Origin of the sequence: Streptomyces sp. NPDC058231 (assembly GCF_042882275.1) — a bacterium.
In the GTDB taxonomy this organism is placed as follows: Bacteria; Actinomycetota; Actinomycetes; order Streptomycetales; family Streptomycetaceae; genus Streptomyces.
Map to the genome: position 1 here is coordinate 1 of NZ_JBHVWN010000009.1, position 45,644 is coordinate 45,644.

Sequence of the window (45,644 nt, forward strand, 5' to 3'; positions counted from 1 at the left end):
GGGCTGGCGGGGGTGGCGGGGGCCTGTGGGGGCGCGGCGGGCTGGGGGCGGGTCGCGTGGGGCGGGCGCGCGCGCGCCCCGCCGCCCCCCCCGCGGCGGCCCGCGGCCCGTACGACGGGAATCCACCGTGACCACCACAACCACCATGAGCCGGACGCCGGCCCGGGCGGCCGCGCAGCCCGCGGCCCCCCCGACCGGAGCTGCTCGCCGCCGCACCCGCAGCGCGGTGCTGTTCCTGACACCGTTCTGCGCGCTGTTCCTCGGCACCTTCATCGCTCCCATCTGCTACGCGCTCTACCAGAGCCTGTTCACCCTGCACCGCGACGGGCTCGGGCTCACCGCACCCACCACCCGCTTCGCGGGCGGGGACAACTACACGCGGGTGCTGCACGACGGCCAGTTCCTCGAATCGATCCTGAGGGTCGTCGGGCTGGGCCTGGTGCAGGTGCCCGTGATGCTCGGACTGGCGCTGCTGTTGGCCCTGCTGCTGGACTCCGTCTCCGCACGGTGGCCGGGTATCTTCCGGACGCTGTTCTTCCTGCCGTACACACTGCCTGGAGTGATCGCGGCCATCATGTGGTCGTTCCTCTACCAGCCCGATGTGAGCCCGATCGCGTCAGTTGCCTCGCATCTCGGCCTGCACCTCGACTTCCTTTCCTCAGGGACCGTCCTGCCGTCCATCGGCAACATGGTCACCTGGGGCTGGACCGGCTACAACATGCTGATCATCTACGCCGCGCTGAAGGCGATCCCCGCCGAGCTCTTCGAGGCGGCCGCGCTCGACGGCTGCTCGGGCTGGCGGGTGGCCTGGCACATCAAGATCCCCATGGTGCGCGGGGCGCTGATCCTGACCACCGTCTTCTCGATCATCGGCACCCTGCAGCTGTACAGCGAGCCGGCGATCCTCCACCAGATCGCCGACTCGGTCACCTCCGAGTACACGCCGATCCTGGCAGCCCAGAAGTCCGCCGACTCCGGCAACTACCAGTACGCCGCTGCCGAGTCGGTCGTGCTGGCGCTGCTGACGCTGGTGCTGTCCTTCGGGTTCCTCAAATTCACCCAGCGCAAGGGGGCCGGGGCATGAGCGCGCCGCAGTCCGTAGTCCGCCGTTCCGCGGGTCCGTTCACCGGTCGCGTGGCCGTCACATCGGTCATGGTGCTGTTTGCCGTGTACTCGGTGCTGCCCGTGTGGTGGCTGCTGGTGACGGCGACCAAGAACAAGGGCTACCTCTTCACCACCAACGGCTTCTGGTTCTCACACTTCGACCTGTGGGCCAATGTGCGCGACGTCTTCACCATGGACGGCGGGATCTTCGCCCGCTGGATGCTAAACAGCGTGCTCTACAGCATGGTGGGCGCCGCCATCGGCACCCTGCTGTCGGCGGCCGCCGGATACGCGCTCGCGAAGTACCGGTTCCGTGGCCGGGAAGCGGTGTTCAACACCGTGCTCGCGGCGGTCCTGGTCCCCGCCACGCTGTTCGCGCTGCCGCTGTATCTGATGTTCTCCGAGATCCACCTCGTGAACACCTACTGGGCGGTGCTGATCCCCAGCGTGGTCAGCCCGTTCGGCGTGTATCTGTCCCGGGTGTACGCCGCCGACTCCATGCCGGACGAGCTCATCGAGGCCGGGCGCGTCGACGGTGCCGGGGAGGTGCGGATCTTCTTCACCATCGCACTGCGGGTGATGTCACCCGCTCTCGTCACCGTCTTCCTGTTCCAGTTCGTCGGAATCTGGAACAACTACCTGCTGCCCGTGCTGATGCTCGCCGACGACCGGCTGCAGCCGGTGACCGTCGGTCTTGCCGGCTGGCGGGAACAGCTCAACAACGGCACCCCCTACAACGTCACTGTCACAGGCGCATTCCTGTCCGTGCTGCCGCTCGTAGTGGCGTTCCTGTGTCTCCAGCGGTTCTGGCGATCCGGCCTGACCGCGGGAAGCGTCAAATGAGCCACCCGTCCCCATTACCGCCCCGCGAGCGCAGGTTGCAGCGGCAGGATCTCCACATGCCGGAGCCAGTCCCTCAACCCCGGCGACGAGGCGCACAGCAGCGCGCGCTCGACACCCGCCAACTTCTGCTGGACGCCGGCTTTCAGGTACTCGCCGTTCTCCACGCTCGAGTCGTGGAGGCCGCCCGGGACTCGCTCGCTGGGGAGGACGTCGATGCTCTCAGCGCCGCGTACGGCCGCCTGGCCCACGAGCTGTTGCCCGAGGACCGGTACGCCGACTGGGCCGGTGAACGGTGCCGCCGCCTCGAGGCACTGCGCGATCAGCTCGTTCCCGCCCTCGCCGAGCGGCTCCTGACGGCAGGGCGCGTCGACGAGGCCGTAGAGGTGGTGCGCAGCGCCGTGGATCGCTCACCGGCCGACGAGGTCCTGAATCTGCTGGCGACCCGAGTCTGGTGCGACATCGGCCGGCCGCGTCAGGCCATCCGCCAGTATCACGCCTGCCGTGAGGCTCTCGCGGACGAGTTGGGCGTGCGCCCCGGTGCGGAACTGGAGGCCTTGCACAGCAGGGCACTGGCCGCGCTCGACGCGCCGCCACTCGCCCACACCGTTCCGAACGTGCCGCTGCCCCCCCGCGATCCGCCGCCCCGAACCACTACCTCTGTTCGGCCGTGAACGTACGCTGGCGCTCCTCGCCCAGCACGCATGTGCCGAGGGCGGTGACACACCACTTGTCGTCGTACGGGGTGAAGCCGGCATCGGGAAGACCCGGCTTGTCGCGGAGGCCGCCCGGCGTTCCGCGGACACGGGGGTATGTGTGCTGTGGGGGACCAGCCACGAGGCTGAGGGACAGACACCGTACGGGATGAGGGCCGGCCGGAGGCTGCACGGGAGTGTGCACGGCGCGCGTTGTCGACGGCCCGGCGCACAGGCGACCCCACGGTCCTCGCCTTCGACCAGAGCAATCTCGCGGGTGCCGAACTACTCCTGGGTAACCACGAGAGAGCCACAGCCCTGGCCAACGCCGCTGTGCGGCTGGCCCGTTCGCTCGGGATGTCGTGGGTACTTCCCTACGCGCTGGTGGTCCTTGCCGAGGTCGAGCTGCGGTGCGGTCGGTTCATCGAGGCCCACGAGGCGCTGGAAGAGTGCGCCGAATCGATGTCGCCGGCACGTGACCCGCAGATGCTCGAAGGAATGCGCCGGCTCAGGACGGAACTCGAAGCTGCCTGGGCGGAGCGGCCGCATCGGTAAGTCCTGAGCCACGCCGCCCGCTTACGGTCCGGTCGGCCTCGGGACGACGGGGCACGTCTGCCCAGGAAGCGGTGCAGACCGTGGGAACATCCCGGCTCCGACCAGCGCTGCGCGTCCATTCGACGGGCAGCGGGGGCCACCCGGCCGACGCGTGCTGGACGCCCCGGAACGGGACCGGAGGCCGGGCCTACCCCCCACGGGAAGCGCGGCCTCCGGCGTTTGGTCGTGCGACGTGCGCGGTCAGCGCACGTGCACCGCGTGGATCACCGTCTGGTCGATGCTGCTTCCGGCCGCGTTCTCGCCGTGGACGCGCAGCGAGATCCCGGCAGCGGAACCCGGGGCGTTGACGGTACCGATGACCTTCCCCCTGTAGGTCAGGGCCGGCATCTTCTTCCAGGTCGCGCCCTCGTCGTAGGAAACCTCCACGGTGGCCTTGGTGAGGTCCGCCCTCGAGCCGTCGGGGTTACGGAACGACACCGTCAGACCGTGGTACCTGCGGGCGGTGACACTGGAGTCCAGGGCCACATCCTTCAGGTCGTAGTCGGCCTGGAGCAGCGGGAGTTGGACCGTGGCGTCGCCGTCGACATGGGCCGAGGAGAAGTTCCACGCCGTGTGCTGCTCGGTGGAGACGGACCACCACCTGTTGTTCCGCTTGGCGTCCGTCTCGATGCGGTACTGCGACTTCTCCTTGGGCAGGTTGTTGACCGCGACCCAGGCGTTGGGGGTGGTGCCGAGGAGGGTGTCGTTGCGGTAGAGACGGAACGAGGTCTCGTCGCCGTCGGCGTTGCGGCCGCCGTACTCGAAGATGTCGGACGGCCCTGTGACGTACTTCGGGATCGTCACGATCATCGAGTCGCCCTTGCGGTACGGCTGGAGGCTTCCCGACGTGTCGGTGCCGGGCCCGGGAGTGCCCGCATGCAGAACCGGCTTGAACCACTCCTGGGTGGTGCGGCTGCCCGCCTCGTACGCGCGCGCCGGCCCGAGGGCCACCTGGGCCGACAGCCAGCCGGATACGAGCACCTGGCGGGACCACGTGGTGTCGGCGGCGAGCAGATAGGTGTGCTGAGCGGCGCCCAGGTTGACTTCGTCGGAATTGCCCGCAGCGATTCTGTCCTGGCCGTCGACCGCTGCTACCGTCAGGGCCGCGTCGGCGGAACCGGGCGAGCCGATGGTGCTGGGGTCGGGGCCCGCGTTGCCGGCGGCGATGACGAAGAGGGTGCCCGTTTCCGCCGTCAGCCGGTTGACGGCCTGGCCCAACGGGTCGGTGTCGTCCGTGTAGTTGTTCGCTCCGAGGCTCATGCTGACGACCTTGGCGCCGCTGTGCGCGGCCCACTCCATGCCCGCCAGGACACTGGAATCGGTACCGGAGCCGGTGTCGCCGAGTACCTTGCCGATCAACAGCTTCGCGCCGGGAGCGACGCCCTTGTACTTCCCTCCGGATGCCGCGCCGGAGCCGGCGATGATGGAGGCGACATGAGTGCCGTGGCCGAAACGGTCCACGGTGTCGGCCGAGTCCGAGAAGTTCCGGGCCTCGGCAATCCTGTCCGACAGGTCGGCGTGGGTGGCGTCGATGCCCGTGTCGAGTATGGCGACTTTCGTGCCGGTGCCGTCGTATCCGGCAGCCCAGGCGGTGGGGGGCGCCGATCTGCGGCACGCTCTTGTCCAGGGCAGCGGTGACCTTGCCGTCGAGCCAGATCTTGCTGACGTCGTCGCCCAGCTTCTTGGTGGTGGCGCCGCTCCTTGCCGTGCGCAGCCCGGACCAGAACATCTGCGCCTTGGCCGGCTCGATCCGTGCGGCCGTGGCACGGAGGGAGGGAAGCCGCCTGATCTGGCGGGAGTTGGCCGGGGCCGGCGCCGAGGCGCTGCGGTTCTACGATCAGCGGTAGTTCGCTGCCGTCGGTGTACCCCTGATCGATGAGGGCGCCGACCTCGAAGAGCCGTGGGTCCAGGGCGCCGGAGTCCAGCAGCGGCTGGGCCTCGGCCGGGACGACGGTGATGTCCTTGCCGTGCTGGAGGACCGTAGCGGTTTTGGTCGGGCTGTCCGAGTCGGGTGCGAACGACACCTGTCGGTTGGTCCCGCTGCCAGTGACTGTGACCCGGTCGCCGGTGATCAGCTGCACGGTGTGGGCGGACGTCGCCACTGCCGAGGGCTTGAGCACGGACACGGCCGGACGGGGACGGGGGGCCGGGGACGCACCCGCCGGCGCGGCGACGCCGGCGGCTATCAGAGCCGTCAGTACCGTCACCGCCGGAACGGATCCATGTCTGAGGAGTCTGCGCATGATGAGGGAAGCTCCTTCGCGTCGAGTGGGCAGGTCTGCACCCGAGGCGGAACTCTCGCAACCCGTTCCCGTTGCGCATAGGCAAAACCGTGGCGCATACGTGTCACCTGTCACGAAGACGCCAGCGCCTCCGGGGTCTGCCTTTGTGAACGTTCGGCCTGAACAGGGCCGCCCACGTTGCCGTGTTGGCGAGCCGGTGACCGCGCTGCCCGCACACGGTGAGGTCCGGCAGAACCGCGTGCACGGGTCCGGGCGTATCCGCCGCGTGGAGTGCGTCCGCCGGCGGCGCCGTGGCACCGGCCGACCGGGACGGTCCGTGGGCCGACAGCACCGCGACGGCGACGGCGGCGGCCCGATCCGCCGAATGCCCCGGCCCGGACGGCTGCGTACAGACCGGTGACCCCGGTGCCCGGCTCCGGCGTGCCGCCACCACCTTCCCGGGCTCTGTCCCTAGGGTCTCTCGGACCTACTTGCCGGGGATTGGTGTTGCCATGAAACCGTCCATCTGCCTGTGCATGATCGTCAAGAACGAGGCGGAGGTCATCGGACGCTGCCTCGCTTCCGTTCGCGATCTGGTGGACAGCTGGGTCATCTCCGATACGGGTTCGACCGACGGGACCCAGCAACTGATCCGCACGGCACTCGACGGCATCCCGGGCGAACTCCGTGAGGACCCCTGGGTGAACTTCGGACACAACCGGACGCTGAACATCAGGCGTGCGCACGCCAAAGCCGACTATCTGCTTCTGCTCGACGCAGACCTGGTGGTGCGTACGGCCGGCCCGCTGTCCGCGCTGACCGCCGACTCCTACATGCTCCGGCACGAGGGCGCGACGGAATTCCGCAACAAGCGACTGGTCCGCGGTGACATCGACTGGCGGTACGAAGGCGTCACCCACGAGTACCTGACCTGCGACCAGCGCGACGACCAGGAACTTCTGGATGCACTCGTCATCGAGGACTATGCCGACGGCGGATCACGGCACGACAAGTTCGAACGCGACGCACGACTGCTGAGCGCCGAGCTGGAACGGGATCCCGCCAACAGCCGCACGGTCTTCTACCTGGCCCAGACCATGCGGGATATGGGGGAGAGGGACAAGGCGATCGCTCTGTACGAGCGCCGTGCGCAGATGGGTGGCTGGGCCGAAGAGGTGTACTACGCCCAGTTGCAGGCCGGGGTGCTCAGAGCCGACTCCGACGACTGGCCGGCGGGCATGGACGCTCTCTCCCGCGCTTGGGAGTCGCGTCCGCAACGGCTCGAAGCCTGCTACGAGCTCTCCTCCCGGCTACGCGGTCTCGGTCGCTATCACGCCGCTCATGCGTTCGCCTGCGCGGGACTCGACCGGGAACCGCCCGACGACCTTCTCTTCGTCCAGCCGTGGGTCTACCGCTGGGGGCTGCTCTTCGAGTACTCGATCACCGCGTACTGGGTCGGCGACATGGAAGGATCGCTCCGTGCCTGCGACCGGCTGCTGTCGATGCCGGACGTGCCCGACGCCTATCGCCGTCAGACGCTCATCAACAGGGAGTTCGCCGAGCAGCGGCAGGCCACCCGGACCGCCTCATGGGCGTCGCCCCCGGACGGCCGGCGGGACCCACATCCGCACTTCGCGGCCAGGAGTGGCAGCAGCTGATGCGCCGGACGCGCAGTTCTTCCGCGAGGGTGCAACGGGGCGTGTAGGACGAGCCGGGGAGTTCGCGGACCAGCCGGTAGCAGGACGCAGGCCATCGGGTACGGGGTCCCGGCTCCGTCGCGTGCCTCCCACAGGTCGACATCGCACAGGTCGGTGGCGTGCCGGCCTCGGGCTGAATTCCTTTCGGATCGACACCCGGAACAGGCCGCCCCTGATCGCGAATGCGGCTTGCTCATTCGCAATTACGGCGAGTTAATAGGGTCGCCTTTTTATGACCCAGGCCACATGACTTACGTCACGCTTGTGCTGATTTGAGGCATTTGGAGCGTGGAGTGGCTCACACGCGGGGCGCCGTTACGAAGTCAATTAGTAGCTCGCGAGGCGTCGCGCCTCGCCATTTACGGAGCCCTGTCGGTAATTTCTGGAGGCCGGTACGAATCCGAATAGTAAATAGGGGGCATTGACCCCGGTTTCTCTTTTGCTTAACAATTCTTGGCATCACCCCCGAGCGGAAGAGGAATTACCACATGCAGTTCACCGCTATGCCCAAGCAGTTCGCCCGCATGACCAAGGTGAAGAAGATGTCGCTGGGCATGACCGCGGCCGGTGCCGCGATCGTGGCCGGAACCTTCACCGGTGCCTCGTCCGCGTCGGCCGCCACCCCGGCCCAGTCCGGCGGCGGCAACGTCAGCGCCTGGATCAACCAGTCGCTGGAGATCATGCACGCGAAGGGCATCCCGGGTTCCTACGACGGCATCTACCGCAACCTGATGCGCGAGTCCTCCGGCAACCCCAACGCCATCAACAACTGGGACACCAACGCGGCGAAGGGCATCCCGTCCAAGGGCCTGCTGCAGGTGATCGACCCCACGTTCAAGACCTACCACGTCAACGGCACCTCGCAGAACATCTACGACCCGGTCGCCAACATCACCGCCGCAGCCAACTACGCAGCCCACCGCTACGGCTCGATCGACAACGTCAACTCCGCCTACTGATCAGGCGCATGACGGCACGACGGTAATTCCGCTGCCATCGATCGGGGCGATCTGACACAGCGTCGGCTCATCGGAAACGCCGACGCAAGCAGACTGCGGCCGACATCCGCCGTCGGCCCGGCACCAGGCGGTCGACTTCCGTGGCTTCCCTGCCCGTATCGACCGCCGGTCCCCATCCGTACCGGCCGTTCACGTGACGCGCCCGGCCGGTGCACATTCGACACGGAGGACACCGAGGGCCGCTCGACGGATCCCTACGGCTGGTCGCCGTTCACCCGGCGCCACGTCGCGACCGGGCCAGGGGTGAGGATGTCCTCGGGGGTGACCCAGAAGGGCTTCCCCAGTTCGGCGTTGAACTGAGCTCCGGCGCGCCCGTCGCCCGACGACCGGCCGGTCAGGCGTCGTCCGATCCACGGCGCCAGATGCTGCCGCGCGAAGCGCAGGTCATCGACGCGCCGCGTCGCCCACCGCACGGGTGCGGTGGCCGGAAGCGGGGTCTGCCAGTCGTTCTCCGCCGGCAGGCCGAGCGTCTGCCAGACGGCCTCGGCGACCCTGCGGTGCCCGTCGGCCGTGAGATGCAGCCGGTCGACGTCCCACAGCCGGGGATCGCCCAGAGCCGGAGCCCCGTACAGATCGACGACCAGCGCACCGTGGCGGTCCGCCAACTCGTCGACCAGGGAGAACAGCTCCTCCATGCGTGGCCGGAAACGCTCCATGACAGGACCGTTGCGACCCGGGCTGCGCATCAGCACCAGCTTCTTGCACGACGGCGCGAGGCGCTCCACGGCCTCTTCGAGCTGCCCCCGCACCATGCCCATGTCGCACTTGGGCCGCAGTGTGTCGTTCAGCCCCCCGACCAGTGTGACGACATCCGCCTGCATGGAGGCTGCCGCATCGACCTGCTCGGTCACGATCTGACGGATCAGCTTGCCGCGCACGGCAAGATTCGCGTACCGGAACCCGGGGGCGCGGGCGGCGAGCCGGCCGGCGAGGACATCGGCCCAGCCCCGGTAGGAACCGTCGGGCAGCAGGTCCGACATGCCCTCGGTGAACGAGTCGCCGACCGCGACAAGGCTGGTGTAGGAGGCATTCATTTCCATGGCGATGCGATGGTATCGCGGTGGGATCAGATGCTTTTCGGGAGACGTCCGGTGCCGATGCCGATGCCGATGCCGGTGGAGCTCGGAGCCCGCCGGCCGGTCACTCGGTGGGCACATCCGGCCCCACCGAGTGCCCCCGCCTCGCGGAGCCGCCGCATGACCGTCGTGCGGTCTTCCGCAGCGCAGCCGACGTCGAAGGGCTCAGGCTTGTGGCCCCGCCGCGTAGCCCCGGCTGCCCGTCAGAGAGCCTGCGACCGCCCCACCAGCTCACGAAGCACGTCCTCCATCGTGATCATCCCGGCCAGCCGGCCGTCCTCGTCGAGCACCGCCGCGAGGTGCGTACGGCTGCGGCGCAGTGCGGTGAGCACGTCGTCGAGCGGGGTCACGGCCCGTACCCGGGCGATCGGCCGCAGGGCCGTGACCGGGAAGGGCGCATTGCGCGGTGTGGCGTCCAGGGCGTCCTTCACATGGAGGTAGCCGAGGATCCGCTGCTCGCTGTCCATCACGGGGAAGCGCGAGAATCCGGTCCCGGCCGAGAGCCGCTCCAGCTCCTCGGGGGTGGTTCCGACCCTTGTGTACACCACCCGCTCGACCGGCAGCACGACATCCCGCACCGGGCGCCGGCCCAGCTCCAGCGCATGGCGCAACCGTTCGGCGGCCCGGTCGTCGACCAGCCCGGCCGCCCCGGCGTCCTGCACCAGCCGGGCCAGTTCGTCATCCGAGAACGTCGCGGACACCTCGTCCTTCGTCTCCACCCGCAAGAGCTTCAGCAGCCCGTTGGCGAAGGCGTTGACCGTGAAGATCACCGGGCGCAGCGCCCGTGCCAGGGTCACCAGCGGTGGACCGAGCAGCAGCGCCGTGCGTACGGGCTCGGCCAGCGCGATGTTCTTCGGCACCATCTCGCCGAGCAGCATGTGCAGGTAGGTGGCCACGGTCAGCGCGATCACGAACGAGATCAGATGGATCAGCCCCTGCGGTACGCCGACCACGTCGAAGACCGGCTCCAGCAGGTGCGCGATGGCCGGTTCGGCGACGATACCGAGGACCAGTGTGCAGAGCGTGATGCCCAGCTGAGCCGCGGCGAGGAGCGCCGATACGTGTTCCAGGCCCCAGATGACGCTCCGGGACCGCCGGTCCCCGGCTTCCGCCTGCGGCTCGATCTGGCTGCGGCGTACGGAGATCAGGGCGAATTCCGCGCCGACGAAGAAGGCGTTGACGACCAGGGTCAGCAGGCCGATGAAGAGCTGGACGGCGGTCATCGCTCGTCCTCCGTCCCGTGGCCGGAGCCGGGCAGTGGCGCGTGCAGCAGCACCCGCGCGGCGCGGCGACCGGAGGCGTCCACGACAGCGAGCCGCCAACCGGCCAGTTCGACGGAGTCGCCCACGGCCGGGATGCGGCCGACCTCGGTGGCGATCAGCCCGGCGAGCGTCTCGTAGGGCCCGTCCGGCACCCGCAGTCCGATCGTCTGCAGCTGGTCGGTACGGGCGGCGCCGTCGGCCGACCAGAGAGTGCGTCCGTCCGCGTCCTCACCGGCCGGCGCGAGGTCCGGCGTCTCGTGCGGGTCGTGCTCGTCGCGTACCTCGCCGACGACTTCCTCGACGATGTCCTCCAGCGTCACGACGCCCGCCGTGCCGCCGTACTCGTCGATGACGACGGCCATCGCGAGCCTGCTGGACAGCCGGTCGAGCAGCCGGTCGACCGTCAGGGTCTCCGGTACGAGGAGGGGCTCACGCAGAATCTCGGACACGCGCCTGCGCGGCCGCTGCTCGGCCGGGATCGCCAGTACGTCCTTGATGTGGGCGACACCGACCACGGTGTCGAGGCTGCCCCGGTAGACGGGGAAGCGGGACAGGCCGGTGGCCCGGGTGGCGTTCGCGACGTCCTCGGCGGTCGCCTGCACCTCCAGCGCGGTGACCTGCACCCGGGGGGTCATTACGTTCTCCGCGGTCAGTTCGGCCAGATTCAGCGTGCGGACGAACAGTTCCGCGGTGTCCGCCTCCAGCGCGCCTGCCTTCGCCGAATGGCGGGCCAGGGCCACCAGTTCCTGCGGGCTGCGGGCCGATGCGAGTTCTTCGGTGGGTTCGAGACCGATGCGGCGCACGATCCGGTTGGCGGTGTTGTTGAGGTGGCCGATGAACGGCCGGAAGACCGAGGTGAAGGCCCGCTGAGGGGTGGCCACGGTCTTCGCCACGGCGAGTGGCGAGGAGATGGCCCAGTTCTTCGGGACGAGTTCGCCGACCACCATGAGGAACACGGTGGACAGGCCGGTTCCCAGCACCAGTGCCACCGAGGACGCCACGCCCGGCGCCAGACCGATCGCCTCCAGCGGACCGCGGATCAGCTTCGCGATCGACGGTTCGGAGAGCATGCCGACGACCAGGTTGGTGACGGTGATGCCCAGTTGCGCGCCGGAGAGCTGGAAGGTGAGGCTGCGGACGGCCTTCATGGCGCTGGCGGCGCCCCGCTCACCGTTCTCCACGGCTCGTTCGAGCTGGCCGCGCTCGATGGTGGTCAGCGAGAACTCGGCCGCGACGAAGGCGCCACAAGCCATCGAGAGCAGTACCGCCACGAGCAGCAGGAGCACTTCGGTCATCGGTTCACCTCCGTCCCATGATCGGACAGGGGCAGGAGGATCGCCTGGTGTCGGCGATGTCGGCTACTGGGAGGCTCGCCCATGGGCGGACGCTCACACCTTTCGTGGGGCAACGGTCGTGGAGCACTCATGGTAAAGGACTGGCAAAGTGACATGTCGTCCGGGTGGCCTCCGTGAGCGTCCCGGCTCCGGGCCTCACACCGTGAGGTGCTTCACCCAACGGCTCCACTGCGGTTCGGGTGCATAGCCCGCCGCGTGCCAGGCGTGGTGCGCGAGCTCGTTGCGGTTCAGGACCATCGCGTCGCCGCGCCGTCCGCCGAGCCGGACGAATCGTTCCTCTGCCGCTTCGAGCAGCACCCGGCCGATGCCCTGCCGCCGCCGGTCGGGATGGACCGCGAGCCGGTACAGGTGGCATCGCCAGCCGTCGAAGCCCGCGATCACCGTTCCGGCAAGGACGCCGGAGTGTTCCGCGAGGATCAGGGCTCCGGGGTCGCGGGCCACCAGTCTTTCGATGCCGTCCCGGTCGTCGCTGATGCTGGTGCCCTCCGCAGCCGCCTTCCAGAAGGCGAGGACGGCGTCGAGGTCGTCCGGTTCCGCTGCGCGTACTGCGAGATCGTTCATGCCGTCACCTCATCACCAGGCCCCCGGGTCGTCGAACGATTTCCGCCATGCGGACAGTTCCCGGCGAGTCCCTGAGGACGGCCTCGCCACTCCCTCTCTCCGTGCCGGATCCCTCGACGGCAGGACCCGGTGCTCCGCGGGGGGTGGGACCCGCCCGCCCGCTGAACCGTTCCTCTTGCCGGTGCTAGCAATCCCGCGCTAGCGTGTTCATGTGCCCAAGACTCAGCTGAACGTACGAGTGGACGAGGCCACCGCCGAGGCCGCGCGGCAGCGCGCGCTGCAACGGGGGATGAGCGTGAACCGCTACATAGAGGAGCTCGTCAAACAGGATGCGGGCCAGGTCGGACACACCTTCGTCGAGGCCGCTGCCGACTTCATGAAGCAGTACGAGTCGGTTTTCGCCGAAGAGTTCGGTCCGGAGCGCAGGAGCGCCCGCTGAACTTCCGCATGCCGTTCACGGTGCCGCGCGACCGGCGGGGTTCCGCGGTTTCGCTCTCAGGAGGGTGTGCCGCCTTCGAAGGGCATGCGATCGGCGCTCACGACGGCGTCGAGCAGGCCGGGGAAGGCCTCGTCGATCTCGTCCCGTCGCACCGTGTTCATCCGTGAGGTGCCGACGTAGTACTGCCGGATGAGGCCGGCCTCGCGCAGGATCCGGAAGTGGTGCGTGGCCGTGGACTTGCTCACGGGAAGGTCGACGCCCCCGCATCTGAGGTCGGTGGGGGCGTCGCACAGCTGGGTGACGATGCTCCGCCGCACCGGGTCGACGAGGGCTTCGAGGATCTGCTGGAGCGTGATCGCCCGTACATCGGGGTGGTGCGGGATGCGGTTGCCGTCCATGGCGCCATGGTACGACGGCTATCAAAGGTTGACTGGAATCGTACTTCCGGCGTCGAGTCGTCGCCCGCGCACCACAGGCGATATCGGCATGCCCCGCTCGTCGTGCGCGCCTGCACCATGCTGGAGACGGCCACCCGACCCGACCGGCTGCGGCGTGCGGAGGCCTTCGTGGCCTCCGGGTTCCGTTCGGGCGCCTTCCAGGCCGCGGTGGACCGTGCCTTCGTGCTGGACGAGATCGTCGAGGCCCATCGGTATCCGGCGTCGAACGCCAGGTCGGCAAGATCCTGATCACGGTTCCGCACTGATCCGTCACCGGACCGGGACGCCGCCTGCGGCGCACCTGCCGGGGCCGCGCCGTTGTGCCGTCGGCCCGCGGCCGGCCGCTCAACCCGCTTCACGGGCAAGTGCCGGTGCGCGTGGCCCGATTGAGCGGTTCGCTCGGCCGGGCGGAATCGGCACTTCCACTCTCGTCGGATTCCCGCGGATGCGGGATACTGATCGCGTGATCCACGGACTGCCCGACCATTCCTGAGACACTTGCCCCAGAGGGAAGACGATCAGTCCCCCGAGACATCACCGGGAGTCGACATAAACCTCCGGATCGACCTTTCCTGGCTGCTCATGGTCGCCGAGCACAAGACGCCCGGCGATCCGCAGGTCGTCGACTGGGGTGCGCTCGTCGCCGCGGTCGCCCGTCACGAGGCGGAGATCTTCGGCAGCCCCGTCTACAGCGACCCGTACTCCAGGGCGGCGGCGCTCCTGCAACTGCTGCTCCATGTCCCCGCACTCGAACACTCCAACGCGATGTTCGCCTCGGCCGTCGCGTACGGCTATCTCGTCGCGTCCGGGCTGAAAGTCATCACCTCGCCCGAGCAGGTGCGCGACCTGGCCCGGCTGGTCAAGGAGGGCAAGGCCGACGTCCGTGCCATCGCCGACGAGCTGCGCCAGTGGAGTCTGTGACTGCTGCGGTACAGGCTCCGGCAGGCAGCCCAGGGCGTGTCGGCACTCGGGACGTGACACTCCTGGCGAACGTGCGTGGGCGACGAGCCGTGGTCATGGACATCACGGTGGCCCCGGCATCGGGGTGAGCCGAAGCGCGACGCGCGTGGGTCGGCCTGAGCGGGTGGACGTGCCCGTCAGTCCACCACGGTCGTCCGGCGGGCCACCCCCAGCACGCAGGTGGAGGTGGGGAGCCGGATCCCCCACTCCGGCATCTTGACCCTCCGGTACGTCTCCACCACGAACCCGGCCCGCTCGATGGCGGCGAGAGTGTCCCGTGCCGTATGACAGCCGCCGCCCAGCAGCGGCCACACCGAATGGTCCAGTGCCTGCTGGGTCACCGCCATGGCGCGGTCGTCGGCCCGCACATGCTCGAAGAAGCGCAGCTCTCCGCCGGGGCGCAGCACCCGTTCGATCTCCGCGAGCGACCGCTCCACATTCCGTACGGTGCACAGCACCAGTGACGTCACGGCGCCGTCGAACGCCTCGCTCTTCACCGGCAGAGCCTCCGCCGCCCCGGGCACGACATCCACCGGGATACCGGCGCGCACCGCGGACCGTACCGCCAGCCTGCGCAGGGTCCGCTCGGGTTCGATCGCCACCACTTCCGACACGGTGGGCGGGTAGTGGGCGAAGTTCAGGCCGTTTCCCGCGCCGATCTCGATGACGCGGCCGGACAGATCGGCGAGGAGTTCCGAGCGGATGGCAGCCATGCCGGCCCTGGTCTCCGCCGCCACGCTCACACGGGCGTAGAACCGGGCGAAGACCGGGTGGTGCACCGCCGCGTCCTTCGGGATCTTCGTGCTCCGCAGCTGCATGACGGACCTCCTCGACGGGACCGGCTCCCCGGGCGGCCCGGCGCGGGGGGAAGGCCCGCGGCGGAGCCCCCGAAGGGAGAGAACAGGGCCGGCAAAGATACGGCTACTTGAATTCTCCCCCGTCCCGCGCCGCTCAGCCGCTCAACCGGCCGTCCGCTTCCCGCCCAGTTCCGGCGTCAGCCAACTCGCCGCCCGGGCACGGAAGTCGGCAGGTGTCAGGGCACCCGCTCCCGCAGGCACGGCGCCCAGCAGCGGCGCACCCGCCGCCACCGGCAGATCGTCGAGATTGCAGCGCGCGGCCAGGTCGGGCTCGGCGGGCATGCTGCCCACCACCACCCCGGCACACTCCAGTCCCCGGGCCCGCAGCGCCTCCGACGTCAGAGCCGTCGTATTGAGTGTGCCGAGGCCGGCCGCCACGACGACCAGGACCGGAGCCGCCAGCAGCCGGGCGGCATCCGCGAGCGTGGCGCCTTCGTCGTCGAACCGGACGAGCAGCCCTCCCGCGCCCTCGACGAGCACCAGATGGTGCTCGGTGGCGAGTTTCTCGGCCGCCTCCGCGATCTGCTCCGGGCGCACGGGCGCCATCCCGGCCCGCCGGGCGGCCGTGTTCGGCGCCAACGGTTCCGGGAACCGGGCCAGTTCCATGCCGGTCACCGCCTCGCCCGCGAGCCGGCGTACCTCGAAGACATCACCCGGCTCACCCGGGGCGACACCTGTCTGAGCCGGTTTGAGCACGGCCACCGAACGCCCGGCGGCGACCGCCGCCGCGGCGACGGCAGCGGTGACCACCGTCTTGCCGATCTCCGTACCCGTCCCGCTCACCATCAGTACCGGCATCTCAGCCCTTCCGTGCTGCGGCGCACACCGCACGGCAGATGCGCGCCAGATCGTCGTCGCCGGTCACATACGGCGGCATCGTGTAGATCAGGTCCCGGAACGGACGCAACCACACGCCCTCGCGTACCGCGGCCTCGGTCGCGGCGGCCATGTCCACCTCGTGATCGAGCTGTACGACGCCGATGGCGCCCAGGACCCGCACGTCCCGCACGCCCGCGATCGAACGGGCTTCGGCGAGCCCGTCGCTCAGCCCGGTCTCCAGGCGCTTGACCTCCTGCTGCCAGTCCTGGCCGAGCAGCAGCTCGATCGAGGCGAGGGCCACCGAGGCGGCCAGCGGGTTGCCCATGAAGGTCGGTCCGTGCGCGAGTACCGGGACCTCGCCGCGCGAGATGCCGTCCGCCACCCGCGAGGTGCACAGCGTCGCCGCCATGGTGAGATAGCCGCCGGTCAGCGCCTTGCCGACGCACATGACATCGGGGGAGACCCCCGCGTGCCCGGCGGCGAACAGCTGCCCCGTACGCCCGAAGCCGGTCGCGATCTCGTCGAACACCAGCAGGACGTCATGTGCGTCGCACGCCTCGCGCAGCACCCGCAGATACCCGGGCGAGTGGAACCGCATCCCGCCCGCGCCCTGCACCACCGGCTCCACGATCACCGCGGCCAGCTCATCGGCATGGCGCGCGATCAGCTCCCGCAGATGCTGTACGTACGCGGCATCCGGCTCCGCGTCGAAACCGCCCGGAGGCGCGTCCGCGAAGACCTGCCGGGGCAACGCCCCCGACCACAGCTCGTGCATGCCGCCCTCGGGGTCGCACACCGACATCGGCTGCCAGGTGTCCCCGTGATAGCCGCCCCGCCAGGTCAACAGCCGTTGTTTGGCCGGCTTTCCGGTCGAGTGCCAGTACTGCAGGCACATCTTCACAGCGACCTCGACCGACACCGAACCCGAGTCGGCGAGGAAGACGTGGCGCAGTGGTTCCGGCGTGATGTCCACCAGCCGGGCGGCCAGCCGGACGGCGGGCTCATGGGTGAGCCCGCCGAACATCACATGGCTCATTCGCTCCAGCTGGCCACGCGCCGCCTCGTTGAGCACCGGGTGGTTGTAGCCGTGCACCGCCGACCACCAGGAGGACATGCCGTCGATCAACTCGCGGCGTCCGTGGGCCGGTTCGGCGAGCCGGAGACGCACTCCGGACGCGGACTCCACGACCAGCGGGTCCTGCCGGCCCGGCATCGGGCCGTACGGATGCCAGACGTGGTCCCGGTCCAGGCCAAGCAGCTCGGCGGGGGAGAGGGGCTCAGGCATTGGGTGCGAGGTCCGTCCCCGCGCCGCGGCGGCGGACCGCGACCAGGTCCGTACGCGCGCCCGCAGCGGCGGCTTCCGTGTCCGCCGGGCCGTCGGACGCGTCACCGCACGGCGCGCAGCCTCCGGCATGCGAACCGCAGCCGCCACCGGTCTCCGTCACCTCCGAACGGTGCCGGGGCAGCGTCGTCGTCCCCGCGCCCTCCACCTCGAAGCCGGCGTCGGCGATCATGTCGAGGTCGGCCTGTCCCGCCTGGCCCTCGCTGGTCAGATAGTCGCCCAGGAAGATCGAGTTGACGAGGTGCAGGGCGAGCGGCTGCATCGAGCGCAGATGCACCTCGCGGCCGCCCGCGAGCCGTACCTCGACATCCGGGCAGACGAACCGGACCATCGCCAGAATGCGCAGACAACGCTGCGGGGTGAGGTTCCACTCCTTGGCGAGCGGGGTCCCCTCGAACGGGATGAGGAAGTTCACCGGAACCGAGTCCGGGTCCAGCTCACGCAGTGAGAAGACGACATCGACCAGGTCCGAGTCGCTCTCGCCCATGCCGGCGATCAGCCCGGAGCACGCGGAGAGTCCCGCCGCCTGCGCCTGCTGCACGGTCTCCACCCGGTCCGCATAGGTGTGGGTGGTGGTGATCTCCCCGTACGTCCCCTCGGACGTGTTGAGGTTGTGGTTGTACGCGTCGGCGCCCGCCGACCGCAGCCGGTCGGCCTGTCCGTCGGAGAGCAGGCCGAGGCAGGCGCACACCTCGACGTCCTCGTTCTGTTCCTTGATCGCCTCGATGGTCTGCGACACCCGGTCGATGTCCCGGTCCGTCGGGCCGCGCCCGCTGGCCACCAGGCAGACGCGTTTCGCGCCGCCCGCCACTCCGGCGGCGGCGGCCTTCGACGCCTCGTCCGGTTTCAGCCAGGTGTACTTGAGGATCTCGGCCTTCGAGCCGAGCCGCTGCGAGCAGTACGAGCAGTCCTCGGGGCAGAGTCCGGACTTGAGATTGACCAGATAGTTCAGCTTCACCCGCCGGCCGAACCACTGACGGCGCACCTTTCCGGCCGCGGCCACCACTTCGAGCAGGTCGTCGTCGGAGGTGGCCAGCACGGCGAGCGCTTCTTCACGGGTCGGCAGCTCGCGCCGCAGCCCCTTGTCCACCAGCGTGTTCAGGAGGTCCATGGCGATGATCCTGGCCTACTCGACCGCCCGCAGCCAAGGAGGAACCGGACAACAGAGCCCGCGGAGCGTGTGTGTATTGCCACACCATGCCCGGCTGCGCCCCCGGTTAGGGTCTGTGAGCTGCCTACAAAGGGGACCGCCGCCATGCCCTTCGCCCCATTCGACTGGATCGACGAGGAGGCGCGCCGCCGCGCGGACGCCGGACTCGTCCGTACGCTCCGCCCCCGGCCCGCCGAACCGGAACTGCTGGACCTCGCGAGCAACGACTACCTGGGCCTGACCCGGCACCCGGAGGTGACCGCGGCCGCCGCGGAGGCCGCGCGCCGGTGGGGCGCCGGGGCCACCGGCTCCCGGCTGGTCACCGGCTCCACCGCGCTCCACGCCGAACTGGAACGCGAACTGGCCGAATTCTGCGGCTTCGAAGCCGCGCTGGTCCTGTCCTCCGGTTACGCGGCCAATCTCGCCGCGCTCACCGCGCTCACCGGCCGCGGCTCCTTGATCGTCTCCGACGCGGGCAATCACGCCTCCATCGTCGACGGCTGCCGGCTCTCCAGGGCCTCGACGGCCGTCGTTCCGCACGCCGACCCCGAGGCCGTCGCCAAGGAACTGCGCGCGCACCGAGGGCGCGCCCTGGCCGTCACCGACTCGGTCTTCTCCGTCGACGGCGACGCCGCACCGCTGCCGGAACTGGCCGATGTCTGCCGGGCCGGCGGCGCCGCGCTGCTCGTCGACGACGCGCACGGGCTGGGTGTGCTCGGGGAGGGCGGGCGCGGCGCGCTCGCCGCTGCCGGTCTCGCGGGCGGCGACGGAGTCGTCACCACGCTCACTCTTTCCAAGTCCCTGGGCAGTCAGGGCGGCGCGGTGCTCGGTCCGGCCCGGGTGATCGACCATCTGGTCAACACGGCCCGCACGTTCATCTTCGACACCGGGCTCGCACCGGCCGCGGCCGGTGCGGCCCTCGCGAGCGTGCGACTGCTGCGCCGCGAGCCGGCCCGGGCGGGCAGGGCCCGCACGGTCGCCACCGCACTGTACGAACGGCTCACCGCCTCGGGACTGACCGCGGTGCGACCCGACGCCGCCGTCGTCTCGGTCCGGGCACCTTCCGCCGACGCTGCACTGCGCTGGGCGGCCGACTGCCGCACGGACGGTCTGGCGGTGGGCTGCTTCCGCCCGCCGTCGGTCCCGGACGGCGTCTCGCGGCTGCGGCTCACCGCCCGGGCCGATCTGACGGAGGAACAGGTCGCGACCGCGGTGGCGACCGTCCTGCGGGCCGCCCCGGCGGTCTGAGCCGCGCGGTCAGCCGGCCGGATCCTCGCCCAGGCCGGATACGAACGACTCCCAGGCCGTCGTGGAGAACCGCAGCGGCGGCCTGGAGAGATCCTTGGAGTCCCGCACGGCGAGACGCTCGCCACCGAGCGGCGCAGCCTCCACGCAGTTGTTCATACCCGTGCTGCGGCTGCTGCGCCGCCACCGTAACTCGTGTGGTTCGAGGCAATCGGACATCGGGCCCCCTCGGGCGGTCGGCGGTGCCTAGGCGCCGCGGTCGATCGCGGCGATCAGGTCCAACGAGTGCTCCGGCGACAGCGCGTGTGCCTGCAACGTGCGAAAGGCCGAGCTGTACGCCGCAAGGTCTTCTTTCCGCTCCAGATAGAGGCTACTCGTCAAATGGTCGAGAACGACCACATCCAGATCAGAACTGCTCGGAAATGAGAAGATGACGAATGGCCCGGTGAGGCCCATGTATCCGCCGACCGAGAACGGCAGTAACTGAAGCTGTACGTGCGGCAGTTGTGACACCCGTGCCAGATGGCGGAGCTGGTTCCGCATCACCCGCCGCCCGCCCACCTCGCGCCGCAGCACCGCCTCGTCGAGCACCGCGGTCAGCCGCAGCGGCGGATCCGTCCGCAGCACGCCCTGCCGGGCCAGCCGCACCTCCACCAGTGAGTCCAACTGGCCCGCGGGCAGCCCGTCCAGGGAGGCCCGGGTCACCGCACGCGCGTAGTCGGCGGTCTGCAACAGCCCCGGAACCACCGAGGTCTCCAGCGTGCGCGCGGTCCGGGCCTGGGACTCCAGGCTGATGAAGTCCCGGTACTGCGGCGGGATGAGACCGCGGTAGGCGTGCCACCAGCCGGTTCCCCCGCCGCCCGCGGACCCCGCGAGCATCTCCAGCAGGGTCCGCAACTGGGCGTCGTCCACACCGTAGGCGTCCAGCAGCCGACCCACGTCATCCGGCTTGACCCCACTGGTGCCGGTTTCGATGCGGCTCACCTTCGACTGGTGCCAGCCGAGCCTCTCCGCCGCGTCCCGACTGGTCAGCCCGGACGTGTGGCGCAGACTCCGCAGCTCCTCCCCGAGCTTGCGGCGGCGTACCGCGGGGCCGTACTGCATGCGCGCCTCCCTCCCTCTCGTGACGAGGGGTAAGTGTGCCGTCGTCCATGCCTCTGCGGGCCGGAGTTCACCGCATTGAGCGACAGATATATGCATATCTTTGTGGATCGCCGTCACGGGGGCGGCATCGGTGGCAATCTGGCGCGAAGCACATCCCGGACCGATCGCTGGTCGGCCCGGGCGGGAAAGGGGCGGCTCGCCATGGCAGACCAACAAGAAGCACGTGTCACTCTGCCCAGCGAGCCGGTATCGGTCTCCGCAGCACGCAGGCATGTGGCCCGGGTACTCGCGGGCTGGGGCCTGCCGGGCGACACCGAGGCCGCCGACACGATCCGGCTCATCGTCTCAGAACTCGCCACCAACGCCGTCCAGCACACCTTCGGCCAGTCGCCGACCTTCACCGTGGACCTGCGGCTGGAACGGGAGGAGCAGCTGCACCTCGGTGTGACGGACAGCCATCCCCGCTGGCCTCAGCGACCGCCCGCCGCCGTACAGCAGGACAACGGCCGGGGCATGGTGATCATCCGCTGTCTCGCCAAGGAATGCGGCGGCCGGCTCACGGTCACTCCGACCGCCGAGGGAGGCAAGACCGTCTGGATCGCGCTCCCGTGGACCGTCCCCGTCCAGGGCTGACGTCCGGAGTCCGGTAGCCGGACGGTTCGCTGCGCCGAAGTCGGCCCGAAACCGCTGCGCAGCAGCGCGCACAGCGCCGCAGCCGCCCCGCCGTACCGGTCTCCGCGGTGCACCACGGAGACCGTCCGCCGGAACGCCGTGGCTGCGCCGGCCGCGTATCGCCCGCGCCGTCGAGGGCGGCAGCGGCGCGGTGCTCGCCGCGCCGGGAGTGGCGCCGGTGACCTGACGGGTCCGCCGAGGAAAGGCGGTGGAGGGCGGAGCCCGGGGAAAGGGGGGCGGGTCAGCGGACCCTTCCGTACCAGACGCTGTTGGTCCAGATCCTCTCCAGTCGCACCACGGCACCGGTCTTCGGGGAATGCCAGATCCGGCCCCGTCCGGCGTAGATGCCCACGTGGTACACGTAGCGGCCGGAGTGGAAGAAGACCAGATCGCCGCGCTGCCGCCGCGATGCCAGGATGTGACGGGTCTTGTTGTACTGCTGCTGGGCCGTGCGCGGGAGCCACTTGCCCGCTTTCTTGAACGCGTACAGCGTCAGACCCGAACAGTCGAAACGGTGGGGGCCGGTGGCTCCGTACCGGTACGGAGAACCCTCCTTCGACGCGGCGACGTCGAGTGCCTTCGTCGCGCGCGTGGTGGCCTGGGCGTCGGCGGCGGTACCCGGGGCCAGCATGGTGCCGCCGACAGCCGCCAGCGTCAGAACCGTGGCCGTACCGGCCCGGGAGATCAGAGACGGGACATGAACCTGCGCAGTCATGCGCAACCCTTCGTCAGCCGCCTGTGAAGGATGACCTGTCGGGTTCGGGCTGGCGAAGTTGCCCGGCCGCACAAGGCGGCTTCACCCCGAGGGACGACCGGATGTCCGGTCGGCCCGTTGCGCTCGGGTCCTCCACTCCTGCCGATCCACTTCTGTCGACCAGGCATCCGGACGGCGGCAGGACTCGGCGTCCGCCCGGACCGCCCCGCCGCGGTGGCGGGGGCTTGTCGTCCCAGGGATCTTGACTCACCGACTGCCGGATTTCCGAGATGAAACAGCCATTTGTGAAGCTGCCCACGACTGGCCCGTTCGGGTGGACAGAGCGGTGCTCCGGGGTTGTGCGGCCGCCCTCGACGAGTCCCGCACCAGGGGCGGAACAGAAGATTCCGCTTACTGTCCACGCCGAAAGCGCAAGTCGGGCCGTCCCTCTCGCGGGGGATTCCCTGAGCCGAACGAGCGAGGAATTCTGGTCAGCCCGCCGGGCGTGTCGATCGGATAAATATGATCAACTCGGCGGGTCCGGGGGCATGGTGATACGTCCGGCCCGGCGTTCCCCGTCCAACACGCGCAGTGCCCGCGTCAGCGTCGTGGCGTGGATCTGCGCTTCGCCGCGCTCGTGCATGCGCGCGAGCGCGTCCCGGAGCGCGCCCGCTCGCGAGGCCAGCGCCTGCGCCGCCCGCAACGCGCCGTAGGTGTCGTTGTTGCGGGCGGGGTTGATCCGGCCCAGCTGGTCGAGGACTTCCAGATAGCAGTCGATGAACTCGCCCTCGGCGCGCGTCAGTGCGGGCAGCGGCGGGAACGGGGGTGGCTGCAACGGCGGTTCACCTCCCGCCGCTCGGCCGGGTAGAAGTCCCGCGGCTCTCCAGGACGTGGTCCACCAGCCCGAACGCCTTGGCGCCCGCGGCGTCGAGGATGAGATCGCGTTCGATGTCCTGCGCGATCCGCTCGGCGGTGTGTCCCGTGTGACGGGCGAGCATACCGGTCAGCAGCTCGCGGACGCGGGTGAGTTCCCGCGCCTGGATCTCCAGGTCGGACGGCTGGCCGTGCACCGGCTCCGCGAGCTCGGGCTGCTGGACGACGACCCTGGCCCCGGGCAGGGCGTGCCGCCGGCCGGGAGCACCCGCCGCAAGGAGGACTGCCGCGCCGGAACCTGCCTGGCCGAGACAGAAGGTCTCCACCTCGCAGGTGAGGTACTCCATCGTGTCGTAGACGGCGGCCATGGGACCGAACGGGCCGCCGGGAGAGTTGATGTAGAGCGAGATGGGCCGGTCCGGCGCTGCGTACTCCAGATACATGAACTGCGCGATCAGGTCGTTGGCGGCGGTGTCGTCGACCGGCGTACCGAGGAAGACGATCCGCTCGGCGAGCAGCTTGGAGTACGGATCGAGGGTGCGGGTCCCGTCGGTCGTGCGCTCGGTGAACTCGGGCAGGACATAACGGGCGGCAGGGCGGAACATGACGGAGCCTCTCGTCCGGTCTGTGTGGCCCTGCACATGCGTCTGTAAAAAATGTACAGGACGTACAGAAGGTTATGATGGGGACTATGGCCTACGAGATTCCTGTGACGCAAGCCCGGGCTGAACTCGCCGAACTGATCAACCGCGTCGTGTACGGCGGTGAGCGAGTCGTGGTGACGAGGCACGGGAAGCCGTTGGTCGCGCTTGTTTCGGCCGCTGACCTGGAGCGACTTGAGAGCGACGGTGCGGCCGCGGAGGAGCAGGTGATCAGTTCGGTCTCGTCGATCGGCTCCGCCGCGTCCGCTCCGGGCGAACGGCGGCGCTTCGGTATCGCGGCGGAACACCGCGGTCCGCACGCCCCGGGCAACTGACTGCCGGGCCCCTCCTGCACGCGCACGCCGTGCACCCCCGTGCGGCGGAGGGGTGCACGGCGTCCGCGGTGTTGCGCACGACCGCTCCGTATACGACCCGGTGCTCGATGGCGGTACGGGCCGCGGCCTCGTCGGCGTAACGGTGTGTCTCGAAGGCGCTTCCGCGCCCCTCGAACGGCTGCTGGAGCCGGTCGGCGGCGGGCCCTCGGCCTGCGATGCCGACCGGCAGGTCGCGTGGGGCCGTCCGGGCGGCGGGCCGGGCGAAGGCCCAGAGTGCGATGGCCACCACCGCCGGGATCAGGAGGATGACCACCACCATGCGGCGGTTCGGTGCGGCGGGCATGGAGGTGCCGCGATTCAATTCTGCCGATGCGCGAGCTGTCAAGAATGAATGTTCGTTTTAGGTTGGCGGCATGGCCCGTGTGTCCCAGGAACACCTCGATGCCCGTCGGCGGCACATCCTCGACGGCGCCGCGCGCTGCTTCGCGCGGAACGGATTTCACGGCACTTCGATGCAGGACGTGCTGCAGGAGGTCGGACTCTCGGCGGGCGCCGTCCACCGCTACCTCAGTGGCAAGGAGGACCTGATCGCGGCCGTCGCGGGGGAGGCGGTCGGCGGTGTCCGGCAGGCGTTCGAGGCGGTTGCCCAGGTCGGTCCGCCGCCCCTGCCCGATGTGCTGATCGGCCGGGTGATGCGCACGCTGTTCGGTGAGAAGAGGTGCTGGAGGACGGCCTGCGTGGCCTGATGTCCATGGATCCGCCCAAGATCAGTTAACGCGCCGGAAAAACTTCCGCCCTAACGTGCAATACCTCGCGGTGAGGCGCCGATTCTGCATTCAACAACCTGTTGAGCATGGTTAGTGTCTGGCTGCACCCAGGAACCGCCGGGCGGAAGACTGTGAGGTGGATGCGTTGCAACTGACCCCGCATGAGCAGGAACGCCTGCTCATCCATGTGGCTGCCGATGTGGCGGAGAAGCGCCGGGCGCGTGGACTACGGCTCAATCACCCCGAGGCGGTCGCGTTGATCACCGCGCATCTGCTGGAGGGTGCCCGTGACGGCCGAACGGTCTCCGAGCTGATGGCTTCCGGACGCAAGGTGCTCACCCGTGACGACGTCATGGACGGCATCCCCGAGATGATCCACGACGTCCAGGTCGAGGCCACCTTCCCGGACGGCACCAAACTCGTCACCGTCCACGACCCGATCGTCTGACGGGGGCTGCCGATGATCCCGGGAGAGATCCTCCATGCGGACGGGCCCGTGCCGCTCAACGAGGGCCGCGCCGTCACCCGTCTGACCGTGCTGAACGCCGCCGACCGGCCCGTCCAGGTCGGCTCCCACTACCACTTCGCCGAAGCCAACCCCGGCCTGGAGTTCGACCGTCCGGCCGCGCACGGTCTGCGGCTGAACATCGCCGCAGGCACCGCGGTCCGCTTCGAACCCGGCATCCCCGTCGATGTCGAACTCGTGCCCCTCGCCGGACGGCGCGCCGTCCCAGGCCTGCGCGGCGAAACCGGAGGAGCCCTCGATGGCTGAACTCGACCGAGCCGTCTACGCCGACCTGTTCGGACCCACCACCGGCGACCGCATCCGGCTCGCCGACACCGATCTGCTCGTCGAGATCGAGGAGGACCGCTCCGGCGGCCCCGGACTCGCCGGCGACGAGGCGGTGTTCGGCGGCGGCAAGGTGATCCGGGAGTCGATGGGCCAGGCGTGCACCACGCGGGCCGAAGGCGCCCCGGACACGGTCGTCACCGGCGCCGTGATCATCGACCACTGGGGCATCGTCAAGGCGGACATCGGCATCCGCGACGGCCGCATCACCGGGATCGGCAAGGCAGGAAACCCGGACACGATGGACGGGGTCCACCCCGACCTGGTCATCGGCCCGGAGACCGAAATCATCGTGGGCAACGGCAAGTTCCTCACCGCCGGAGCCATCGACGCACACGTCCACTTCATCTCGCCGACCCTGATCGACCAGGCGCTCTCCTCCGGTATCACCACGCTCGTCGGCGGCGGCACCGGACCGGCCGAGGGCACCAAGGCCACCACCATCACTCCGGGCCCCTGGCACCTCGCCCGGATGTTCGCCGCGCTCGACGCCTACCCCGTCAACATCGGCCTGCTCGGCAAGGGCAACACGATGTCCCGCGAGGCCATGCACTCCCAACTGCGCGGCGGCGCACTCGGATTCAAGATCCATGAGGACTGGGGTGCCACCCCCGCCGTCATCGACGCGTGCCTGGGCGTCTGCGAGGAGACCGGCGCGCAGCTCGCCATCCACACGGACACCCTCAACGAGGCGGGATTCGTCGCGGACACCCTGGCCGCCATCGCCGGGCGCACCATCCACGCGTACCACACGGAGGGAGCCGGTGGCGGTCACGCACCCGACATCATCAGTGTGGTCTCGGAGCCGTACGTCCTGCCCAGCTCCACCAACCCGACCCGGCCGCACACCGTCAACACCATCGAGGAACACCTCGACATGCTGATGGTCTGCCACCACCTCAACCCCACCGTGCCGGAGGACCTGGCGTTCGCCGAGTCGCGGATCCGGCCGTCCACCATCGCGGCCGAGGACATCCTGCACGACCTGGGAGCGATCTCGATCATCTCCTCGGACTCCCAGGCCATGGGCCGGATCGGCGAGGTCGTCCTGCGTACCTGGCAGACCGCGCACGTGATGAAGAAACGTCGCGGGGCGCTGCCGGGCGACGGCCGGGCGGACAACCACCGAGTGCGTCGCTATGTCGCCAAATACACCATCAACCCCGCCGTCGCCCAGGGCCTCGACAAGGAGATCGGCTCCGTCGAGACCGGCAAGCTCGCCGACCTGGTGCTGTGGGACCCGGCGTTCTTCGGCGTCAAACCGCAGACCGTCATCAAGGGCGGTCAGATCGCCTACGCACAGATGGGTGACGCCAACGCCTCCATCCCCACCCCGCAGCCGATCCTGCCCCGCCCGATGTTCGGCGCCGTCGGCCGGGCGCCGGCCGCGAACTCGTTCAACTTCGTGGCGGGGGCGGCGATCGAGGACGGGTTGCCGGAACGCCTCGGACTCGGCAAACGGTTCGTGCCGATCACCAGCACCCGGGGGATCAGCAAGGCGGACATGCGGGAGAACGACGCGGTGCCGCGGGTCCAGGTCGATCCGGACAGCTTCGGCGTCACCATCGACGGCGAACCGGTCGAACCTGCTCCCGCCGCCGAACTCCCCATGGCCCAGCGTTACTTCCTCTTCTGAAACAGGCCATGTGATGAGCCGCGCAGCACTGCTCGTCCTCGCCGACGGCCGGTTCCCCGCCGGTGGGCACGCCCACTCAGGTGGCGTCGAACCGGCCGTCGCGGCAGGGCGCATCCGTAACGCCGAGGACCTGGCCGCCTTCTGCCGGGGCCGCCTGCACACCACCGGACTCACCGCCGCCGCACTTGCCGCGGCGGCGGCCCACGGCCTCGACCCGCTCGCACTCGACGAGGCCGCCGATGCCCGCACCCCGTCACCCGCGCTGCGCGCCGTCGCGCGCAAGCTCGGCCGTCAGCTGATGCGGGCGGCCCGCGCCACCTGGCCGAGTCCCGAACTGGCCGCGCTCGCCGAGGCCCGGCCGCGCGGCGCCCACCAGCCCGTCGTGTTCGGCCTCACCGCACGCGCGGCGGGCCTCGAACCCGAGGACGCGGCGCACTGCGTCGCGTACGAAGCGGTCAGCGGACCGGCCACCGCGGCGGTCCGGCTGCTCTCCCTGAATCCCTTCGAGGCCACCGCCGTCCTCGCCCGCCTAGCACCCGAACTCGACCGGGTCGCCGCACAGGCAGCCGCCGCCGTGCACCATGGCATCGAGGCGCTTCCCGCAGCCTCCGCGCCGCTGCTCGACATCACCGCCGAAGCGCACGCCGCCTGGCAGGTCCGCCTGTTCGCCTCGTAGGACCCACCCGCACCGCACCCTCCAGGAGTCGCACCCATGCACCTCGACCACTCCCACGACGGCCCGTCCGCCGTCAGTGCCGACGCGGCACGCCCCGACGGCACCCGCCGCGCCCTGCGCATCGGGCTCGGCGGACCGGTCGGCTCCGGGAAGACGGCGACCGTGGCCGCGCTCTGCCGTGCACTGCGCGACCAACTGTCCATCGCCGTCGTCACCAACGACATCTACACCCGCGAGGACGCCGCGTTCCTGCTGCGCAACGCCGTGCTGCCGCCCGAACGCATCCAGGCGGTCGAGACCGGCGCCTGCCCGCACACCGCCATCCGCGACGACATCTCCGCCAACCTCGAAGCCGTCGAGGACCTGGAGGACACCGTCGGTCCGCTCGATCTGATCCTTGTCGAGTCCGGCGGTGACAACCTCACCGCCACCTTCTCCAAGGGACTGGTCGACGCCCAGATCTTCGTCATCGACGTGGCGGGCGGCGACGACATCCCGCGCAAGGGCGGACCCGGCGTCTCCACCTCCGACCTGCTCGTGATCAACAAGACCGACCTCGCCCCGTACGTCGGCTCCGATCTGGACCGGATGGCCGTGGACGCCGCGAAGCAGCGCGGCGAACTCCCCGTCGCGTTCACCTCCCTCACCTCCGGTGAGGGTGTCAAGCCGGTGGCGGACTGGGTACGGGCGCAGCTCGCCGCCTGGACCGCATGAGTATCCGCGCGACCGCCCGGATCACCGCCGTCCCCGACGGCCGCGGCACCACGGCTCTCCCCGTTCTCGAGAGCGACGGGCCGCTGGCCCTGCGCCGGACCAGGGCCGCCACCGCCCCGTACGCCCGGGTCACCGTCGTCGGCGCGATGAGCGCGCCGCTGGGCGGGGACCGGCTGGCCATCGAGGCGCGGGTCGAGGACGGCGCCCGGCTGACCGTGGACTCCGCGGCAGCGACCGTGTCGCTGCCCGGACCCGGGCCGGCCGTCCAGCCGGCCACCTACGGCATCGAGTTGACGGTGGGGGAGGGGGCGGAGCTCAACTGGCTCCCCGAACAGCTCATTTCGGCGTGCGGTAGTGAGCTGCACATGACCACCAAGGTCGAACTCGCCGCAGGAGCAAGGCTGGTGCTGCGCGAGGAACAGATCCTGGGTCGCCACGGCGAGACCACCGGAACGCTCACGAGCCGCCTCACCGTCCACCGCGCCGGCCGCCCGCTGCTGGATCAGCACACGGCGTACGGCCCGGGGGCGCCCGGTGGCTGGGACGGTGGTGCCGTGCTCGGCGGCCACCGCGCGGTCGGCCAACTCCTGCTGGTGGATCCCTCATTCGACGAGAAGTGCCCCGAGACGAGGCTGCTGGGACCGACCGCCGTGCTCACCGGACTCGTCGGTCCTGCGGTGCTGGTGACCGCGGTGGCCCCCGACGCGCGCCTGCTTCGTGCCGTGCTGGACGGTGCGATGAGCGAGGTGCTGGGCGGCTGACGCACCTGCGCACCGCTCAGCGGGACACGGGTGTCCGGTTATCGATTCGGTAAAGAAGTGCACGGGCGGCCTGTTCTCAGGAACCCCACAGACGACAGGATCCCCGGGAGGTCCCGAATGTGAACTGCGCTGCTTCCTGCGGCGCTTCAGGCAATGGGGGAGGTTCCACTTGAGACGCACAGCAGTGCTCGGCTCGGCCGGCACTCTGATCGCGGGCACGCTCATAGCGGGCGCGATAGCCGCACCGACGGCTAGCGCCGACGGCCGCCACCACCGTGGTTCGGAGGCACGCGGCGTCCAGATCGCCGCCGCACGGGCGGCCCGCACCGGCATCGACTGGAAGGACTGCGCGGCCGACTGGGCCCTGCCCACTCCGATTCAGTGCGGCTGGGTGACCGTACCGCTCGACTACGCCCGGCCCGACGGCAAGCAGATCAAGCTCGCTGTCGACCGGCACGTCAGCACCGGCACGAAGCAGGAGCGACAGGGCGCGCTGATCTACAACCCGGGCGGCCCCGGCGGCTCCGGGCTGCGGTTCCCCACCCGGATCACCAACAACAACCCGCTGTGGACGAAGACCGCGAAGGCGTACGACTTCGTCGGCTTCGACCCCCGCGGCGTCGGCCACTCGGCACCGATCTCCTGCGTCGACCCGCAGGAGTTCGTGAAGGCCCCGAAGGCCGACCCGGTGCCCGACAGCGAGGCCGACAAGCGTGCCCAGCGCAAGCTCGCCGCCGAATACGCGGACGGCTGCGCCGAGCGCAGCGGCGAGATGCTGCCGCACATGACCACCCCGGACACCGCACGCGACCTGGACGTCATCCGCGCCGCGCTCGGTGAGAAGAAGCTCAACTACCTGGGCGTCTCCTACGGCACCTATCTGGGTGCGGTCTACGGCACGCTGTTCCCGGACCACGTCCGGCGCATGATCGTCGACAGTGTGGTCGACCCGGCGAAGGACAACATCTGGTACGAGGCCAACCTCAACCAGGACATCGCCTTCCAGAAGCGCTGGGACGACTGGAAGGCATGGGTCGCCAAGAACGACGCGGCCTTCCACATCGGCACCACGCCGGCCCAGGTCGAGCAGGAGTGGCTCAAGCTGCGCGCCTCGGCCAAGAAGAGCCCGATCGGTGGAGTGGTCGGACCCGCCGAGCTCATCGGCTTCTTCCAGAACGCGCCGTACTACGACTCCACCTGGGTGCTCGTCGCCCAGACCTGGAGCGACTACCGGGCGGGCGACACCCAGGCGCTCGTCGACGCGGCGGGCCCCGACATGTCGGACCTCGCGGGGAACGTGTCCTCGGAGAACAGCAATGCCGTGTACACGGCCGTCGAATGCGCGGATGCCAAGTGGCCCAGCAGTTGGCAGAAGTGGGACCGCGACAACACCCGGCTGCACAAGGACTACCCGTTCATGACCTGGGCCAACGCCTGGATGAACCTGCCCTGTGCGACCTGGCGGGCCAAGCAGCAGACCCCGGTGGAGGTCAGGACCGGCAAGGGTCTGCCGCCGGTGCTGATCGTGCAGTCCACACGTGACGCCGCCACTCCGTACGAGGGTGCCGTCGAGCTGCACAAGCGTTTCAAGGGCTCGCGTCTGATCACCGAGAAGGACGCCGGCTCGCACGGCGTCACGGGCCTGACCAACCCCTGCATCAACGACCGGGTGGACACCTACCTGCTCACCGGGCAGACCGACCGGCAGGACGTGACGTGCGCCCCGCACGCCACTCCGAAGCCGTGATCGGCTGAACGACGGGGACGGGCGGCCGGCCGAACATCACCGGCCGCCCGTCCCCGTACGGGCCCGTGCGCACGGGCCTACCGCGCCGACGTCCCCCGGTCGTACCGCTCCAGCCAGGCGTCCTCCGCCGCATAGTCGAACAGGCCCTCGCCGTAGGCACGCAGCATCGCCGGGAAGGCATCCCGCCAGTCCCGGCCGTCCAGCTGCCCGGCGAGCCACTCGACGGTCTCGGGCAGCGATTCCGCGTACCCCGTCACCGGCCGGTAGCCCAGCTCCTTCGCCGCGGCCGTCATGTCGTACACGATGGGGTGGGCGCTGCTCCACGGCGTCTCGCCCACCCCGCCCTCGGGAGGTGCTCCCGCCACCAGCACGGTCTCCGTCTCCCGGCCGAGCACACCGTCGATCGCCGATGCGATCTCCGCGACCGTGGGCGCCTGCGGATCGGCCGCGTTGAGGACTCGCGACCCGGGCTGCCGGGCGGCGAGCCGGATCAGCTCGGCCACGTTGGACACATGGACCGGGTGGAAGCGGCTCGTGCCGTTGTACGCGAGCACCCGGCGCCTGCGGCCGTCCAGCAGCCGCTTCACGAAGTACAGCTCGCGCGGGGACCGGCAGTGGCGGCCGTGGATCGCGCCGGCCCGCAGCAGCGTCACGGGCAGAGTGCCGCCCGCCGCCAGCAGGTCCTGCTCCAGCCGGATCTTCCGGGTCCCGTACGTCGCGTCGGCGGGCGCCACCGTCGCCTGCGTCTCCGGGATCGGCACCGGGTACAGCGGGGCGCCGTCCGGCTCGCCCTGCGTGTCGAAACTGCGGCCTCGATCGTCCTCGTACACCGCACCGCTGGAGATGACGACCGCCGAACCGATCCGGTCCGCGAGCCCGGTCAGCTGCCGGGCGTGCTGCTCGCCGTACGCGACCATGTCGATCAGCACGTCACAGCCGTCGCCGAGCGCCGTCGCCAGCGCGCCCGCCTCGTTCCGGTCGAGGGCGACCGACCGCACCCCGTCGGCCCACCGCTCGTCCCGGCCGCCGCCGCGTGAGGCCGCGGTCACCTCCCAGCCGTCCGTGGCCAGCGCCTGGACGGCCACCCGCCCGATCTGTCCGGTCGCCCCGACAACCCATGCGTGTCCATTGCTCATGGGCGGAACGCTAGGCGGCGCAAGGGGCGCCGGACCAGGGGAGTTCGCCGGCGGCGGATTCGCGGTCAGCGTCGCAGTTTCGGGAACTTCCGCGTCTTCTCGGACTGTTCGGCCTTCACCTTGGCCGCGTACTCGTCGACGTACTCCTGACCGGAGAGCCCGAGGATGGCGTACATGATCTCGTCGGTGACCGCACGGATCGCCGCCTTGCGATCCTCCATCCCGGCGTAGCGGGAGAAGTCCAGCGGCTCACCGAAGCGGATGGTGACCTGTTTGATGCGCGGGAACACCCTGCCGGGCGGCTGGATCTCGAACGTGCCGACCATCGCGCACGGCACCACCGGCACCTGCGCCGTGATCGCCATCACCGCGACACCGACCTTGCCCTTGTACAGCCGCCCGTCGTGCGAGCGTGTGCCCTCCGGGTAGATCCCGAGCAGCTCACCCCCGCTCAGCACGCCGAGCCCTTCGCGGATCGCGGCCCGCCCGGCGTCGATGCCGGACCGGTCGACCGGGATCTGCCCGGCGCTGCGGAAGAACGCCGCGGTCAGCCGCCCCTTCACACCGGGGCCGGTGAAGTACTCCGCCTTGGCGAGGAAGGTGATGCGCCGTTTGATGATCGCGGGCATCAGGAAATGGTCGGAGAACGACAGATGGTTGCCTGCGACGATGGCCGCGCCGTCCGCCGGGATGTTCTCCAGGCCCTCGATCCTGGGCCGGAAGAGCAATCGCAGCAGTGGGCCCAGAATGACGTATTTGAGCACGTAGTAGAACACGGTGTCTCTCCCAGCGTTACCGAGTCGGCTCGATGGCCGCGTTCCGGGCGGGTCATGGCGTGAATGTGCCCAGTCAGCCGGTCCGCATGTCCGAACGGCCGAAGCCGGGTCCGATCGGGCCCGGGCCGGATCCCCGCCGACTCGCGTGACGGCCCGTCAGGTCCATGTCCCGTGGCCCGGCGCTCCCGGTCTGCTGAGCTGACCGATGGTAGCCCGGGCCGTTGCCGGGGGTGCGGGTGGTGGCCGTGCCCGGCCCGGCCCCACAGGTCCTGGAGCCCGGCCGGCTGCTCGGTCGACCGTCGGCTCAGGGGGCGGCCTGGTCCGCCTCGCGCACGACCGCCCAGACGTCCGCCACCGGGCCCATGTGCCGGAGCTTCTCCGGGTTGATCACCGTGCGGATCGTCTGGATCCGCCCGTCGAGGATGTCGAGCGCCAAGGCGTTGAGGACCTTGCCGTCGCGGTCGCGGATGACCGCGCCCGGCTGGCCGTTCACCTCGCGCGGCTCCACGACGCCGCCGATCCGGACGAACGGCGGGACGAGCACGGAGAGCACCCGGGCCACGTTCTCGGCGCCGAGGATGCGGGTGGCCAGTTGCGGGGTCTTGCCGCCGCCGTCACCGGCCATGTGGACGTCGGCTGCGAGCAGTTCCCGCAGCCCGTCGACGTCCCCTTCCTTCAGCGCGTCGAAGAACCGCCCGGCGAGTGCCTCGCGCTCGCGCCGGTCGGCCTCGAACCGCGGCCGGCCCGCGTCCATGTGGCGGCGCGCCCGTACCACCAGCTGCCGGCACGCAGCCTCCGAGCGGCCCACGGCCGATGCGACGTCGGGGAAGCCGAACCCGAACACCTCCCGCAGCACGAAGACCGCCCGCTCCAACGGGCTGAGCCGCTCCAGCAACAGCAGGGCCGCCATCGACAACGAGTCGGCCAGCTCCGCCGACCGCTCCGGGTCCTGGTAGGGGTCGGCCAGCAGCGGCTCGGGAAACCACGGTCCGACGTACTCCTCCCGCCGGACACGGGCCGAACGCAGCACGTCGATCGAGATCCGGGTGACCACGGCGGAGAGGAAGGCCTTGGCCGAGGCGGGGCGCCCCGGGGAGGCGTTCCAGCGCAGCCAGGTCTCCTGGACCGCGTCCTCGGCCTCGCTCACGCTGCTCAGGAGCCGGTAGGCGATCGAGAACAGCAGCGGCCGCAACTCTTGGAACTCCTCGGTCCGGTTCACGCGAGCTCCGCCTCGAAGCCCTGTCGCCACGAGGGGTAGCGGGGCTCCCAGCCGAGCTCCCGCTTGGCCTTGGCGTTGGAGAAGCCGCGCCCCTCCGTCATCATCACCACCGCCTGTTCCCCGGCCAGCAACCGGGCCAGCCAGATGGGCACCCGCATCGGCCGCCTCGCCCCCGCACACGCCGCCAGGTGAGGCAGCCACTCGCTCGCCGGAGCCGGTTCGTCGTCGACGATGTTGAACACGCCCTTCGCCTTCTGCTCCACGGCAAGCACGGTGGCGCCGGCCGCGTCGTCGAGATGCACCCACGAGCTGTAGCCGTTGGCGCGTCCGACGAGCGGGTACTGCCGCTTGCGCACCAACGTGACCTGGTCGTCGATGGCGCCCGGCCCGTAGAACGCGCCGTACCGCAGGACGGCGCCGCCCGCCCGGAGGACCACGTCCTCGACGTGGTGCATCGCCTCCATCCCCGCCTGCGCCGCCGTCCCCGTCATCAGGTCCAGCGGGTCCTCCTCGGTCTTCACCCACCCACCCTCACGGATGCCGTTCCAACTGGCGTAGCCCTGCGCGACGACATGGGACACGCCGGTCGCCTCGGCCGCGGCCGCCAGGTGATCCGTCCCTTCGGTGCGCAGCCTGTTGGTGACGGCGAACCAGCGGTCCGGATGTTTGATGTCAGGCTTGCCGGCGTGCGCCATGGAGATCGCGGTCATCTGGTGCACGATCACATCCGGCCGCGCACCGGCGACCGCCTCGCCGACCGACGCCGCGTCCAGCCCGTCCATCACGACCGCTTCGGCGCCCAGCCGCTCCAGCAGGGACAGCTTGGCCGCGCTCGTCGTCGTGGCCGTCACCCGGTGGCCCCTGGCCACGAGTTGCGGTACCAGCCGCTGTCCCAGGACCCCGCTCCCGCCCGCCACGAAAACCCGCATGATCGTCACCTTCCTGCCGCAGACCCGGTCTCTGTCACCTTTGACGAGACAGCCCCGCCGCCTGTGACACGACACGGGACGGAAGCCCGTCGCGGGGACATCCGGGGACATCCGCCGGACGGGACGTCTCAGACGCAGGAGCGCCGCGGGTTGACGAGGAGGAGCGCGATGTCGTCGTTGCCTGCCGCGGACCGCTTCGCGTAGGCGACCAGCGTGTCCGCGAGCGCCTCCATGGTCAGGCCGCGGGAGGCACCGACCACCTCGGCGAGGCAGGCCGTGGCGTCGTCGAGGTCGATGCCGGGTGACTCGACGAGGCCGTCGGTGTACAGGGCGAGCACGGCGCCGACGGGCAGCTCGATCTCGGTGTCCGGGTAGCCGGCGCAGGGATCGATGCCGAGCAGCAGGCCGGGAGACAGATCGAGGACATGGGTACGCCCGTCGGGACAGCTCAGGACCGGCGGAGGGTGACCGGCGGTGGCCAGCTGGGCGCGCTCGTTCGCCAGGTCCAGGTGCGCGTAGAGGCAACTGGCGAACAGGCCCGGATTGAGGTCGGTGAGGAGACGGTTGGTCCGGGCCAGGACGTCTCCGGGCGGTGCGCCCGCCGAGGCGTGCACCGCCGCTCGGACCTGCCCCATGAGGGCGGCCGCATTGACGTTGTGGCCCTGGACGTCGCCGATGGTCGCGGCGACCGTCGTGTCGTCGATGCGGATCAGGTCGTAGAAGTCACCGCCGATGGCCACGTGGCGGGCGGCCGGAAGATAGCGGGCGGCCACGTCCAGGCCGGGGATGCCGGGCAGGGCGTGCGGCAGCAGGGCGGCCTGCAGACTGTGGGCCAGCTGGTGCGTGGCGTCGTACAGGCGCGCACGGTCGTAGGCCTGGCCGATCAGCCCGGCGAGCGAGACGAGGACGGTGCGGTCCTGCGCGGTGAACGGATGCGGCCGGTCGTAGGCGAGGACCAGCGAGCCGATGATGTCTCCGGAGGCGATGAGCGGCAGCATGGCCCAGGCGGACATCCCGTCCATGGTGGTGGCGGAAGGATAGGCCCGCTTCAGTTCCTCGAAGCTGGCGAAGAAGCTGGGAACACCGGTCTCCAGAATGCGCACGGCAGCGGTGCCCGCGCTCATCGGTGTTCCGTCGAACCGGGCGATGAGCTCGGCGTCGTAACCGCGGTAACCGAGTATCCGCAGCCGGCCTTCCTCCTCCGTCATGAGCGCGAGCGCCTGCGCACCGAAGGCGGGTACGAGCTGGTCGGCGGCCTGTGTCACCACGTCCTGCACGGCGACGGCCTCGGTGAGCGTGGCCGCGAGATGCATCAGGTGGTAGAGCGAGGCGGCCCGGCCGAGCGATGCGGACGGAGCCGGACTCCGCGGCGCGGGAGTGGCCGGCACGGGGTCGGTGCCGGCCGAGGTGATGCGCACGCTGATGCCGCTCGCGTCCGGGTAGAGCTGGAAGGACAACCAGTGGTCGGGCGGGCGCAGCGCGATGAACGAGGTGGGCCGGTGGCTCACCGCGGCGGCGCGGTAGCGGTCTTCGAAGACGGGGTCGTCCAGCCACGGGAGCGCCTGCCACGGCAGGAGGCCCAGCAGGCTTTTGCCGTCGGCACCGACCAGCTCGGCGGCGTCCGGGCTGACGAAGACGATCCGGCCCTCCGGGTCGAGCGCGCAGCATCCGCCGGGCAGGCGGTCGATGAATTCCGCGGCCGCGAGCGCTTCCATCGGTCCGGGGACACGGCCGCGGGGGTGGGCCAGGACCCGAGGCAGTGCTCCGGCGGACAGCGGACTGCCGGCGTCCACGGCGTCCTCCAGTTCCAGGCACAGCCGCCGGGAGAACGCGTGGACGGCATCACGCTCGTGTGCCGTGAGCGCCGGTGGATGCGACCCGGGCCACAGCAGTACGACGCCGCCCCATCGCGTGGCTTCGCTGGAGAGCGGGAGCGCGGCGAGCACGAAGTCGTACGGCAGCACGAGCGCGAGGCGCGGGTATGTCTGTGCCACTTCCTGCTGGCTGCCGAGCCAGATCATGCGCTGCTCGCGCACGCAGTGGGCCACGGGGATGGGATCCGACAGCGCAACCCGCGCCCACGGCGCGGCGATCTCGTGGGAAACACCGGTGACCGACGCCAGCCGCAGCGTCCTTTCCCCCGGCGGCATCAGATAGATCATGGCCACCGAGGCACCGGTCTCCCGTACGACCCGCGCGAGTGCGGGGTCCAATGGTTCCGGGCCCGAGCCCTTCCCGTCGGCAGGCCCGGCGGGCTTCTGCACGGCCTCACTCTCCCTCCGCGGCGGCGGACGGAGCTGCCCGCGTCATACGGCGGGGCGGAGCCGTCGCCTCATCGCGCCGGGGTGCCACCGCCACCGGGCGTCTGCACGGAGCCCTCCGCCTTCCGGCGCCGCGGGCACCGGGTCTGCGGCCGCCCGCGCGGTGCGCCCCGAGAGCCACCGGGATCCGGGAGCCGCGCACCCATGACGCCGCAATGACGGCCGGCGCGCCGCCGCCTGATCAGGGCGTTCGCCGCCAGAAGCTCCTCCTCGCTGCTGCGAACGCCGGCGGCGGCCCACGGCCGACGGCTCGGTCAGGCCTGGGGAGGCGGGGTCTGGTCCCGGTCCGTACCGAACTGGTCCTTGAGCTTGTCCTGTCCGCTGTCGACCTGTCCGCGGTACTTGCCCTGCGTCCTGCTGTCGATGGTGTCCCCGGCCTTGTCGATGCCCTTACCTGCCTGGCTCTCGTGGCCCTTCATCATCTGCTTGATCTTGTCCATCATGGACATGGCTCCTCCTAGGAGTTCGTCCCACCTCTCCAGGGTCACCACTCCTCGCCCGGTTCGCATCTGCGCGGGCCGCGCGCGGCCCTTGGCGCCGGTGTGGAGGGGCCGGGGCCGTCTCCGCGAGCCCGGGCAGCGGAAGGACACCGGGCGGCCCCAGCAGGAGAGGGCGCCCGGTGCGGGGCGTGAGTGCGTGCCCGGCGGTTGCACGGCCGGTGGCGGCCGCGGTCCGTCGGAGGGTCCGGGGCATCAGCCCGGCGGGTGCTTCCCGGATCAGGTGTCGCGGGTGGCGACCATCCCGAGGGTGATCAGCCCGAGCACCACCCAGCCGAACCAGAGCCAGCCGTTGCTCCCCAGGGCCACCGTGTAGGCGGTGACCGCCACCAGGGCCCCGACGGTGAGCATCCCCATCGCCTTCGTGGATCCGGACATGCGCGCACCCTCCTCAACGGCCGCGCGGCCGTGGACCCCATCGTCACCCGGAAGGCGTCTCCACCGCTACTGTCCGCGCGCCTGCAACGAGGCGAGGTAGGCGTTGTACGCCTTCAGCTCCTGGTCGCCGTCGCGGTCGGCGGCGCGGTCCGCGCGCTTCGCCGTCCGCTGCTCGGAGCGGTACCACTGGAAGACCAGCGCGATCAGCACCAGCACCGACGGGATCTCGCTGAACGCCCAGGCGATGCCGCCCGCCCAGCTCTGGTCGCTCAGCGCGTCGACACCCAGCGAGGCCGGGGGGGTCTTGTACGTCTCCACCATCGGCGTGGTCGCCATCATCAGCGCGATGCCGAAGAACGCGTGGAACGGCATGCCGGCGAAGAGCTCCAGCATGCGCATCACATAACCGGGCCGGTGCGGTCCGGGGTCGACGCCCATGATCGGCCAGAAGAAGACCAGGCCGACGGCGAGGAAGTGCACCATCATCGCGAGATGCCCGGTCCGCGATCCCATCAGGAAGTCGAAGATCGGAGTGAAGTACAGCGCGTACAGGCTGGCGATGAAGAGCGGGATGGTGAACATCGGATGCGTGATGATCTTCATGTACCGGCTGTGCAGCAGCATGAGCAGCAGCTCACGCGGTCCCGTACGGCCTCGGCCCGCGACCGGCAGCGCGCGCAGCGCCAGGGTCACGGGGGCTCCCAGGAGCAGCAGGATCGGCGACAGCATGCTGATCACCATGTGCTGCACCATGTGGGCACTGAACATGACCATGCCGTAGTCGTTGAGCTTCGTGCACATCACCAGCGCGATGCTCAGCACGCCGACGGTGAAGAAGACGATCCGGTTGACCGGCCAGCCGTCCCCGCGTCTGCGCAGCCGCAGCACCGCGTACCCGTACAGGCCGAGCGCGAGGACGCATCCGATCAGGAAGACAGGGTCTGCGGAGAACTGGAGCCCACGTCCCAGCGTGAACGGCGGCAGATCCATGTTCATGCCGTGCCCGCTGTGATCCATCTGTTCACTCCCGATGGGGACGTCCCCGTTTGGGGCGGGTGGCCCCCACATGTGTTCACCCCCCCCGGCCCGCAGCTGCGGCCGGGGGCGGTTCTCAGGTGCGGGTGTTGCTCAGAGCACGCACTCGGCCTCGGCGTACCGCTCGGCCGGGACCGTTTTGAGGGTCTCCACCGCCTGGGCCAGCGGCACCATGGTGATCTCCGTACCACGCAGCGCCGTCATCATGCCGAACTCGCCGCGGTGCGCCGCCTCGACCGCGTGCCAGCCGAACCGGGTCGCGAGGACCCGGTCGTACGCGGTGGGCGTGCCGCCGCGCTGGACATGACCGAGTATCACCGGGCGTGCCTCCTTGCCCAGGCGCTGCTCCAGCTCGATGGAGAGCTGAGTGGCCACCCCGGCGAACCGCTCGTGACCGTAGACGTCCTTGGTGCCCTGCTCGAACTCCATGGAGCCGACGCGCGGCTTGGCGCCCTCGGCGACCACGACGATCGCGAACTTCTTGCCTGCCGAGAAACGCTTGCCGACCAGCTCGGTCAGCTCGTCCATGTCGAACGGACGCTCCGGCACGACGATGGCGTGCGCGCCCGCCGCCATGCCCGAGTGCAGGGCGATCCACCCGGTGTGACGTCCCATGACCTCGACGATCAGGACCCGCTGGTGCGACTCAGCGGTGGTCTTCAGCCGGTCGAGGGCATCGGTGGCGACGCCGACCGCCGTGTCGAAGCCGAAGGTCACGTCGGTCGACGCGATGTCGTTGTCGATGGTCTTCGGCACGCCGACGATCGGAAGGCCCGCCTCGGAGAGCAGATGGGCCGCCTTCAGGGTGCCCTCGCCGCCGATCGGGATGATGGCGTCGAGACCGAGATCGGCGACATGGCCCCTGGCCTGCTCCACGCCGCCGCGCAGGTGTGCGGGCTGGACGCGTGAGGAGCCGAGGATCGTGCCGCCGCGGGCGAGAATGCCGCCGACCGCGTCGAGGTCGAGCTTGCGGTAGTCGCACTCCAGGAGGCCCTTCCACCCGTCGTGGAAGCCGATGACCTCGTCGCCGTGGTCGACCACCGCGCGGTGCACGACGGAACGGATGACGGCATTGAGGCCGGGGCAGTCGCCGCCGGAGGTGAGCACACCAATACGCATTGCCCGGGAAACCTTTGCAACGTGGGCCGACGACCGGACCACGTCGTCCGGTTGGATCCCCGCCACCCTACCGGCGCAGGGTGGCGGGACCGAACCAGGCGTCCGCCTGATGGACTCCGCTCAGTTGAGCGAAATGTGCGTCATGCGGGTCATGCAGGCTGGGTCGCCGAGGCGATGCGCTCCGCGCGCAGTGCTTCGTACCAGCGATCGTCCGTCGGCGGCAGGGCGTTGACGTCGAGAGCCAGTTTCAGGAGCAGGTCCGCGATCTGCGGGTTACGGGCCATCACGGGCCCGTGCATGTACGTACCGAAGACCGTGTCGTTGTACGCGCCCTCGGTTCCGTCACCCGTGCCGTTGCCCCGGCCGAGCTGCACCCGGGCGAACGGGCGTGCCGTCGGACCCAGATGCGTGACGCCCTGGTGGTTCTCGAATCCGGTCAGCGGCGGCAGGCCGAGGTGCGGATCGATGTCCGCCAGTACGTCACCCACGCAGCGGGCACCCTCGCCGCGCGTGGAGACCACGTCGAGCAGGCCGAGACCGGGCTCGCGCTCGCCGAGGTCGTTGATGAACTCATGGCCGAGGATCTGGTAGCCGGCGCAGACCGAGAAGATGATCGCGCCGTTGGACGCGGCCCGGCTGAGGCCGCCGTCACGGCGCAGCCGCTCGGCGGCGAGCCGCTGCGGCCGGTCCTCGCCGCCGCCGATCAGGTAGATGTCGCCGGACGTCGGGATGGGCTGGTCGCTGCGCACGTCGACGCGCTGCACATCGAGACCGCGCTGCCGCGCGCGCCGCTCCACCACCAGGGCGTTGCCCTGGTCGCCGTAGGTGCTCAGCAGGTCGGGGTAGACCCAGACCAGACGCAGACCGTTGTTGCTCATGCTTCGTCCTCTCCGGAGGTGGCCGGGGCCGGGGTCAGTTGCCGACACGACGGCGCAGATCCTGGAAGGCGGTGTAGTTGGCGATGACCTCGATGCGTCCGGGCGGGGCCTGCTGCACGGCCTCGTCCAGGTTCTCGCAGACCCGGAAGTCGAGCCCGGCCACTTCGAGGCGGACCGCGAGGTCCAGCTTCCGGTCGCCGAGCACGAAGATCGGGTGGCCGGCGAGCTGGGTGTAGTCGACGTCCCACAGCCAGGAGGTGTCGGTGCCGTCCGCGCCACGGGCGTTGACGGACAGGATCACCGGCGTAGGCGGCGGGTCGATCAGCGAGAACGTCTCGAGCCAGCCCGCCGGGTTCTTGGCCAGCAGGAGCCGCAGCTCTCGACCGAGGAAGGTCACCACGTCGTACCGGCCCGCGACGGCCTGCACCTGGTACATGCGCTCCAGGGCGACCTGCGGCGGCACGCCGAAGACGGCGGCGACGGCGGCCGAGGTCGCGGCGTTCGCCTTGTTCGCGCGGCCGGGCAGCTGCAGGTGGATCGGCCAGGCCGAACCGTGCGGGTCCAGCACGTAGTCGCCGTGCAGAACCCAGCTCGGCGCCGGACGGCGGAATCCGCACTCGCCGCAGAACCAGTCGTCGCCGGGTCGCTGCATCACACCGCCGCAGGACGGACAGGACCAGGCGTCGTCCTTCCACGCCTGGCCGGCCGCCACCCACACCACGTTGGGGGAGGAGGACGCAGCCCAGACGATCAGCGGGTCGTCGGCGTTGGCGACGACCACGGCCTTCGAGCCGGACAGCCCCTCACGCCACTTCTCTGCCAGCATCCGGGTCTCCGCGGCGCGGTCCAGCTGGTCGCGCGAGAGGTTGAGCAGCGCGATCACCTTGGGCGTCGTGTCCCGCGCGACGCCCGCGAGGTACTTCTCGTCGACCTCGATCACGCCGTACCGCGCGTCCGAGCCGCCGGCCAGCGCCGAGGTGATGCCCGCGGGCATGTTGGCGCCGAGCGCGTTCGACACGACCGGGCCCGCGGCTCGCAGTGCCTCGGCGATCAGCCGGGTCGTCGTGGTCTTGCCGTTCGTCGCCGACACGAGGATCACGTCCAGGTGCTGCGCCAGCCGCCCCAGCAGGTCGGGGTCGAGCTTGAGCGCCACCCGGCCGCCGATCACCGATCCGCTGCCGCGCCCCGCAGCGCGCGACACCGCCGCCGCGGCCTTGCCCGCCGTCACCGCCAGCTTGGCCCGCGGCGACAACGGCTCCGTGTTGCCTGCCATCGTCCTAGATCCTCCTTGCATCGGTCCGCGCCCAGCCTATCGATGTCCGGCGCGGCGACCGCACCGCGGCACCACCAGGAAGGTGGAGGTCACGTGGAACGTACGATTGCCGCCATGCGAAACCGCCCGATCCCCGGCAGTTCCGGGCTCGTCCGTGCCATGAGTCTGCTCGGTGACCCGGTGCTCCACGCCGCCTGCGAGGACGTCACCGACTTCGGGCCCTCGCTCGCCCGGTTGGTCGAGGACATGTTCGCCACGATGTACGCGGCGAACGGTGTCGGACTCGCCGCCAACCAGATCGGTGTGCCGCTGCGGGTGTTCGTCTACGACTGTCCGGACGACGACGAGGTCCGTCACCTCGGGCACGTCGTCAATCCGAGACTCGTCGAGGCGGACGGCGTCACCGTACGCGGACCGGAGGGGTGTCTCTCGCTTCCCAGTCTGGAAGCGGGCACGCCGCGCTACGACCATGCCGTGGTGGAGGGACTGACGGCCGACCGGAAGCCGGTGCGGATCGACGGCACCGGCTGGTTCGCGCGCTGTCTGCAGCACGAGTGCGACCACCTCGAAGGCACCGTCTACACCGACCGGCTGACCGGGCTCCGCCGGGCGAGGGCGCTGCGTGCGGCCCGCCGGGCACCGTGGGGCCGCACCGGCTGAGCGCCCGCGCACCGTCAGAAGCCGGGGCCGCCCGGCCGGTCGCCGGCGCCGGCCAGCCTGCCCCACAGCAGGTCGGCGAGGCTGCGCACCAACTGGGCGCGTGAACAGGGACGTTCCCCCAGCCACCAGTCGCCCGCCGCATGCATCATTCCGACGATGCCATGGCCCCAGATGCGGGCCATCTCCGCACTGTCCGGGCCCAGGTCCACCCGCTCGGCGATCACCGTCGCGAGCTCCTCGCCGAGGCGGCGCAGCAGCGGGGCCGAGTGCCGCCCGACGTCGAAGCCCTGCTCGGGCGAGGGCGCCGCGTCGTCGGACGGGTGCATCAGGAAGCGGTAGACCTGCGGGCGCGCCTCGATCGCCGCCAGATAGGTGTCGAGTGTCGCCTCGACCCGCCGACGGCGCTCGGCGGGGGCGTCGAGGGCGGCTCGCAACGCGCTCAGCAGGGCGTCGGTGTGGCGCTGGGCGAGCGCGCGGTAGAGACCGCCCTTGTCACCGAAGTGCCGGTAGAGAATGGGCTTGGTGATTCCGGCCTCCGCGGCGATGGCGTTCATGGAGGCCTTGGGGCCGTCCCTGAGCACCACGCGGTCGGCGGCCTCGAGGAGCTCCCGGCGGCGCTGCTCGGACGCGGTCCGCTGTCGCTCGGCCTGTCGTGTGGTCTCCATGTCGCCTCTCCCACCCCTGGCCGTGCAGTTGGCCATGCAATTCCGTTACGCCTGCGCAACGTAACACCCTGCCCAGCGGTGGTGCCGATCGGAGCCTGACTGGTTGACAGAGGCTACTTGTCAGTAACAGACTGCCGTTACCGCAAGTAACGACGGTTTTTCACGGCAGTGCATGGAGGGGAACATGGCCGAGTTCACGCTCGATCTCAATGACGACCAGAAGCAGGTCCGTGACTGGCTTCACGGCTTCGCCGCGGATGTGATCCGTCCGGCCGCTTCGGAGTGGGACGAGCGTGAGGAGACCCCCTGGCCGGTCATCCAGGAGGCGGCCAAGATCGGCATCTACTCCCTCGACTTCTACGCCCAGCAGTTCTTCGACCCGACGGGGCTCGGCATCCCGATGGCGATGGAGGAGCTGTTCTGGGGCGACGCGGGCATCGCCCTCTCCATCGTGGGTACCGGCCTGGCCGCCGTCGGCGTCCTCGCCAACGGCACCGAGGAGCAGATCGGCACCTGGATCCCGCAGATGTACGGCGACGCGAACGATGTGAAGGTCGCCGCCTTCTGCTCCTCGGAGCCGGACGCGGGCTCGGACGTCGCGTCGATGCGGACCCGCGCGGTGTACGACCAGGCCAAGGACGAGTGGGTGCTCAACGGCACCAAGACCTGGGCGACCAACGGCGGCATCGCCAACGTCCATGTCGTCGTCGCCGTGGTCGACCCGGAGCTCGGCTCCAAGGGGCATGCCTCCTTCATCGTGCCGCCCGACACCCCCGGGCTCTCGCAGGGCCAGAAGTTCAAGAAGCACGGCATCCGGGCCTCGCACACGGCGGAGGTCGTCCTGGAGGACGTGCGGATCCCGGGGCACTGCCTGCTCGGCGGCAAGGAGAAGCTGGACCAGCGGATGGCGCGGGCCCGTGAGCGCGCCGCCCGGCCCGGCGGCGAGCGGGTCAAGAACGCGGCGATGGCCACGTTCGAGGCGTCCCGGCCCGCGGTCGGCGCGATGGCGGTCGGCACCGCACGCGCCGCGTACGAGGTCGCGCTCGACTACGCGAAGACGCGCACCCAGTTCGGCCGGCCGATCATCGACAACCAGGGTGTCGCCTTCCAGCTCGCCGACATGCGGACGCAGATCGACGCGGCCCGGCTGCTGGTGTGGCGCGCCTCCTGGATGGCGACCGCCGGGAAGCCGTTCGAGTCCGCCGAGGGCTCCATGTCCAAGCTGTACGCGAGCGAGACGGCGAAGAAGGTCACCGCGCAGGCGATCCAGATCCTCGGCGGCAACGGGTTCACCCGCGAGTACCCGGTGGAGCGGATGCACCGGGACGCGGCGATCTACACCATCTTCGAGGGCACGAGCGAGATCCAGCGGCTGGTGATCGCGCGCACGCTGTCGGGCATGCCGATCCGCTAGCGCCTCGGTCCGGATCGGGCCGGACCTCCGCGAGCCCGGCGTGATCCGGACGTGAGGCCCTGGCGCGGAGGTGCGGGCGGGCGCCCGGGGTTTTCGGCGCCCCCCCGCGACCCCCCGACCGGAGCGGCCCCGCGGGGGGCGCCCGGCAGGCGGCCCCCCGTGCCCCGAGCGCCCCCCCCCCCACCCGGGCCGCCCGCGCC

Annotated in this window: 48 protein-coding genes, 4 pseudogenes and 1 riboswitch; of the genes and pseudogenes, 24 read left to right on the forward strand and 28 right to left on the reverse strand. The window is 70.3% G+C overall.

What is annotated here, in order from left to right; translation table 11 throughout:
- The first annotated feature begins 145 nt into the window (after positions 1-145).
- The 5 genes and pseudogenes from ACFVXE_RS08885 to ACFVXE_RS08905 all read left to right on the forward strand — a co-directional run.
- Entirely contained in the window at positions 146-1,084 is a 939-nt protein-coding gene (locus ACFVXE_RS08885; protein WP_389670488.1) for a carbohydrate ABC transporter permease, read from the forward strand.
- Positions 1,081-1,947: a carbohydrate ABC transporter permease gene (locus tag ACFVXE_RS08890; protein WP_389670335.1), complete on the forward strand. Its 867-nt coding sequence runs from the start codon at positions 1,081-1,083 to the stop codon at positions 1,945-1,947. Before ACFVXE_RS08885 ends, ACFVXE_RS08890 begins: the two co-directional genes overlap by 4 nt.
- Positions 1,948-2,003: 56 nt before the next feature.
- Complete coding sequence (locus ACFVXE_RS08895) at positions 2,004-2,618, forward strand: BTAD domain-containing putative transcriptional regulator (RefSeq protein WP_389670336.1); 615 nt, start codon at positions 2,004-2,006, stop codon at positions 2,616-2,618.
- Between the two features lie 7 nt (positions 2,619-2,625).
- Positions 2,626-2,853 (forward strand): annotated as a pseudogene (locus ACFVXE_RS08900) (ATP-binding protein); the annotation flags it as partial.
- Positions 2,820-3,194 (forward strand): annotated as a pseudogene (locus ACFVXE_RS08905) (hypothetical protein); the annotation flags it as partial. The pseudogenes ACFVXE_RS08900 and ACFVXE_RS08905, both read left to right, overlap by 34 nt.
- Positions 3,195-3,434: 240 nt before the next feature.
- On the opposite strand, the gene ACFVXE_RS08910 reads toward ACFVXE_RS08905, so the two are convergent.
- Positions 3,435-4,865 (reverse strand): S8 family serine peptidase, encoded by a 1,431-nt coding sequence (locus tag ACFVXE_RS08910; RefSeq protein ID WP_389670489.1) that lies wholly within the window; start codon positions 4,863-4,865, stop codon positions 3,435-3,437.
- 56 nt (positions 4,866-4,921) lie between these two features.
- Here ACFVXE_RS08910 and ACFVXE_RS08915 point away from each other — a divergent pair, with 56 nt between their 5' ends.
- The 3 genes from ACFVXE_RS08915 to ACFVXE_RS08925 all read left to right on the forward strand — a co-directional run bounded on the left by ACFVXE_RS08915 (position 4,922) and on the right by ACFVXE_RS08925 (position 8,111).
- Positions 4,922-5,080 (forward strand): hypothetical protein, encoded by a 159-nt coding sequence (locus ACFVXE_RS08915; protein WP_389670497.1) that lies wholly within the window; start codon positions 4,922-4,924, stop codon positions 5,078-5,080.
- 887 nt (positions 5,081-5,967) lie between these two features.
- Entirely contained in the window at positions 5,968-7,113 is a 1,146-nt protein-coding gene (locus ACFVXE_RS08920; RefSeq protein ID WP_389670337.1) for a glycosyltransferase, read from the forward strand.
- A 527-nt stretch (positions 7,114-7,640) separates the two neighbouring features.
- Entirely contained in the window at positions 7,641-8,111 is a 471-nt protein-coding gene (locus tag ACFVXE_RS08925; protein ID WP_389670338.1) for a transglycosylase SLT domain-containing protein, read from the forward strand.
- A 254-nt stretch (positions 8,112-8,365) separates the two neighbouring features.
- Here ACFVXE_RS08925 and ACFVXE_RS08930 read toward each other — a convergent pair whose 3' ends face one another.
- The 4 genes from ACFVXE_RS08930 to ACFVXE_RS08945 all read right to left on the reverse strand — a co-directional run bounded on the left by ACFVXE_RS08930 (position 8,366) and on the right by ACFVXE_RS08945 (position 12,425).
- Complete coding sequence (locus ACFVXE_RS08930) at positions 8,366-9,211, reverse strand: SGNH/GDSL hydrolase family protein (RefSeq protein ID WP_389670339.1); 846 nt, start codon at positions 9,209-9,211, stop codon at positions 8,366-8,368.
- A gap of 239 nt (positions 9,212-9,450) precedes the next feature.
- Positions 9,451-10,470: a hemolysin family protein gene (locus tag ACFVXE_RS08935; protein WP_389670340.1), complete on the reverse strand. Its 1,020-nt coding sequence runs from the start codon at positions 10,468-10,470 to the stop codon at positions 9,451-9,453.
- Complete coding sequence (locus tag ACFVXE_RS08940) at positions 10,467-11,804, reverse strand: hemolysin family protein (RefSeq protein WP_389670341.1); 1,338 nt, start codon at positions 11,802-11,804, stop codon at positions 10,467-10,469. Before ACFVXE_RS08940 ends, ACFVXE_RS08935 begins: the two co-directional genes overlap by 4 nt.
- 195 nt (positions 11,805-11,999) lie before the next feature.
- On the reverse strand, positions 12,000-12,425 hold the full coding sequence (locus ACFVXE_RS08945) for a GNAT family N-acetyltransferase (protein ID WP_389670342.1): 426 nt from the start codon (positions 12,423-12,425) through the stop codon (positions 12,000-12,002).
- A gap of 211 nt (positions 12,426-12,636) precedes the next feature.
- Here ACFVXE_RS08945 and ACFVXE_RS08950 point away from each other — a divergent pair, with 211 nt between their 5' ends.
- Positions 12,637-12,864: an antitoxin gene (locus ACFVXE_RS08950; protein WP_389670343.1), complete on the forward strand. Its 228-nt coding sequence runs from the start codon at positions 12,637-12,639 to the stop codon at positions 12,862-12,864.
- A gap of 56 nt (positions 12,865-12,920) precedes the next feature.
- Here the strand turns inward: ACFVXE_RS08950 and ACFVXE_RS08955 are convergent, their stop codons facing one another.
- A complete protein-coding gene (locus tag ACFVXE_RS08955) occupies positions 12,921-13,262 on the reverse strand; it encodes an ArsR/SmtB family transcription factor (RefSeq protein WP_389670344.1) in 342 nt (113 codons plus the stop codon).
- A gap of 102 nt (positions 13,263-13,364) precedes the next feature.
- On the opposite strand from ACFVXE_RS08955, the gene ACFVXE_RS08960 reads away from it, so the two are divergent.
- Both ACFVXE_RS08960 and ACFVXE_RS08965 read left to right on the forward strand, forming a co-directional pair.
- Positions 13,365-13,550, forward strand: coding sequence for a hypothetical protein (locus ACFVXE_RS08960; RefSeq protein WP_389670345.1), 186 nt, complete (start codon positions 13,365-13,367; stop codon positions 13,548-13,550).
- Positions 13,551-13,850: 300 nt separating this feature from the next.
- Entirely contained in the window at positions 13,851-14,222 is a 372-nt protein-coding gene (locus tag ACFVXE_RS08965; RefSeq protein WP_389670490.1) for a fic family toxin-antitoxin system, toxin component, read from the forward strand.
- A 176-nt stretch (positions 14,223-14,398) separates the two neighbouring features.
- Here the strand turns inward: ACFVXE_RS08965 and ACFVXE_RS08970 are convergent, their stop codons facing one another.
- The 4 genes from ACFVXE_RS08970 to bioB form a co-directional block, all read right to left on the reverse strand.
- On the reverse strand, positions 14,399-15,079 hold the full coding sequence (locus ACFVXE_RS08970; protein ID WP_389670346.1) for a class I SAM-dependent methyltransferase: 681 nt from the start codon (positions 15,077-15,079) through the stop codon (positions 14,399-14,401).
- Positions 15,080-15,220: 141 nt separating this feature from the next.
- Positions 15,221-15,916 (reverse strand): dethiobiotin synthase, encoded by a 696-nt coding sequence (gene bioD, locus ACFVXE_RS08975; RefSeq protein WP_389670347.1) that lies wholly within the window; start codon positions 15,914-15,916, stop codon positions 15,221-15,223.
- A gap of 1 nt (position 15,917) precedes the next feature.
- Positions 15,918-17,222, reverse strand: coding sequence for an adenosylmethionine--8-amino-7-oxononanoate transaminase (locus tag ACFVXE_RS08980; protein WP_389670348.1), 1,305 nt, complete (start codon positions 17,220-17,222; stop codon positions 15,918-15,920).
- Complete coding sequence (gene bioB, locus ACFVXE_RS08985; RefSeq protein ID WP_389670349.1) at positions 17,215-18,390, reverse strand: biotin synthase BioB; 1,176 nt, start codon at positions 18,388-18,390, stop codon at positions 17,215-17,217. The genes ACFVXE_RS08980 and bioB overlap by 8 nt, the downstream gene beginning before the upstream one ends.
- Before the next feature lie 144 nt (positions 18,391-18,534).
- Here bioB and ACFVXE_RS08990 point away from each other — a divergent pair, with 144 nt between their 5' ends.
- Positions 18,535-19,677, forward strand: coding sequence for an 8-amino-7-oxononanoate synthase (locus tag ACFVXE_RS08990; protein ID WP_389670350.1), 1,143 nt, complete (start codon positions 18,535-18,537; stop codon positions 19,675-19,677).
- Positions 19,678-19,686: 9 nt separating this feature from the next.
- On the opposite strand, the gene ACFVXE_RS08995 is transcribed toward ACFVXE_RS08990, so the two are convergent.
- Both ACFVXE_RS08995 and ACFVXE_RS09000 read right to left on the reverse strand, forming a co-directional pair.
- Positions 19,687-19,893 carry a DUF397 domain-containing protein gene (locus ACFVXE_RS08995; protein ID WP_389670351.1) on the reverse strand — a complete coding sequence of 69 codons (207 nt, stop codon included), beginning with the start codon at positions 19,891-19,893 and terminating at the stop codon, positions 19,687-19,689.
- Between the two features lie 27 nt (positions 19,894-19,920).
- Positions 19,921-20,778 (reverse strand): helix-turn-helix domain-containing protein, encoded by an 858-nt coding sequence (locus ACFVXE_RS09000; protein ID WP_389670352.1) that lies wholly within the window; start codon positions 20,776-20,778, stop codon positions 19,921-19,923.
- 201 nt (positions 20,779-20,979) lie between these two features.
- Between ACFVXE_RS09000 and ACFVXE_RS09005 the strand changes: the two genes are divergently transcribed.
- Complete coding sequence (locus ACFVXE_RS09005; protein ID WP_389670353.1) at positions 20,980-21,411, forward strand: ATP-binding protein; 432 nt, start codon at positions 20,980-20,982, stop codon at positions 21,409-21,411.
- 280 nt (positions 21,412-21,691) lie between these two features.
- Here ACFVXE_RS09005 and ACFVXE_RS09010 read toward each other — a convergent pair whose 3' ends face one another.
- The 3 genes from ACFVXE_RS09010 to ACFVXE_RS09020 all read right to left on the reverse strand — a co-directional run bounded on the left by ACFVXE_RS09010 (position 21,692) and on the right by ACFVXE_RS09020 (position 23,622).
- Entirely contained in the window at positions 21,692-22,165 is a 474-nt protein-coding gene (locus ACFVXE_RS09010; RefSeq protein ID WP_389670354.1) for a C40 family peptidase, read from the reverse strand.
- Positions 22,166-22,168: 3 nt separating this feature from the next.
- Positions 22,169-22,341: riboswitch (cyclic di-AMP (ydaO/yuaA leader) on the reverse strand.
- A gap of 329 nt (positions 22,342-22,670) precedes the next feature.
- Complete coding sequence (locus ACFVXE_RS09015; protein WP_389670355.1) at positions 22,671-22,979, reverse strand: hypothetical protein; 309 nt, start codon at positions 22,977-22,979, stop codon at positions 22,671-22,673.
- A 7-nt stretch (positions 22,980-22,986) separates the two neighbouring features.
- Positions 22,987-23,622: an ATP-dependent Clp protease proteolytic subunit gene (locus ACFVXE_RS09020; RefSeq protein ID WP_389670356.1), complete on the reverse strand. Its 636-nt coding sequence runs from the start codon at positions 23,620-23,622 to the stop codon at positions 22,987-22,989.
- A gap of 86 nt (positions 23,623-23,708) precedes the next feature.
- Between ACFVXE_RS09020 and ACFVXE_RS09025 the strand changes: the two genes are divergently transcribed.
- The gene (locus ACFVXE_RS09025) at positions 23,709-23,993 is read left to right on the forward strand and encodes a type II toxin-antitoxin system Phd/YefM family antitoxin (RefSeq protein WP_389670357.1); all 285 of its coding nucleotides are present in this window, start codon (positions 23,709-23,711) and stop codon (positions 23,991-23,993) included.
- Positions 23,994-24,065: 72 nt separating this feature from the next.
- On the opposite strand, the pseudogene ACFVXE_RS09030 reads toward ACFVXE_RS09025, so the two are convergent.
- A pseudogene (locus ACFVXE_RS09030) lies at positions 24,066-24,336 on the reverse strand (ABC transporter permease); the annotation flags it as partial.
- A gap of 70 nt (positions 24,337-24,406) precedes the next feature.
- Between ACFVXE_RS09030 and ACFVXE_RS09035 the strand changes: the two are divergent.
- The 8 genes and pseudogenes from ACFVXE_RS09035 to ACFVXE_RS09070 form a co-directional block, all read left to right on the forward strand.
- A pseudogene (locus ACFVXE_RS09035) lies at positions 24,407-24,700 on the forward strand (TetR/AcrR family transcriptional regulator); the annotation flags it as partial.
- 205 nt (positions 24,701-24,905) lie between these two features.
- Positions 24,906-25,208 (forward strand): urease subunit gamma, encoded by a 303-nt coding sequence (locus ACFVXE_RS09040; protein WP_176902329.1) that lies wholly within the window; start codon positions 24,906-24,908, stop codon positions 25,206-25,208.
- Between the two features lie 12 nt (positions 25,209-25,220).
- Positions 25,221-25,532, forward strand: a complete 312-nt coding sequence (locus tag ACFVXE_RS09045) for an urease subunit beta (RefSeq protein ID WP_389670358.1) — start codon at positions 25,221-25,223, stop codon at positions 25,530-25,532.
- Positions 25,525-27,246, forward strand: coding sequence for an urease subunit alpha (locus tag ACFVXE_RS09050; RefSeq protein ID WP_389670359.1), 1,722 nt, complete (start codon positions 25,525-25,527; stop codon positions 27,244-27,246). The genes ACFVXE_RS09045 and ACFVXE_RS09050 overlap by 8 nt, the downstream gene beginning before the upstream one ends.
- 13 nt (positions 27,247-27,259) lie before the next feature.
- The gene (locus tag ACFVXE_RS09055) at positions 27,260-27,922 is read left to right on the forward strand and encodes an urease accessory protein UreF (protein ID WP_389670360.1); all 663 of its coding nucleotides are present in this window, start codon (positions 27,260-27,262) and stop codon (positions 27,920-27,922) included.
- A 36-nt stretch (positions 27,923-27,958) separates the two neighbouring features.
- The gene (gene ureG / locus ACFVXE_RS09060) at positions 27,959-28,636 is read left to right on the forward strand and encodes an urease accessory protein UreG (RefSeq protein ID WP_389670361.1); all 678 of its coding nucleotides are present in this window, start codon (positions 27,959-27,961) and stop codon (positions 28,634-28,636) included.
- Positions 28,633-29,397 (forward strand): urease accessory protein UreD, encoded by a 765-nt coding sequence (locus ACFVXE_RS09065; RefSeq protein WP_389670362.1) that lies wholly within the window; start codon positions 28,633-28,635, stop codon positions 29,395-29,397. The genes ureG and ACFVXE_RS09065 overlap by 4 nt, the downstream gene beginning before the upstream one ends.
- Positions 29,398-29,566: 169 nt before the next feature.
- Positions 29,567-31,144: an alpha/beta hydrolase gene (locus tag ACFVXE_RS09070; RefSeq protein WP_389670363.1), complete on the forward strand. Its 1,578-nt coding sequence runs from the start codon at positions 29,567-29,569 to the stop codon at positions 31,142-31,144.
- A 77-nt stretch (positions 31,145-31,221) separates the two neighbouring features.
- Here the strand turns inward: ACFVXE_RS09070 and ACFVXE_RS09075 are convergent, their stop codons facing one another.
- The 11 genes from ACFVXE_RS09075 to ACFVXE_RS09125 all read right to left on the reverse strand — a co-directional run bounded on the left by ACFVXE_RS09075 (position 31,222) and on the right by ACFVXE_RS09125 (position 42,705).
- Positions 31,222-32,280: an NAD-dependent epimerase/dehydratase family protein gene (locus tag ACFVXE_RS09075; protein WP_389670364.1), complete on the reverse strand. Its 1,059-nt coding sequence runs from the start codon at positions 32,278-32,280 to the stop codon at positions 31,222-31,224.
- Between the two features lie 65 nt (positions 32,281-32,345).
- Positions 32,346-33,056, reverse strand: coding sequence for a lysophospholipid acyltransferase family protein (locus ACFVXE_RS09080; protein ID WP_389670365.1), 711 nt, complete (start codon positions 33,054-33,056; stop codon positions 32,346-32,348).
- Positions 33,057-33,360: 304 nt separating this feature from the next.
- The gene (locus ACFVXE_RS09085; RefSeq protein WP_389670366.1) at positions 33,361-34,275 is read right to left on the reverse strand and encodes an RNA polymerase sigma-70 factor; all 915 of its coding nucleotides are present in this window, start codon (positions 34,273-34,275) and stop codon (positions 33,361-33,363) included.
- Complete coding sequence (locus tag ACFVXE_RS09090; protein ID WP_389670367.1) at positions 34,272-35,204, reverse strand: NAD-dependent epimerase/dehydratase family protein; 933 nt, start codon at positions 35,202-35,204, stop codon at positions 34,272-34,274. The genes ACFVXE_RS09085 and ACFVXE_RS09090 overlap by 4 nt, the downstream gene beginning before the upstream one ends.
- 128 nt (positions 35,205-35,332) lie before the next feature.
- Complete coding sequence (locus ACFVXE_RS09095; RefSeq protein WP_389670368.1) at positions 35,333-37,468, reverse strand: SpoIIE family protein phosphatase; 2,136 nt, start codon at positions 37,466-37,468, stop codon at positions 35,333-35,335.
- Between the two features lie 311 nt (positions 37,469-37,779).
- Complete coding sequence (locus tag ACFVXE_RS09100) at positions 37,780-37,974, reverse strand: antitoxin (RefSeq protein ID WP_389670369.1); 195 nt, start codon at positions 37,972-37,974, stop codon at positions 37,780-37,782.
- Between the two features lie 267 nt (positions 37,975-38,241).
- Positions 38,242-38,400, reverse strand: a complete 159-nt coding sequence (locus tag ACFVXE_RS09105; RefSeq protein ID WP_389670370.1) for a hypothetical protein — start codon at positions 38,398-38,400, stop codon at positions 38,242-38,244.
- A gap of 66 nt (positions 38,401-38,466) precedes the next feature.
- Positions 38,467-39,417 carry a cytochrome c oxidase assembly protein gene (locus ACFVXE_RS09110; RefSeq protein WP_389670371.1) on the reverse strand — a complete coding sequence of 317 codons (951 nt, stop codon included), beginning with the start codon at positions 39,415-39,417 and terminating at the stop codon, positions 38,467-38,469.
- A gap of 111 nt (positions 39,418-39,528) precedes the next feature.
- Positions 39,529-40,554 carry a 6-phosphofructokinase gene (locus ACFVXE_RS09115; RefSeq protein ID WP_389670372.1) on the reverse strand — a complete coding sequence of 342 codons (1,026 nt, stop codon included), beginning with the start codon at positions 40,552-40,554 and terminating at the stop codon, positions 39,529-39,531.
- A gap of 149 nt (positions 40,555-40,703) precedes the next feature.
- Positions 40,704-41,432 (reverse strand): type 1 glutamine amidotransferase, encoded by a 729-nt coding sequence (locus ACFVXE_RS09120; protein WP_389670373.1) that lies wholly within the window; start codon positions 41,430-41,432, stop codon positions 40,704-40,706.
- 34 nt (positions 41,433-41,466) lie between these two features.
- A complete protein-coding gene (locus tag ACFVXE_RS09125; protein WP_389670374.1) occupies positions 41,467-42,705 on the reverse strand; it encodes a MurT ligase domain-containing protein in 1,239 nt (412 codons plus the stop codon).
- A 114-nt stretch (positions 42,706-42,819) separates the two neighbouring features.
- Between ACFVXE_RS09125 and def the strand changes: the two genes are divergently transcribed.
- A complete protein-coding gene (gene def, locus ACFVXE_RS09130) occupies positions 42,820-43,365 on the forward strand; it encodes a peptide deformylase (protein WP_389670375.1) in 546 nt (181 codons plus the stop codon).
- A gap of 14 nt (positions 43,366-43,379) precedes the next feature.
- Here def and ACFVXE_RS09135 read toward each other — a convergent pair whose 3' ends face one another.
- Entirely contained in the window at positions 43,380-44,030 is a 651-nt protein-coding gene (locus ACFVXE_RS09135; protein WP_389670376.1) for a TetR family transcriptional regulator, read from the reverse strand.
- Positions 44,031-44,214: 184 nt separating this feature from the next.
- Between ACFVXE_RS09135 and ACFVXE_RS09140 the strand changes: the two genes are divergently transcribed.
- The gene (locus ACFVXE_RS09140; RefSeq protein WP_389670377.1) at positions 44,215-45,444 is read left to right on the forward strand and encodes an acyl-CoA dehydrogenase family protein; all 1,230 of its coding nucleotides are present in this window, start codon (positions 44,215-44,217) and stop codon (positions 45,442-45,444) included.
- Positions 45,445-45,644: the final 200 nt, after the last annotated feature.

Bases quoted from the DNA above. Each gene is read 5' to 3' on its own strand.
- ACFVXE_RS09005 (WP_389670353.1), top strand. From the start codon at position 20,980: ATGGCAGACCAACAAGAAGCACGTGTCACTCTGCCCAGCGAGCCGGTA.
- ACFVXE_RS08895 (WP_389670336.1), top strand. From the start codon at position 2,004: ATGCCGGAGCCAGTCCCTCAACCCCGGCGACGAGGCGCACAGCAGCGC.
- ACFVXE_RS08980 (WP_389670348.1), bottom strand. From the start codon at position 17,222: ATGCCTGAGCCCCTCTCCCCCGCCGAGCTGCTTGGCCTGGACCGGGAC.
- ACFVXE_RS08935 (WP_389670340.1), bottom strand. From the start codon at position 10,470: ATGACCGCCGTCCAGCTCTTCATCGGCCTGCTGACCCTGGTCGTCAAC.
- ACFVXE_RS08995 (WP_389670351.1), bottom strand. From the start codon at position 19,893: ATGTCCGATTGCCTCGAACCACACGAGTTACGGTGGCGGCGCAGCAGC.
- ACFVXE_RS08940 (WP_389670341.1), bottom strand. From the start codon at position 11,804: ATGACCGAAGTGCTCCTGCTGCTCGTGGCGGTACTGCTCTCGATGGCT.
- ACFVXE_RS09090 (WP_389670367.1), bottom strand. From the start codon at position 35,204: ATGCGGGTTTTCGTGGCGGGCGGGAGCGGGGTCCTGGGACAGCGGCTG.
- ACFVXE_RS09010 (WP_389670354.1), bottom strand. From the start codon at position 22,165: ATGACTGCGCAGGTTCATGTCCCGTCTCTGATCTCCCGGGCCGGTACG.
- bioD (WP_389670347.1), bottom strand. From the start codon at position 15,916: ATGCCGGTACTGATGGTGAGCGGGACGGGTACGGAGATCGGCAAGACG.
- ACFVXE_RS08890 (WP_389670335.1), top strand. From the start codon at position 1,081: ATGAGCGCGCCGCAGTCCGTAGTCCGCCGTTCCGCGGGTCCGTTCACC.
- ACFVXE_RS09050 (WP_389670359.1), top strand. From the start codon at position 25,525: ATGGCTGAACTCGACCGAGCCGTCTACGCCGACCTGTTCGGACCCACC.
- ACFVXE_RS08945 (WP_389670342.1), bottom strand. From the start codon at position 12,425: ATGAACGATCTCGCAGTACGCGCAGCGGAACCGGACGACCTCGACGCC.
- ACFVXE_RS09000 (WP_389670352.1), bottom strand. From the start codon at position 20,778: ATGCAGTACGGCCCCGCGGTACGCCGCCGCAAGCTCGGGGAGGAGCTG.
- ACFVXE_RS08970 (WP_389670346.1), bottom strand. From the start codon at position 15,079: ATGCAGCTGCGGAGCACGAAGATCCCGAAGGACGCGGCGGTGCACCAC.
- ACFVXE_RS09135 (WP_389670376.1), bottom strand. From the start codon at position 44,030: ATGGAGACCACACGACAGGCCGAGCGACAGCGGACCGCGTCCGAGCAG.
- ACFVXE_RS08885 (WP_389670488.1), top strand. From the start codon at position 146: ATGAGCCGGACGCCGGCCCGGGCGGCCGCGCAGCCCGCGGCCCCCCCG.
- bioB (WP_389670349.1), bottom strand. From the start codon at position 18,390: ATGGACCTCCTGAACACGCTGGTGGACAAGGGGCTGCGGCGCGAGCTG.
- ACFVXE_RS08955 (WP_389670344.1), bottom strand. From the start codon at position 13,262: ATGGACGGCAACCGCATCCCGCACCACCCCGATGTACGGGCGATCACG.
- ureG (WP_389670361.1), top strand. From the start codon at position 27,959: ATGCACCTCGACCACTCCCACGACGGCCCGTCCGCCGTCAGTGCCGAC.
- ACFVXE_RS09045 (WP_389670358.1), top strand. From the start codon at position 25,221: ATGATCCCGGGAGAGATCCTCCATGCGGACGGGCCCGTGCCGCTCAAC.
- ACFVXE_RS08990 (WP_389670350.1), top strand. From the start codon at position 18,535: ATGCCCTTCGCCCCATTCGACTGGATCGACGAGGAGGCGCGCCGCCGC.
- def (WP_389670375.1), top strand. From the start codon at position 42,820: ATGCGAAACCGCCCGATCCCCGGCAGTTCCGGGCTCGTCCGTGCCATG.
- ACFVXE_RS08925 (WP_389670338.1), top strand. From the start codon at position 7,641: ATGCAGTTCACCGCTATGCCCAAGCAGTTCGCCCGCATGACCAAGGTG.
- ACFVXE_RS09115 (WP_389670372.1), bottom strand. From the start codon at position 40,554: ATGCGTATTGGTGTGCTCACCTCCGGCGGCGACTGCCCCGGCCTCAAT.
- ACFVXE_RS09125 (WP_389670374.1), bottom strand. From the start codon at position 42,705: ATGGCAGGCAACACGGAGCCGTTGTCGCCGCGGGCCAAGCTGGCGGTG.
- ACFVXE_RS09105 (WP_389670370.1), bottom strand. From the start codon at position 38,400: ATGTCCGGATCCACGAAGGCGATGGGGATGCTCACCGTCGGGGCCCTG.
- ACFVXE_RS09140 (WP_389670377.1), top strand. From the start codon at position 44,215: ATGGCCGAGTTCACGCTCGATCTCAATGACGACCAGAAGCAGGTCCGT.
- ACFVXE_RS08930 (WP_389670339.1), bottom strand. From the start codon at position 9,211: ATGGAAATGAATGCCTCCTACACCAGCCTTGTCGCGGTCGGCGACTCG.
- ACFVXE_RS09110 (WP_389670371.1), bottom strand. From the start codon at position 39,417: ATGGATCACAGCGGGCACGGCATGAACATGGATCTGCCGCCGTTCACG.
- ACFVXE_RS09020 (WP_389670356.1), bottom strand. From the start codon at position 23,622: ATGTTCCGCCCTGCCGCCCGTTATGTCCTGCCCGAGTTCACCGAGCGC.
- ACFVXE_RS09100 (WP_389670369.1), bottom strand. From the start codon at position 37,974: ATGTCCATGATGGACAAGATCAAGCAGATGATGAAGGGCCACGAGAGC.
- ACFVXE_RS09025 (WP_389670357.1), top strand. From the start codon at position 23,709: ATGGCCTACGAGATTCCTGTGACGCAAGCCCGGGCTGAACTCGCCGAA.
- ACFVXE_RS09075 (WP_389670364.1), bottom strand. From the start codon at position 32,280: ATGAGCAATGGACACGCATGGGTTGTCGGGGCGACCGGACAGATCGGG.
- ACFVXE_RS09065 (WP_389670362.1), top strand. From the start codon at position 28,633: ATGAGTATCCGCGCGACCGCCCGGATCACCGCCGTCCCCGACGGCCGC.
- ACFVXE_RS08920 (WP_389670337.1), top strand. From the start codon at position 5,968: ATGAAACCGTCCATCTGCCTGTGCATGATCGTCAAGAACGAGGCGGAG.
- ACFVXE_RS09055 (WP_389670360.1), top strand. From the start codon at position 27,260: ATGAGCCGCGCAGCACTGCTCGTCCTCGCCGACGGCCGGTTCCCCGCC.
- ACFVXE_RS09120 (WP_389670373.1), bottom strand. From the start codon at position 41,432: ATGAGCAACAACGGTCTGCGTCTGGTCTGGGTCTACCCCGACCTGCTG.